This is a genomic window from Microbulbifer elongatus, assembly GCF_021165935.1.
Taxonomy (GTDB): domain Bacteria; phylum Pseudomonadota; class Gammaproteobacteria; order Pseudomonadales; family Cellvibrionaceae; genus Microbulbifer; species Microbulbifer elongatus.
Genome location: NZ_CP088953.1, coordinates 3,512,501 through 3,570,171 on the forward strand (window position 1 = coordinate 3,512,501; position 57,671 = coordinate 3,570,171).

Genomic DNA, 57,671 nt, shown 5'->3' on the forward strand with positions numbered 1-57,671 from the left:
TCACCGCCATACAAAAAAGGCTCCATGCTTTCGCATGGAGCCTTTTTTGTATGGCGGTGAGGGAGGGATTCGAACCCTCGATGAGTTTAACCCCATACGCCCTTAGCAGGGGCGCGCCTTCAGCCACTCGGCCACCTCACCGTATAACTTTCCACCCTGCTTTTGCAGAGCAACAGCAATCGCGAACAATTGGTCTTGGCTGCTGAAAGTGAGCGGCATCATACCAACGGCGAAGCAAAAATCAATGGGGAATCAATAACTTTTTGGGATTTCTTCACGAGCGTTTACAAATTATACAGACACAAAAAAGGCCGCTTTGCGGCCTTCTCTCATCGACACGATCTGTCACCCGGGACAGATCTCAGTCGGCGCTTCCCTCACTGGAGGATTGCTTTTCTCGCTGGATGCGCTGATAGATCTCTTCGCGGTGAACCGCTACTTCTTTCGGCGCATTGACTCCGATTCGTACCTGGTTGCCTTTCACACCCAATACGGTAACCGTCACATTGTCACCAACCATCAGTGTTTCACCGATACGGCGGGTTAAAATTAACATTACCTACTTCTCCTTGATCATCCTGTGATTTGGTACGACCGGTTATCCCTGGCCCGCACCTCAGGCCATAATAACCCGAGATCGCTGCAAACCGAGAACCTTGTCCGTCACTTTATTCAGTATTGCCCAGACGCAGAAAATCTCAACACGTCGTACCATGCGCCAGACAACTGAATTGCTATGGTCGTCGGCGGCATCCATCACTCTGGTTATAGTTAGTTATGCCGAGGCCTTGGGCTCAGAGAGCTCAAATGCACTGTGCAGCGCGCGTACCGCCAGTTCGAGGTAGCGCTCGTCGATGATGACCGAGATCTTGATTTCGGACGTGGTGATCATCTGAATGTTGATATTGTCTTCACCCAGCGCTTCGAACATGCGTGAAGCAACGTTGGCATGAGAGCGCATACCCACACCAACGATGGATACCTTGGCGATCTTGTCGTCAGAAACCACTTCGCGCGCACCCAGCTCACCGGCAACCCGCTCCAACACCTTGCGCGCCTTGCCGAGATCATTGCGGTGCACGGTGAAGGTAAAGTCGGTGGTGCCATCGATGGCACTGATATTCTGCACAATCACATCGACTTCAATGTTTTCAGCGCCTACTGGCGCCAGGATACGGCAAGCCACGCCCGGAGTATCGGGCACACCGCGGATTGTCAGTTTTGCCTCGTCACGGTTAAACGCTATGCCGGAGACTACAGGCTGTTCCATATCGTTGTCTTCCTCATCCAGACTAATCAGGGTGCCGTTACCGTCCTCAAAGGTGGAGAGGACGCGCAGGGGGACTTTGTATTTTCCGGCAAACTCAACCGCACGGATCTGCAGTACCTTTGAGCCCAGACTCGCCATTTCCAGCATCTCCTCGAAGGTGATCCGGTCGAGGCGGCGGGCACTATCTACAACCCGCGGGTCAGTGGTGTAAACACCGTCGACATCGGTGTAAATCTGGCACTCGGTGGCGTCGAGTGCAGCAGCGAGTGCAACGCCGGTGGTGTCAGAGCCGCCGCGGCCAAGGGTGGTGATATTGCCCTCCTCGTCCACCCCCTGGAAGCCCGCAACCACGACCACCTTGCCAGAATCGAGATCCCGACGCATACGCTCTACGTCGATACGCTGGATACGGGCTTTGGTATGGGCATTGTCCGTGAGAATCTTGACCTGACCGCCGGTATAGGAGCAGGCATCGTAGCCGCGCTTTTTCAGCGCCATACTCAACAGTGCAATGGTGACCTGCTCGCCGGTGGAAACCAGAACGTCCATCTCGCGGGGGTCCGGGTTTTCCTGTATCTGGCTCGCCAGACCGATCAGACGATTGGTCTCGCCGCTCATAGCGGAAAGCACCACAACCATGTCATGGCCCTGGGCCTTGAAGCCCGCCACTTTATCGGCGACCGCTTCGATGCGCTCAATGGAGCCCACCGAAGTACCACCGTATTTCTGCACGAACAAACTCATCGCTCTAGTGTTCCTTACTGCCTTGCTGCGCGGTACCAGATCCGCGGGAGTCGCGCACTAAATCACCAATCTACGGGCAAATCAACTGAAAAATTGCGAGCTTTAGCCAATAACCTTCTTCGAGTTGCCCGAGACCGACATAACCGGCGCCAGAATTACTGGATATGACCTTCCACCCACTGGGGAATGGCCTTGAGCAGCGCCGGCAGTGCCGCCACATCGGTGCCGCCCCCCTGGGCCATGTCCGGACGACCACCGCCCTTGCCACCGAGCTCACCTGCGGCATATCGCATCAGGTCTCCGGCTGCCAGCCGACCGGTAAGATCCTTGGTTACTGCAGCCACCAGCGCCACCTTGCCGTCACCGGGCGCAGCCAGAAGCAGTGCACCACTGCCCAACTTGTTCTTCATCTGGTCCGCCAGGTCACGGAGAGACTTGGCGTCTGCCCCATCAATCGATGCGGCGAGCACCTTGATGCCAGCCACTTCCACGGCCTGACTGGAAAGGTCACCGCCGGCCCCGCTGGCAAGGCGGGTTTTCAGCGTCGAGAGATCTTTCTCCAGCTTGCGGTTATTCGCCAACAGCTGCTCAACCTTCTCCGCCAGATTCTCTGGCCGCGCCTTGAGCAGCGCAGCCGCGTGATCGAGACGCTGCTGAGCCTCATCAAACAATGCCAACGCGTGGGCGCCGGTGACCGCTTCAATACGACGCTGACCGGAGGCGATACCGCTCTCCGCCACGATCCGCAGCAAACCGATATCACCAGTGCGCGCGACATGCGTGCCACCGCACAACTCCACCGAGAATGCACCGGAATCGTTGCGCTCCCCCATAGTGAGGACCCGCACCGTGTCGCCGTATTTTTCGCCAAACAGTGCCATCGCACCCTTGGCTTTGGCGGTTTCAATATCAGTGACTTCCGTTTCCACCGGTGTATTGGCACGAATCTGGCTGTTCACCAGCGCTTCAATGGCCCGCAACTGTTTACCTGTCACCGCTTCCGGATGCGAGAAATCAAACCGCAGGCGTTCGGAATCCACCAGGGAACCCTTCTGGGTCACATGCTCACCCAGTACTTTGCGCAATGCGGCGTGAAGCAGGTGAGTGGCGGAGTGGTTCAGTGCCGTCGACTGACGCACGTCCCCCGCCACCTCGGCATTCACCACTGCCCCCACGGCGAGGCTGCCTGACAGCAGCTTACCCTGATGCAGGTGGTGCGCACCGTGTTTGATGCAGTCACCCACTTCGAAGCGACCGGCATCGGACTGGAGATAACCGCTGTCGCCTACCTGGCCGCCGGACTCCGCATAAAACGGGGTGCGATCCAGTACGATGGCCGCCACCTCACCTTCCTGCAGGCCGTCTACCAACGCACCATCCTTGATAATGGCGACGACCTTACCCTGCGCGGAGACCCGATCGTAACCAAGGAATTCCGTCGCGCCGTCCAGGTCCAGGCTGTCGGTGTAATCCTGCTTGAATTTACCCGCGGCACGAGCCCGTTCACGCTGGGCGTTCATGGCCTTTTCGTAACCGTCCATATCCAGGGTCAGGCCGCGCTCCCGCGCAATATCCTGGGTCAGGTCCGTAGGGAAACCGTAGGTATCGTGGAGCGTAAACACCAGCGCCCCCGGAACTTCGCTGCCATCGAGGGATTCAAGTGCCTCATCCAGCAGAGCCAGGCCTTTATCCAGTGTCTTCGCAAACTGTTCCTCTTCCTTGCGCAGAGCCTTCTCAATCAGTGACTGCTTTTCTTTCAGCTCGGGGTAGGCTTCGCCCATTTCCGCGACCAGAGCGGCGACCAGCTTGTAAAAGAAGATGTCCTTGTGACCCAGTTTGTGCCCATGGCGCACTGCGCGGCGGATAATCCGGCGCAATACGAAACCACGCCCTTCATTGGAAGGCATGACACCATCGGCAATCAGGAAGGAACAGGAACGGATATGGTCGGCAATTACCCGCAGAGATTTCTCTTCGGTATTGCTGCAACCCACGACTTCGCCGGCGGCGTTCAACAGAGCCTGGAACAGATCTATCTCATAGTTGGAGTGCACCCCCTGCATCACAGCGGCGATACGCTCGAGGCCCATACCGGTATCGACAGAGGGTTTGGGCAGCGGATGCAGCTCGCCATCCGCAGAGCGCTCGAACTGCATGAACACCAGATTCCAGATCTCGATATAGCGATCGAGGTCATCGTTTTCGGAACCGGGCGGGCCACCGGGCACATCGGCACCGTGGTCATAGAAAATCTCTGAGCTGGGGCCACAGGGACCGGTATCCCCCATCTGCCAGAAGTTATCCTCATCCAGACGCGAGAAACGGTCAGCACTCACGCCAACCTCTTTCAGCCAGATATCAGCCGCTTCATCGTCGCTGATATGTACCGTTACCCACAGGCGCTCTTCCGGCAACTTAAGCTCTTTGGTCAGAAACTCCCAGGCAAACCGGATGGCTTCACGCTTGAAATAGTCGCCAAAACTGAAGTTGCCGAGCATTTCGAAAAAGGTGTGGTGACGGGCGGTATAGCCGACGTTCTCGAGGTCATTGTGCTTACCACCGGCGCGCACACAGCGCTGGGAGCTTGCGGCACGCGCGTAGGGGCGCGACTCCTGACCGAGGAAAGTGTCTTTGAACTGCACCATGCCGGCATTGGTAAACAGCAGGGTCGGATCGTTACCCGGCACCAGGGAGCTCGACGGGACACGGGTGTGCCCTTGCTCGGCAAAATAATTGAGAAATGCTTCGCGTATCTGTGCGCTCTTCATTCAGGCAGTTTCCACATCGTCGGTAAAATCTTATTGGCCACCGGGTACCGGGGCCAACCGCTTAATCTTGCAGGTCCTCGGTGAGACCTTCTTCTGGCAGCTCGCGCTGTGCCAGCAAATGTATGTGCAGGTGAAACACCGTCTGACCAGCGCCGCGACCGTTGTTGATCACCAGTCGAAAGCCGTCTTCCAGCTTCAGGCGTTCTGCCATTTTTGACGCCACCCACAGGAGATGACCAAGCAGCGGTACATCTTCTTCGCGGGCGTCCGCCACGCTGACCAGGGGTTTGCGGGGAATAATCAGCAGGTGGGTCGGAGCCTGAGGTGCGCGATCTTTGATGACGATGCACTGGTCATCTTCGTACAGTCTTGGTGCGGGGATGTCTCCCGCGATGATACGACTGAATACGCTGGCCTCTGCCATTGCTCCCCCCTGATACTGACTGGCTACGACGCCAGGTTTTACCGCAATCCGCTACTTTTCCAGTTTCTCGTCAGCTGTCAGCTGGCGCGCCTCGGACTCCAGCATTACCGGGATACCATCGCGCACGGGATAGGCCAAGCCGCTGGCCTTGCACACCAGCTCCTGCGCCTCTTCGTCATACTCGAGAGGGGCCTTGCTGACCGGGCAGACCAGTAAACTCAGTAATTTCTTATCCATGTCGATCTCGGTGCTTCACTCAGATGGCGCCCACCGCCCTGAAACGGGATGTCCCGGGGCCTGCAGGCAAAAATGACCGCGTATGGTACAACGCTTTTTCGGGCTTTTCACGAATGATGGCTGATTTCCGCGGCCACGCGGAGGAAGGGATAAGCGCCCGGGGGCGCCAGTCTAAAAGCTCCGGCAGGCGGAAACCGCGTTGTGCCAGCCGCGCAGGTGAGACTCACGGGTCTGGGCAGACATCTGCGGCAGGAAGTCCTGCTCAATATCCTGCAGCGATTCTGGCCAGGCATCACCGTGCCAGAGCCCGGCCCCCACACCGGCCAGCAGTGCCGCGCCCACCGCGGTCGACTCTATCTGGCGCGGGCGCTCTACCCGCAAATTGGAAATATCCGCCTGAAACTGCATCAGGAAATTGTTCGCACTGGCGCCGCCATCGACCCGAAGACACTGCAGATCCACATCCAGCGCCTGCCCCATCAGCTCCGCCAGCTCGTGACTCTGATACGCAATGGACTCCAGGGTGGCTCGTACGATTTCCGCGCGACCCGCACCGCGGGTGAGCCCAAACAGTGCGCCGCGGGCATCGGTATCCCAATGCGGCGCCCCCAGACCACTGAACGCGGGCACCATATAAACCCCACGGGTACTGGGAACAGACTGAGCCAGCTGCTCGGAATCTGCTGCCCGCTGGATTACTCCGAGGTCATCGCGCAACCACTGCACCGCGGCACCGGCATTGAATACCGAGCCTTCCATGGCGAATTGCGGCTGCCCATCCGCGCGGCAGGCAATGGTGGTCAACATCCCTTCCGGGACCAGTGGACGCCGCGCACCGGCGCAGGCCAGCATAAAACAGCCGGTGCCATAGGTATTCTTCAGGGTACCCGGCCGAAAGCACCCCTGCCCATAAAGCGCGGCCTGCTGATCCCCGGCAACACCGGCGATAGGCACCCGGGCACCGAAGAAAGCGTCCGGATCGGTCGCACCGAAGTCTCCTGCAGACGGACGTATTTCCGGCAGAATGGCAGCGGGACAGTCAAACAGCGCCAGTAACTCGCTATCCCACTGGCGCCGATCCAGGTCGTACAGCATGGTGCGACTGGCATTGGTGTGGTCAGTGAGGTGCTGACGGCCTCCGGTGAAACACCAGATCAACCAGCTGTCGATGGTACCGAAACACAGCTCCCCCGCCTCAGCGCGACGGCGTAAATCCGGTGACTCACGAAAGATCCAGCGCAGTTTGCTGGCGGAGAAATAGGCATCCAGCAACAATCCGGTTTTCGCCCGCACCATCGGTTCCGCGCCGGCCCGGCGCAACTCGCGACAGATCCCCGCGGAGCGGCGGCATTGCCACACAATGGCAGGATGTACCGGCTCCCCCGTATTGCGATCCCACAAAACGGTCGTTTCCCGCTGGTTGGTAATACCCACGGCGCGCAACGCAGATGCCTCAATACCGGCCCGCTGAATCGCCGCGGCGCACACCTTCAGCGTCACCTGCCAGATCTCGCTGGCATCATGCTCCACCCAACCGGGCTCAGGGTAATGCTGGGAAAACTCGGAATAACTGCGACCACGCAGCCTGCCATCGGCGTCGAAAATAAAGGCGGTGGTACCCGTAGTACCCTGATCAATGGAGAGAATCATTAGGATGCGCCAGGTCCGGGGTTATTGTTACGGAATAAACAACAGCCCCACAGGATACTGGGCCCAGTGGACTTCGGCTGAATTACAGCCAGTATATACCTTCGGCCTGCTCCCCTCTCACACGGGAGCACAGTCCACCGGACGATTCGCCGCGTCAATGGCGTATTGGATGGCATCGCCAAAAAAGCCGCGATAGGCGAGGTAGCGCTGGCGCCGCGCACGCTCCTTGAGCTGCTGCGCACGGGGCAAGGTGTCGTCGATTGGATCGCGGAACTTGCGCCGGAGCTGTTCCAGGGCAAGTTCGAACCAGTCCACATCCTCCTGCAGGGCGTCCATTACTTCCTGCGCCAGAACGCCGCGAATACCGCGGACCTGCAATTCCTGCCGGATACGCAGCGGCCCCTGCCCGCGATTCACACGGGAGCGGCAGAAGGACTCTGCAAAGCGCCGGTCACACTGATAGTTCAGCGTCTGCAGACGTTGCAGTACGCCGTCAAAATCCGCATCCGGATGTTTCGGGACAAGCTTCTGCCGCAGCTCTTCACAGGAGTGCTCACGGCGTGTCAGCAGCTCCAGCGCGTGGTTGAACAGCGCCTGGAACGAATCGGTGGGTTTTTCCCGTGACGGAATGTCAGGTCGGGCCAGGGAGGAAGAGCGAGGAAGATCTGGCGACGGGAGATCGCGGTCTGCATGACTCCCGCCGCCATTGGGATGGCGAAAAAAAGACAAGATCAGTCTTCCGCAGCTTCCATTTCTTCGGCCGGGGCCGGAGCCACATCGCCGAGGAGCTGGACACGCAGCGCGGATTCGATCTCGTTGCGGATATCCTCATTTTCCTTGAGGAACTTCACCGCATTCGCCTTGCCCTGGCCAATCTTGTCGCCCTTGTAGCTGTACCAGGCACCGGCCTTGTCGATCAGGCCCATCTTCACCCCGTAATCGACAATCTCGCCAAGGAGATTGATGCCCTGCCCGTACATGATCTGGAACTCGGTCTGCTTGAACGGCGGCGCCACCTTGTTCTTCACCACCTTGACCCGGGTTTCGTTACCCACCACTTCGTCGCCTTCCTTCACGGAACCGATGCGGCGAATGTCGAGGCGTACGGAGGAGTAGAACTTGAGTGCGTTACCGCCGGTGGTGGTTTCCGGAGAGCCAAACATCACACCAATCTTCATGCGGATCTGGTTGATGAACACACACAGGGTATTGGTGTTTTTGATATTACCGGTCAGCTTACGCAGCGCCTGGGACATCAGGCGAGCCTGCAGGCCAACATGAGAGTCACCCATTTCGCCTTCGATTTCCGCGCGCGGAGTCAAAGCGGCCACAGAGTCGACGATCAGGACGTCGACGGCACCGGAGCGCACCAGCATATCCGCCACTTCCAGCGCCTGTTCACCGGTATCCGGCTGGGAAACGATCAGCTCGTCTACATTGACACCCAGCTTCTCGGCATAGATCGGGTCCAGGGCGTGCTCCGCATCCACAAACGCACAGGTACCACCCTTGCGCTGAGCCTCGGCAATCACCTGCAGAGTCAGCGTGGTTTTACCGGAAGATTCCGGGCCATAGATCTCAACGATACGACCGCGCGGCAGGCCACCAATGCCCAGGGCCATGTCAAGGCCCAGGGAGCCAGTGGAGATCGCAGGAATGCGCTGCCGCTCCTTGTCTCCCATACGCATGACGGTGCCCTTGCCGAACTGGCGCTCGATCTGAGATAACGCCGCCTGTAAAGCCTTGTCTTTGTTGGAGTCCATGACCTTTCCCATATGTACCTGAAATTTGCTGAGTATTGACTGCTATGGGAGGGAGCTTAGAGAAAAATTACTGTATAAGCAACCAGTAATCGGGAATGATGGGTATTCGCGGCTTCAGCGCGGATCGCAGCTACCCGGAGGCAAACCCCGGGCACCAGGTCAGGCAGGATGACTGCGGGTGACGGCCAGCAGCCCGTTCAGGGCCTCGACCACGGTCTGCGCCTGGATCTCGGCACGGCTGCCGTCAAAGTGCAGCTGCCGAGCCTCCACCGAAAGGGGCTCCTGACCGTCCACATGGGCCCAGGCAATCCACACGGTACCCACGGGTTTGTCGTCACTGCCACCATCGGGACCGGCTATTCCGCTGACCGCCACCGCCAGATTGGCATCCAGGCGATTGAGCACCCCCACCGCCATCTGCCGCACCACCGGTTCACTGACCGCGCCGGTCGTATCCAGGTCGTGCTGATCAACACCGAGAAAACTGCGCTTGATGCGATCGGCGTAAGATACGACGGCACCGTCAAACCAGACGGACGAACCGGCAATGGCCGTGATGGCCGCGGCGATGGCACCACCGGTACAGGACTCTGCCGTGGTCACTTTCCAGCCCAGCCGGGTCAGTTCTTCGCCGAGCTCCGCAGCCAAAACCCGTCGCTGTTCGCTGCCGTCTTCCGTCATAGGCCCTTTCGATTCACTTGCGTTGTTTCATCTGCGTTGTGCCACCGGCACATTGCTATAGGAGCTCCAGCAGACCGCTCAGATACAGAGACTTGCCGCCGTCGTCCGTCACTCGGAAACCCGTAGCCCCGCTACCGGTTCCACACTCAAAACGCACCGAAGACGGCAACAGTACGGGGCGCTTGAACTCCACGCTCAATCGGAAACGCTGCTGCAGACCGGCGCGCTTTTCCAGAGCGGCGAGACACGCCGCCTTGGTCCACATACCGTGCACGATGGCGCTGGAAAAGCCAAACAGACGGGCAGACGATGCAAACAGGTGAATCGGGTTCCAATCTCCCGATACCCGCGCGTAATTGCGCCCCGCCGCCTCCGGAATCGTCCATGACTCGCCACTCTCAATGGGCATGTTCTGGATTCCGTGCGGCAATGCCGCCAGGCCCGAATGTAACGGCTGATCTTTACCACTGTGCCGGGCGCGACTGAGCATGACACTTTCGCATTCCCACACCAGCTCCCCCGCCACACTGACCCGGGTGGCCAGTGCAAATTCGTAACCCCGCTTCACCGCGACCGCCGGCAGCAGCTCACAGTGAATATCCAGAGCCTCATCCGACGCAATCGGGCGGTGCTGGGTGATCTGATTACGCAGGTGTACCAGTCCGAGAATAGGGAAGGTAAAGGCTTCAGATACCAGCAGCTTCAGGTGCAACGGCATCGCCAGAACAAATGGGTAGGTGGCCGGCAGGTGGCCACCTTCGGCAAAGCCGCAGACGTCGCGATAGGCCCGCAACTGCTCGCGGTCGACCCGCTGCCGGCACAGGCTCACACTGGCCAGTACCGCCTCACCGCGGCTGGCCGAAGCCTTCTTTCTGCGGGCAGTCAACGCGCGGAGATACAGGGGAAGAATGGCCGGGCGCGCGCTCAGCTCAATCTGCAGGGGGGAAGACCGGTCAGTTGCCTTTGGCACAGCGTTAAATCTCGGCATAAGTCGTTTGGCTCCAAATGATACCTCGCGACGGGACGGCAGACCAACTGGTCATATCCGCCCGTCAAGCCACTATCTTGCCCCCGATTCATGCCGAAACGATGACAGAAATCGCAGGGTCAGCTTTCCGGCAGCTCGGAGACCCCCATATTGAACAGGGTAAATCCGAAAATATCCGCGTACTGTTCGATGGTCTTGGATACTGGTGTGCCGGCGCCGTGGCCCGCGTTGGTCTCAATGCGGATCAGCGTGGGCGCGGGTCCGGCCTGCTTGCTCTGCAGCTCTGCGGCAAACTTGAACGAGTGCGCCGGTACAACACGGTCATCGTGATCGGCGGTGGTAACCAGCGTGGCAGGATAGCGAGTATCCGCCTGCACATTGTGTACCGGTGAGTAGCCTTTCAGGTACTGGAACATTTCCTCGCTCTGCTCGGCAGTGCCGTAGTCGTAGGCCCAGCCGGCGCCAGCGGTGAAGGTGTGATAGCGGAGCATATCCAACACACCGACCGCCGGCAGCGCGACTTTCACCAGGTCCGGGCGCTGGGTCATGACCGCGCCCACCAGCAGACCACCATTGGAGCCGCCGCGAATCGCCAGATAGTCACTGGAAGTGTAGCCCTGCTCCACCAGGTATTCGCCAGCGGCGATAAAGTCGTCAAACACATTCTGCTTCTGCAGCTTGGTACCGGCGTCGTGCCAGCGCTTGCCGTACTCACCACCACCGCGCAGGTTGGGCACTGCGTAGACACCGCCCAGTTCCAGCCACACCGCATTCGCGATACTGAACGACGGGGTCAGGCTCACATTGAATCCCCCATAACCGTACAGAATGGTCGGGTTCTTGCCGTCGAGCTCCAGCCCTTTCTTGTGAGTGATCATCATCGGCACTTTGGTGCCGTCTTTGGAGGTGTAGAACACCTGCTTGGACTCGTAGCCCGCTGGATTGAACTGGGCGCCCGACTCGCGGTACACACGGGATTCGCCCTTTTTCACGTCGAACGCAAAAATGGTGGACGGTGTTTTGTAGTTGGTAAATGAGTAATAGAGGGTCTCATCCTCATGCTTACCACTCAGGGATGAGGCGCTGCCGGGGCCCGGCAGGGCGATCTCTCGCACCTGTTTACCGTTGTAATCGTACTGATACACCTTGGACAGGGCATCCACCATGTATTCAGCAAACAGGTAGCCGCCGCCGGTGGAGGCGGTCAGTACATTTTCAGTCTCCGGGATAAAGTCCTGCCAGTGCTCAGGGGCCGGATTGGCAGCATCGACCGTGACGATTTTCTTGTTTGGCGCGTCGCGGTTGGTCACCAGAAACAGTTTGCTGCCCTGATTATCCAGCACATAGGTATCGGAATCGAAGTCGGCCAGCACTGGCACCAACGGCGCATCGGCTTTGGACAAATCCTGAATAAACAGATCGTTACCGGAGGTGGAGGTCGCACCGGAAATCACCAGGAACCGATCATCTTCGGTCACGTAGCCGGATACGTAGCGGCGCTTCTCTTCGTCACTCCCACCGAAAATCAGCGTGTCTTTCGCCTGAGGCTGCCCGAGTTTGTGGAAGTAGAGCTTGTGCTGATCGGTTTTTGCCGACAACTCGCTACCTTCCGGCTTGTCGTAGCTGGAATAGTAGAAGCCCTCATTGCCTTTCCAGGAAATGCCGGAGAACTTCACATCCACCAGCGGCTCCTCGAGCACTTTCTTCGACTCCGCATCAATGATGTAGATCTTGCGCCAGTCGCTGCCACCTTCAGAAACGGCGTACGCGGCGATGGAGCCGTCTTTGGAAAACTTCAGCGTCGCCAGGGAAGTGGTTCCATCTTCGCTGAAGGTATTCGGATCGAGGAAAACTTCCGCTTCGCCATCACCTTTTTTCCGCCAGACCACATATTGATTCTGCAGGCCGTCATTGCGATAGAAATAGGTGTAGTCACCCTCGGTAAACGGAGAACCCACTTTTTCGTAGTTCCACAGGGCTTCCAGGCGCTGCTTCAGCGTATCGCGATAGGGAATCTGGTCCAGGTAGCCGAAGGTCACCTCGTTCTGAGCCTTGACCCAGGCTTCGGTCTCCTCACTGCGGTCGTCTTCCAGCCAGCGGTACGGGTCTGCCACCTCGGTGCCGAAGTAGGTATCCACCACTTCATCTTTACGAGTCTGGGGATAGGTCAGGACAGAATCTGCGACGGAAGGCATGTCTGCCGTTTCAGCTTCATTCATGGATGTCTCTTTTTTATGCGCGTCCGGGGACTCCCCCGCGCAGGCCACCAGCATACCGGCCATCGCCAGAATGGTTATTCTCTTCACGTTTGGGACTCCTTCCGGTCGTCATCAGAATCATGGATAAGCCGACTAGGAAACCCAATTCACGTCAGCAGATCAAGGGATTCGGCGTTTTACAGCGCAGATCTACACTTTTGAAGGCTGGCAAGCCACATACCAGTAGATAAACCTGCCAAACAATACATATTCGATCAAAAACTCCAGACTGCCGACTAAACCAGCATTACCCAGCAGACCCCGGCAATGATCAGTGATGCGAGCACGCTGAGCATAGCCCCCTCCCGCACCATTTCCTGAATGCGAATTTTTCCGGTGCCGTAGGCAATGGCATTGGGGGCCGTGGCTACCGGCAGCATAAACGCGCAACTGGCACACATAGCGGCGGGGATCATCAACACCATGGGATCAAACCCGGCGCTGCTGGCGACTACCGCCAGAATTGGCATCAGCAGTGTCGCCGTCGCCGTGTTACTGGTGATCTCGGTAAGGAATGTGACCGACAGGCACAGCAGCACCAGCATCAACCACAGAGGCAGCGCAGTCAGGAAGGTCAGCCCCTCCCCCATCATATCGCTGAGTCCGGATGCGGCGAATCCTTTGGCGATGGCGATACCGCCGGCGAAGAGCAGCAGCATGCCCCAGGGGATACGCTCGGCAGTCTGCCAGTCGAGCAGGCGTCCGCCCTTGCCGTCAGGTACCACGAACATCAGCACCACCGCCGCCAACGCCACGGTGCTGTCACCGGCATCGGCCACCCCTAACAGTGTGCTCCAGCCACCGAACGGCTCGTTGCGGGTCACCCACAACAGAATCGCTACGCCAAATACCACCAGGGTGCGCACCTCTTCCGGTCGCCATGCGCCCACCTCTGGCGCCTCCAGGGACTTATGCAGGTGGATACCACGGGTCAGCCAAAGTGCCATCAGCGGCAGCGTGATCAGTACCACCGGCAAACCGATCTTCATCCAGCTGGCAAAGCTGAACTCCCGCCCTGTCACTTCCTCGTAGATTCCCATAAAAATTACATTGGGCGGTGTGCCCAGCGGGCTGCCCACCCCGCCGAGACTGGCGGCATAGGCAATTCCGAGAATCAGCGCAACCGTAAGACGGTGGTTATCCACCCGCGAGAGGATAGCCAGCGCGATGGGAAGCATCATCAGGGTGGTGGCGGTATTGGAGATCCACATACTCAGCAGCCCGGCCGCGAGCATAAAACCCAGCACCAGCCGCCGGCCGCTGGAAACGCCCACAATCCGCAACATGTACAGAGCCAAACGCTCGTGGGCGCCACTCTTTTCCAGTGCCTTGGACAGCATGAACGCACCCATCAACAGCAATATCACGTGACTGCCGAGGGAGGATGCCACCAGCTTGTGATCGGCCACCCCAAACAATGGCAGCAACACGAAGGGCACAAGGGAAGTGGCGGGAATCGGCAGTGCTTCGGTAATCCACCAGATCACCGTCAGCAAGGTAATCGCCGCAGTAACTGCCGGCAGATATGCCATTCCCAGTGAGGAAAGCAGCCAATAGAAGCCCGCGCTCAGAATCGGCCCCGACAGGATAAACAGGGATCTCGACATGGTGGTTCTCTTCTTGTTTTTTTCCGTATTCGGTTTCCGCAACAACCGGGTTTAATCCAGGCGCACTTCCGGAATGCCAGGCGATTCTGGTAGCGGTGTTGCGACGGATGGCGGTACGGGTTCTGCCACGGGCGCCGACCGCCTGCGCTTTTTCAAAACCAGATCCGGCACCTGCCAGTCAGGCGTCAATGCGCCGTTGACCTCTCGCCCCTCGATATTCCAGCAGACGACATCCACCCGAATGTCGTCGTCTGAGTCGTCAGACCTGAATCCCAATGTCACAAAATTGTTGTTGCCGCGGCGACTGATCCGGGCACTGTCACTGGATTCCTCATGCCGCCAGTAATGTACCTGCGCACGAATATCGTCGGTGGGTCGGTCGGGGAAGTATTCCGGCTTCAGCTCGCGGTCCGCCGCAGCGCTGGGTAGGCAGGCAAGCGGCGAGGAAACCACTTCCACCACCTGCTTGCCCCCGAGATCCATACGGGCAAAGCGACTGAAGTGCACGTCCCCGGCCAGGATCAGCACATCCTGTGGGCAGTCGCGCAGGGCCCGCACCAGATCCTGATATTGCCCGGTATCTGCCAGAGAGTGATCACCAAAGCCCAGTCGTACCAGCAGAGATTTTCCCAGCCCCAGCTTGCGGAACTGCCAGTGGGTCAACAGGGGAGCTGGCAGCACCAGCACTCCTGCACGATCCAGACCCCGCAGCCAGTCGGTCAACTGGGCGAAGGTTTGATCATCGGTAAACCGACCATCGCGGCCCGGCGCCCGCTGTAGTCGGGTATCCAGCACAAAAAATCGCAGGGTATCTGCCACCGTAAACTGACTGGCGGGATGATTGGCCGGGGCCTGGTAGGCAGCGAACAGCTCGCGCGCGCAGGCCTCCCATACCTGGCGCACCTTGCGCGGCCACAGAACCGGCAGAAAACCGGGAGGGTTCGGGTAGTCGTTCCAGAACTCGTGATCGCCAGCGAGAAAATAGTGAAATCCGGAGCGCAGCTTGGCACCCAGGCCGTTGCGCCAGTTCTCCCGGTATTCGCGGGAAAAAACATGGTTGAGCTTACGGCGGATGGTCGCTCGTGTACGCAGCACGAGAGGGGAGAAATTGCGGATGCCGAATCCCGGGATGATACTCGGGCCACTGTTGGAAAACGCGGTGTCCAGGTAGACCTGGTCACCGCCGAGAAAAGAAACCTGCGGCTGGTGCTCGGCGGGCAAGGCGGCGAGCGCATCTGCCAGCGCACCGCGGTCGGCAGGACGGTAGAAACAGGTGCCGTACCAGACGTTGAAGCCCTGGGCGAGGGAATCGGGCAGCCCGGCACACCCCCCTTCTGCGACACGCCGTACCGCCGGGCTGTCTTCAGTACATTCGCGCCACAAGGAGAGGCGGTAGCGCAGCCCCTTGTGCAGGGGGATGCAGACGAAGGAAAAGCGCAAGCCGTCCGCGGCGCGGTCAAAGGCCACCGGGATATCCCGACAGCGGGATTCTCTGGCGAGAGCAGTGGGCGCCCCCTGCGGCTCCATACGCAGCCAGTAACGCGCCGCCGAAGCAGATTGCGCAAAGTCTGCGATCCAGATCCAGCCTCCGCGGTTTCCATCATAGCCGTGCGGCACCAGCTGATACCGCTCACATACCGGCGACTCCAGTGAGGAATCCCCCCCCTTTCCTGACATTTGCGTCACGTCAGTATCCGCTCCCGCGAATTGAATACCCGTATCCATGCCCCAATCATTTCCCTAAGCGCATTTTATTTCTCGTGGCGCCGTAGCGGACGCGGTCAACATGGTCGCAGAATTTCCACCGGAGGTCAATCGAGAGAATCTCTCAACAAGGGAATACAGAGTGAATGGTTTTCTGATCGTCATTGTCCTCGCGGTACTGGTATGGGTCCTTCCCATCCTGTGGCAACGCTGGCGCCGGCACTATCTGCGTTCTCGCCCCCTGAGCGCACACCAGGAGCAACTGCTTTCCAGTACCCTGGCGCTGTTTCCCTACCTCCCGCAGGCACGCCAGCAGGAGCTGAAGGAGAACATCAGCCTGTTCCTGCGGGATAAGGAGTTCGTGGGCTGTGATGGCCAGGAGATTACCGAAGAAGTCCGCATTACCATTGCCGCGCACGCTTGCCTGCTACTGCTGGAGCGCCCCAACAACTGCTACCCCAACCTGAAAACTGTGCTGGTGTATCCGGACTCCTATGTTGCGGAAGAAACCCGCCACCACGGGCATATTCAGTCCTCCCATATGAGCGCGCGGGCTGGCGAGGCACACTATCGCGGCCCGGTAGTGTTGTCCTGGGGAGATTTACGACGCGGCCTGGCGGAGCCACAGCAGGGGCATAACGTCGCCATTCACGAATTCGCCCACAAGCTGGATGAAGAGGATGGATATGTGGACGGGCGCCCACCATTTGAGCACAGTGCCGATGGCAAAACCTGGGCACCGGTGATGCGGGAAGCGTTTGCTGAGCTGCGTCAGCGACTTCAGGCACTGCATGGAGAAGCGGCACGGGGGGAAAACGAGCCCGGCGCGGAGCTTACCGAAAAACCGTCAGTGCTCGACACCTACGGCGCGCAATCGCCTGCGGAGTTTTTCGCCGTTGCAACCGAGGCATTTTTTATTATTCCGACAGCGATGGAAGCGGCACATCCCTCGCTGTATCGCGAGATGCAAAAATTTTTCCGAACAGATCCGGCCGCATTGCTGCGTGGAAATCGTCCGGCCGGTTGATATCACAGTTGATTGCCGGGTCGGCGACTTCCACATCGACAACGCCATCGGCGAAAATGCGCAAAACCTTTTCCATCCCGGTATTGCGCATCCGCGCCAGTGCAGACAGGTATTTACGGCCGATGGCAATGGGATAACCGCGGGTTCCCGCACACACCGGAACACAGATCCGATCTTCACTGGCAGAGTGCAAAAGACGGATCAGGGTATCCGGCTCGACAAACGGCATGTCTCCCAGGCAAACCAGTACCGCTTTGGGATTGGCGCCGGCACGCTGCAGTTGTTCGACAATATGGGCGAGACTTGCGCCGATACCCACAGGCCATACGGGGGCGTGCAACACCTGTACCGGCAGCTTTCTCAGGCCGTTGGCAATCACCGGGTCGCGAGCGCGTAAAATTACCTGAATCGTGGCGTCATCAAAGGCGCTGACCGCCTCCATGACCGTTTGCAGGGTGCGCAGCAACATGGGTTCGCCATGAATACTTGCGAGACGTTTGTCGCTACCAAAGCGATGAGAGTAACCGGCAGCTAAAACCGCGACTGAATATTCCATTTTGTTTTCTCCCATCGCTTTTTTTGGTGTTCAACTTATATAGCTGTTCAGTAATCCTTCTTCCACTGCAGCTCCACACTTCCGGCACCGCTTTCGTTGTTATCCGTTGACTTGAAATCCAGTCGTAGATTTTTGCGCAACTCGATCTGCATCTCCGCTCGCCAGGGGTTCAGCGGGTCGGTACTGCGTTGCAACTCCAGATAGATACGACTGGTGATGTACTTACCGAGGCTGAGCGCGTACTGATCCTCACCACTCTCGGTCGCTTCCGACTCGAAGTCCAGTGTGTCCAGCCCTACCAGATCCCGTGTACTGGCGAGCGGGTCGAAGCCCGTGCCACCGGTCTGAAGCGTACGCACCACACTCACCAGGCGCACCGCCTGCAGTGGCGATATATCCGTCAGCGACTTGCCAAACAGCAGTTGGGCAAAGATCTCATCCTGCGCCGCAGCGGGGTCGGAACTGAACTCGATTTCCGGGTCATCGGTGGTACCGGAAATCTCTGCGGTAATCTCGCCCTCAGCGTAGGTGTGGACCCCTTTGACATAAATGGCAGCCACATTGTTCTCAAACTGAACCTGCCCTTCCTGCAGCTCGAACTTCTTGCCCAGCAGGTCGAACTTGCCGCGCACAATACTGATGGTACCCGATGCCTGGGGATTAGCCGCAGTACCCGCGATATCCACCTCGCCTTTCAGTTCCGAGTCGAGCCCCAGACCACGTACATAAGACTGTTGATCCAGAACCACCTGGATCGCCAGCGCGATATTTTCCATCAGCGGCGGACCACTGGCCTGCTCGGTAACGCCGTCGACCTCCACCTCGACCACATCGATTTCCGGCACGCTACTGCCAATAAAGTGCTCCACCTGAATGGCCAGCGGGCGCAGGTTGAGGGTGCCGGCCAGTGTCGCATCGCTGGTATCACCGGACAGGCGCAGATCGCCACTGACCGCCCCCTTGGCACCGGGCATATTCAGCAGGTGTGCATTGCGGGCAGCCAGGGTAAAGTCCAGTGCCGCCGGATCCGGGCCGTTGAACCGGACGGCGCCGTCAAGCGCCACCCGTCCGCGGTCCCCGTCGCGGGCGCTGGCCTCGACGATACGCCAGGCATCCGGCGCCAGCTCGGCCAGGAACACAATCTGGCGCAGCCGGGTATTACTGGGACGATGCTCGTAATAACCGTTGCGCAGCGTGATGTTACCGCGGGCATTGGGAGCACCCGTGTTGCCATCCGCCGACAGGTCGAAATCCAGTTTGCCGCGCATGGTGTGGATCTCCGGGTCAAACAGGCTGCCCAGCGTGGCCAGGTCGGCCTCCCCCCTGGCGTCAAATTCAATCGGCAGTGGCGGCGCAGCCCCTGGCGGTTTGTCCTGAAACAGCTGCGCCAGAATGGGCGCAATGGCGAGGCTGGCGCGGGCATCGGCGGCCTGACGGCTGCCGTGACTGGCCTGCAGCTGCATCTGCAGGTCTTCTGCCACGGTTTCCCAGGTAAGCGACAACACCAGGGGAGACTGCACCAGAGCATCGTCGCGCAGAGCCGGGACACGGCCGGTTACCCGAAGCCCACCGGCAAGGTTGGGATCCCGCGGGGTACCGGATGCACGCGCCTGCAGAGCGAGCTCGCCATTTTCGCTAATGTCCGCGCTGAGCCACTCTTCAAAATCCGCCAGCACCGCCTGCGCCTGCAGCTCGAGATCCAGGGTCTGCTCACTCAGGGTGCCATCGGCGGTAAGCTGATTGCGGCCAGCCCACAGCAGTTTTACCTCCGACAGGGTGATCGCTGCCTGGCCGTAACTCACATCGCCCTGGATATGCCAGGGCTCCCCCTGAAATTCACCGAGACCGAGCACATTGACATGCGCTTCCGGCGATTTAAATGGCCCGGTGAAATTCCCATCCAGACTGAGTTCGCCCCGCAGAGAGTGAGGCAGGTTTACCCCGGCCAGCTCCGCGAGTCCCAATGGGATATTGCGCCCGGCGACGCTGCCGTTGGCGCGCTGTGCCCTGGGCTCGACGACACCATTGATCTCCAGCCACGCATTGCCACGCTGGCGCGCCTGCTCGGCATCCTGTGCCAGCGCTGCCGTACCGACCACCCGCTCTCGGGATTGCTCGGATGCGCGCGGCGCTGCCTGATGAAGGGGATAGTCGTCCTCAGGCTCGACAACCTCGTCCGGGCGCAGGGACTGCTCCCGTGCGGGTGTCGCCCGCCCCGCGGTAGCCTGCCCGCGAAACAGATCCAGGCGCAGGCGATCAAAGGTAATGGCCTCGGTATTCCCGGCCGCACCGCCGCGCAGCCGGTAGCGGTATTCCCGGTAGTCTCCATCCGAGGAGAGCTGGGCAGACAGCTTCGGGTTATCCCAGGGGCCGCTTACCGATACCACCGCATCCAGGTCGACCTGAGTACCCGGATCCACCGGCACACCAAACTGTTCCGCCGGTTGCAGGCCACGAGCAGCCACATCCAGCTGCGCCTGCAGGGCCTTGGCCTGCACGTCGACCTCACCGCTGCCACTCACTCGCAGTCCTTCGCCCTCCAGCAACAGATCCTGCACGGCAAATTTCTGCGGGTTACCGGTTACATGTCCCTGGACGTTGGCGGAAAACCCCTGGTACTGCAGTGCACTGGATAGCTCCACCACCAATGACGGATTTTCCCAGGCCCCCTTGGCAGAAACCTTCAACCGCTCCACAGTGCCGTCCAGCTCCGGGGGAATCTCGACGTCACGGGTCTCCTCCAGCGCCGCGAGAATAGTGCGGATTTCTGCCAGCGGCAGCGGCTCCAGCGCAGCGTTCAGGTCGATGGACTTTCCTTCGATATCCACCAGCCCCGACGCTTCCACCGCCGCCTCCGCCAGTGAAAGGTGGGCGCCGCGAATATGGATACCATCTTCAACCGTCTCCACCTCAGCGGTCAGGTGAATCGGTTGTGTCTGATATTGGGAACGCAGCTCCACAGATCCATCTGCGTTCGGCAAGGTCAACGGACCCTGCACCGCCAGATCCGCCGAAAGCCACCCCCCTTTCAGGTAATCCTGAAAAGGCTGTGTGATCGCAACCGGCAACCGGTTGAGGTGGATACGCAGGTCCATGGCTTCGCTATTCACCCGGCCGCGGACGGTGTGTCGGGTTTCGTCGACGGTCAGCGTCAGGTCCTCGGTGGATACAGACCAGGGTGACAACACCAGGTCCGCCTGCCCCCCCAGCCCAAAACGGTGGCGAACCAACGGCACCGAGAAGTGCTCGATGGTGAGCTGCAACTGATTCTCGCCCGTGAGCATCAGCAGAAAACGCCCGTTGGCATCCAGCCCATTACCTTCGGGCAACTGCAGTGTGCGCCCCAGAAACCCACCGGCCTGTTCGTCAGCAGACAGCGTAAGCTGGTATTCTGTCTCGGATTGCATTTGCCCATCGAGACGCAGATGCAGCTGATGCCCATCGTGCTCGGCAATATCCAGCATCAGCTCTGACGGCTTGCCCGGCCACTGGTAGCTGCCGCGCCCATTCACCGCCACAACGGGAAAGTCTTTCAGATTACTATCGATCAAAGTCAGACGGTCGACGGCAAGTCGCTCCAGCCAGAGTGCCGGCATGGTCGGGTCGTCCACCTCTTCCGCAGCGTCCTCAACCTCCTCTTCACTGACGTGGTCCTGCAGGTATTCACCCAGCACCAGATTGTCGAACAGGAGCGACCGCGCGCTGACTTCCGGAATATGGATTTGATTGCGCAGCAACGGGCGCAACGCGATGTGTACAGTGATATTTTGCGCTTCCAACATGGTGCGCTCTTTGTAGCGCACCTGCAGCAGCTCAAAGCTCCACTTGCCCCATTGCGGGCTTCGCAGACCTTGCTCACGGATTTCCAGATCCGGTAAAAAGTGACGTGCCACCGAAAGCCCACCACGGGTAAGCAGTTCGCGACCGCTTTGAGAGCCGAGCAAAAAGAGGCTGAGAATCAGCGGTACCAGTAACATGGCCGCAAACAAGGTCAGACGCGGCCGGTTCGACCAGAATCTGCGCCGGGGAGAACGGGCGGTTTTGGCAGGGCGGGAATCCGTCATGTTCAGAACGCCTGCCCCAAACTGACGTAGATCTGATAAGCGCTATCGTCCAGGTCTTCCCGGCGATCCAGTGGAAAGGCGATGTCAAAACGCAGCGGTGCAAAAGACGTCATATAGCGAACGCCGATACCAACCCCCCAATAGAGGTCGTCAAAACTGGGCTGCGGGTCGGCGTAGGCATTACCCCCATCCACAAACAACACGCCGCCCCAGGTTTCGGTAAACCGGAAGCGGCCTTCCACGGAAATTTCACTGAGGCCGCGGCCGCCGATAGGGTCAGACAGCGTGGGCGGCTCACCGGGAACGGTTGACGGAATCAGTCGGCGCGGCCCCAGGGCCTGATAGGCGTATCCGCGCACCGAGCCACCGCCGCCGGAATAGAATCGCTCATCCGCGGGAATATCCAGATTATCGATGCCACTGATGACACCAGCTTTGATACGCACCGCCAGTGTCGGATCGAAGCGGATTTCCTCGCCCGTCAGATAGCCTGTGCCCACCAGGGTATTTTTTACAAAACGTGTACTGCTTCCCTTGAGGTCGAAATAGGGGCTCACCTCCAGCGCAACGGTGGCTCCACTGCGAGCATCCAGCAGGTTGTCGGTGGTATCGATCTTGATCCCCAGAGGAAACGAAAGCAGGTTGTAGTTTTCACTCTCCTCCCCTTCTTCCTGCACCTTACTGAACTTCAGCTCGCTGCCGATACTGAACGTGCGGTGCTTGGTGTGCCGACGGGAAATGGTGCCGCCAATGGTGACGGATTCCGCCTGGTAGGATTCGCGGTCTTCATTGGATGCCTCTGCGGTGGCCGCCAGATCCTGATCGTCGCGGAAAAAACGCGGCACCAGTAATTCGCCCTTCAGTGACTGGGTAATTTCACTGACCCGCGTTTCCACTTCGATTTTTTCCCCCCGTCCGAGGATATTGCGATGCTCCCAGCCGGCGGAAACCCCGGCGCCCTCGTCAGAGGCGTAGCCCACCCCCAAGCGAATCGTGCGATGCTTGCGCTCGATCACCAGAAACGTCACATCCACCACACCATCGTGTGGTTCAGAAACTTCGGCATTCGCACCAGCGATAAGATTGGTGCGCAGCAGGCGCAGCTTGGCGGCATCGAGTTTGGCGCTGTTGAAGCAGTCACCGGGCGAGAGCTTCAACCGCTTGCGCAGATAGTCCTCATTGACACTGGTGGCACCGGCGATACTGAGCTCTCCGATGTGCACTTCCGGGCTCGGCGCCACTCGGTACACAAGGCGGGCGGCGTGTTCGCTGTGGATAACCGTCGCCTTGTAATCCACATCCACATCCAGCAGACAGGCGTTTTCCGCCAGGTAGGTCTCGATTTTCTTGACCCCCTCAGAAACCTTGACCGCCTCTAGGGGGTCCCCGACCTGCAGACCGACACCGGGAAAACCCGCGCGCAGTCTTGGCGGCATATCGATTTCGAGGGATTTGATGCGGAACTGACGTCCGGGCACCACGCGATACAGGATCTCACCACCGGTCACCGATTGGCGCACCCGTCCGTCGTAATAGCCGCGGGAGCGCAGCAGTTTTTCCAGAGTGCCGCGCTCGTAGCGCGCCACATCGTGAGGATCTTCGTAGGACTTGAGCACACTGCTGGACTTGCGCTGCTCGTTCAGCTGATCTTTCAACCACTCCTGCAGCTCGCGGTTTTCGAGCACACGGACTTTAAACTTGGGTAAACGATCGAAAAAAGGCAGGGCAATACCCGGCTGCGGCAAAAGCAACAGTGCCGATAACAGTATGCCGACTGCAAGTTGTATGAAATCCACTCCGCGAGCGGACAAAGAATTGCGCAAGACAAAAATCCGTTTGCCAACCATTCCTACTGCGACGTCAGGAGACTCAAAAAGTTGCTTCGCGCCCGGGTTTATTGGCCAGCGCGGGAAGGCCTGTCAGCGGGCTCCAGTAGAGGGTTGCAATTCTTGATCACCACGCGCCCCTCCAGCAGATTGCCCTTGGAGTACTCGGAGAAAATGCACTGGTTGGTTTCCGGGTCGTAGTTTTCCACCCACAGATTGTCTTCCTTCCAGGTGGACCCCAGGTGGCGCTGACCGTCGGGCACACTGATATACATCACCCCGCCAAAGCGTTTTACGAAAACCTGCTCGAAGTGGAAGTAATAGGCAAGCCAGCCGGACAGAAACACAATGGCGCCGACGATGGCGCCCTTGCCCAGACTGCCAAGGCGACTGCCGGCAAACAGGCAAAGCACCACCAGGGAGATAACTGCGGCCCAGTAGAGATAGGTAATCATGCGGGTCTTCCGTGAATTTATTCAGTTTATAGGGGTGGAATCACTACCCCACAGGGTAGCGCAGTTTGGCGGATAGGACATGCCGAGGGCAAGGGGAAACGGGGGGTAAAGGTCGCTAAATCCCCGTTCCTGACACCGGGGCGGCGGCGGGGGGCACGACAGGGCCAACCTATCGGCCTGACGTTTGATTCAGATCAAGAGTACTGGCACATCGCCCATTAGACTGGAGCCAATCGAGAAAGTGCAGCGACGCAACAAACGGCAGAGGCTGTACATTCCTGTTTATCCGCGCCACCTTCTGAGGAGCACGAAAATGGACGCAATGATCGACCTCTTCACCAGCTTTTCCGGCCTGTTGAGCCTGGGCATTATCGCATTTATCTGCCTGATGGGCGGTTATATCACGCGCATGGCACTGCGCAAGATGAACGAAGAGCTCTCCCATCAGCCCCGCAAGACCGCCCACTGAAGCCCGAGCTGGCTTACCGGGCACCAGGCTTCCCGAATAGGCGTTACACGGCGCGACAAACGCCGTGTAACCTGGGTGGGCGCTACTCTCCGGCCAGTTCCGGCAGTGCCTCAAACAGCTTCAGGGCTTCCGGGTTCGCAAGCGCTTCCTGATTTTTCACGGGCTGGCCGTGCACCACGTTGCGCACCGCCAGTTCCACGATCTTACCGCTGATGGTACGCGGGATATCCGCCACCTGGATCACCTTCGCCGGCACATGGCGCGGTGTGGTATTGGCGCGAATAGTGGTGCGGATTTTCTGAATCAGCGCCTCATCCAGGGTCAACCCTTCGCGCAACACCACAAACAGTACCACGCGTACATCGTCCCGCCATTCCTGGCCGATACAGATGCTGTCCAGCACCTCATCCACCTTATCCACCTGGCGGTAGATTTCTGCGGTGCCAATGCGCACCCCACCGGGGTTTAACACCGCGTCCGAGCGGCCGTAGATGATCACGCCGCCGTGTTCGGTGATTTCGGCGTAATCCCCATGCGCCCAGACACCCGGCCAGCTTTCGAAATAGGCACTGTGATATTTGCTGCCATCCTCGTCGTTCCAGAAGCCTATGGGCATGCAGGGGAAAGACGTCGCGCACACCAGCTCACCTTTTTCCTCCAGCACCGGTCGGCCATCATCACTCCACACCTGCACCGCCATGCCAAGACCGCGACACTGCAGCTCACCGGGGTATACCGGCAGAGTCGGGTTGCCGAGGGCAAAACAGGAAACAATATCGGTACCGCCGGAAATGGAACTCAGACACAGATCGGCCTTGATGTCGCGATAGACATAGCGGAACCCTTCGTGAGCCAGTGGTGAACCGGTGGAAAGCACCGCGCGCAGGCGCTCCAGACTGTGGCTTTCACGGGGTTTGCACCCGGCCTTTTCCAGGGCCGCGATGTATTTGGCGCTGGTGCCAAACACGCTGATCTTCTCCTCATCGGCCATATCCCACAGGCATTGCGCCGCCGGATAGAAGGGCGAACCATCATAGAGCACCAGAGTGGCACCGCAGGCGAGCCCACTGACCAGCCAGTTCCACATCATCCAGCCACAGGTGGTGAAGTAAAACAGCGTGTCGTTGCGGGATATATCCGTATGCAGGCGGTGTTCCTTGATGTGCTGCAGCAGCGTACCGCCCACACCGTGCACAATGCACTTGGGCACTCCGGTGGTGCCGGAGGAGTACATGATATACAGCGGGTGGTTGAATGCCGTCTGCGTAAACGTCAATGCGCGTGCAGGTGCATCCTTCACAAAATGAGGGAGGCTGACCGCACGATCCAGTCCCTCGATGGCGGCCTCGGTCTGCTCCGGTGAGCGCGCCACCGGCACTACGACCAGCTGCTGTATCGAGTCGATCTGCTCGACAATCTGCTCAAGGCGCGGCAGGGAGTCGAGGGTCTTACCATTGTAAAAATACCCCTCGCAGGCGAACAGAATCTTCGGCGCGACCTGGCCAAAACGATCCAGTACCCCATTGATTCCAAAATCCGGTGAACAGGATGTCCAGATTGCGCCTAGGCTGGTGGTGGCGAGCATCGCCACTACGGTGTCGATGATATTGGGCATAAAGCCCGCTACCCGGTCGCCCTTCTCCACACCCGCATGCACCAGCGCAGCGGCCAGTCGCTCTACCCGCTCAAACAACTGGCGGTAGCTCAATTCGCGGCGGCTGCCATTCTCCAGACGCTCGATCAGTGCGGGCTTATCATCGCGAAAACGCAACAGGTTCTCGGCAAAATTCAACCGCGCATCCGGGAACCACTCGGCGCCGGGCATGGTGTCTTTCCCCAGTACCCGCTCGCCGCGCTCGCTGGCAATGACTTCGCCGAAATCCCACAACTGGCTCCAGAATGCCTCGCGATGATCCACAGACCATTGATACAACCCCGCGTAATCCGGCAGGGACTGCTGGTGGCGCTCGTTGACCTGGCGGCGAAACTGATCCATCTGGGTCGCGGCAATCGCCTCTTCCGTGGGCTGCCATAGGGGTTGCACTGGATTACTCATTGCGGCGGGCTCTCTCATTTTTCTGCGTTACGGTTACTGTTCTGTATGGTTGACCATTATTGGCCGTCTCGCCATGTGGACAATCATGCCTTGGTCTAACACTTAAGACTAATTTAAACTTATTAACATTTTATAAGTTTTGATTAACACCGAATCAGGGCCTGTACGGCGTAGAATTCCAGTATGAGCACCACCATCAAACAGCTGCGCGCCTTTGTGGCCGTGGCCAGAACCCGCAGCCTGGCGGAAGCGAGCGCACAGCTGCATGTGTCGCAACCGGCCATCTCCATTGCCATTCGCAGCCTGGAGGAATCTCTGGGTGGCGACCTGTTCAGCCGCGAAGGTAGGCAACTGGTACTGACACCGGAGGGCACCGCCTTTGTGGAGCGCGCCCAGCAACTGCTGCACAACTGGGACAACACCCTGGATGCGGTGCAGCAGCGTTTCCGCCTGCAGCAGGGGCAGCTGTCCATCGCCGCCATCCCCGCCTTTGCCCTGAACCAGCTGCCGGAACTACTCAAGAAATTTCACCGGCAACACCCGGATATCAATATCGTGCTGGAGGATATCGTGATGGAACGGGTGGTGAATGCGGTGCAGGAGGGGCGCGCGGAACTGGGATTCAGTTTTCGCCCGGACGATCTGGGCAACCTGAGCTTCACCCCCATCGGCGACGACCGCTTTGTCGCGGTGCTGCCGGAGGGGCACAAGCTACAGTGGAAAACACTGGTGCGCTGGCAGGACCTGGCCCAGGCGCCTTTTATCGCCATGAACCGGGGCTCTGCGGTGCGCCGCTGGACAGACGCCGCGTTTGGGGAAGTGCTCCCACGGTTATTGTGTGAGGCAAACCAGCTCAGCACCATCGGCCGGCTGGTACAGAGTGGCCTGGGGGTTAGCGCGGTGCCCAGCTTATGTGAGGAGCAAATGCGCGCCTATGGACTGGTGTGCAAACCACTGGCGGAGCCAGTGGTAAGCCATGCGGTAGGAATTCTCGCGCGGGAAGCCGGCGCCCTTTCAGCGCCAGCCCAGGCGTTTCTGTCACTGGTGTCAAACACGCACTCCTGATGGCGAGCGCACCAGCCGGCGGATATTTTGAAACAGGTCCCACGCAGTGATTGCCACCACAACGCCGATGGCCACCTGCCAATTACCCTGGCTCGGTTGCCAGACGTCACCGCCTTGCCACTGTATGGAAAAAGGCGCCTGCAGGCCCAGTAAAAATGCCAGCAGTATCAGCCAGTAAGTATTCAGCACCCCATCCACCAGCAAACGGACACGTGTCCAGAGCGGGGAAATTAATTTGTACAGCGACAGCAACACGCTGGCGCCCAGTGCAATATTGAGCCATGGCAGCAACGCCATCATCTCCGACGAGAGGACCAGTGCGTTGCTTCCGCTACTCGCCGGCAGCAGCCAGAGATCGTTCAGCCACGCCATTGCCAACAGGGTTACGACAAATTCCACCGAGGAATCAAAGCGCTTGATGCGCCGGCCGCTGTCCGCCACGTCCGGCATGGAGCGGGGATTCCAGTTGGCAAATACCTGACGGTTATTCAACCCTTCCCCGATGAGATAAAACACCAGCGTGACTGCGACAAAAGAATGCACACCACTTTCGTAGAGGCCGCTAAACCAGCCAATCGTGGCAGAAAGCAGGTTGGGATTTTCGGCAAAATACAGGGAGCCGACCACATCAATCGCCGTTACCACCGCGATAATCAGAAACGTCCACTTCAGCACCTGCAGGTACAGCGGGAACAGCGGCTCACTGACCAGTGCACGGCACGGCTGATAGGCCGCTGCCACCGACATGGGGTGCCCCCTCTGCTTTAACAGATCGAGAATTTCCTGCTCGCTGGGCGCACGCGCCAGGGACTCTTCCAGATCATCCCGCTGATCCTGCAGATCCGACAGAAGCTCATTGCCCACATCTTCGCGCAGACGTGCCGGCAAATAGGTACGTACGTTATCCACATAACGCTGCAACCAATCAGTCTGAGTCGCCATTCACTCCATCTCCACTTTCCATACTTTCCATTTTGGATGCCAGCTGGCCAATCACGTCGTTCAGGCTCTGCCACTCACTGCGCATAGCTGCGAGTGCGATCTCGCCAGTGTCATCGATCTGATAAAAGCGTCGCCTGCGCCCCTCTTCCTGCCGCCAGTCGCTGGAGAGCAGCCCCTGGTCTTCCAGCCGGCGCAGCAGCGGGTAGAGGGTGCCTTCGTCGATCTCCAGCCCTTGCTGTGCCAGCTTCTTGCGCAGGGAGTAGCCGTAGTGCGGCTCTCCCAGCGCGAGCAATACCGCAAGGGTGAGCGCCCCACGACGCACTTCCATCACCATTCGCTGGAGTTTTTCCGGCGCTTCTGTCATCCCGTTTTAACCCATACTGTGTATCACACAGTAATTACTGTGCACCACACAGTAATAAAGCGCAAGTGGCAATCGCAGATAGGAACCGCGAAAGAAAAGTTACGGGCACAAAAAACCGGCCAGAGGCCGGTTTTTCGAACGGAGGGGAGAACTGCTTACTGCGCGGTAGCCCGCAACATCCAGGCGGTCTTCTCATGCACACGCATACGGTCACCCACCAGCGCCGCGGTGGACTCATCATCCGCATCCTGAGCCGCTTTCAGCACTTCACGACAGGTTTTCACCACCTGCTCGTGCCCTTGCGTAAGGATCCGCACCATTTCCTCCGCCGCCGGCACGTCTTCCACTTCTTTAATAGAGCTGAGGCCGGCGAAGGCTTTATAAGTGCCGGGGGCAACCACATCCAGGGTACGGATGCGCTCGGCAATATCATCCACTGCCGTTGCCAATTCGGTGTAGTGCTCCTCGAACATCAGGTGCAGCTCTCGAAACAGACGGCCGGTCACATTCCAATGGAAATTATGGGTCTGCAGGTAAAGAGTGTAGGAATCCGCCAGTAGGCGTTTCAAACCCTGCGCAACCTGCTCACGATCCTTCTCACCGATACCGATATCAATATTGCTCATTAGCAACCTCTTTTTTGGTTCGAGTTAAATCCATTTCGGCGAGGTCACTGGAGACAAGTACGCTGCTTGCAGCCTTCCCCTCTCTCCGCGCGCCCCGCCACGGTCACCGGATGATGCCTGCGGCACCAACAGCCCCGTCTGATTTACATCAGGTCAGGACAAATACTATGGTCACAAATCGTCATTCAAACCCCCAGCGCTATTGAGTGTGAATATATGGTCAATAGCGCCAGTCAATGACCCTGCCAATCAGGTGTGCAACGGCTTACCAACCACACTCTCGATCTTTATTCTGCTCCTGCAGGTATTCCATCAGAGGCTCGAAGTAATCCACGATGGCAGACGCGTCCAGTTCCCGCTGCCCGGTAAGCGCTTCCATGGCATCAGGCCAGGGCTTGCTCGCACCCATCGCCAGCATGTTGCGCAGCTTTTCACCGGCGGCCTTGTTTTTGAAAATAGAGCAGCGGTGCAGCGGGCCGGTTTCACCAGCGGCTTCACACAGAGCGCGGTGGAACTGGAACTGCTGGATACGCGCGAGGAAGTAGCGGGCGTACGGGGTATTGCCGGGGATATGGTATTTGGCCCCCGGATCAAAATTGGCCTCGCTGCGAGCAACCGGCGCCTGAATGCCCTGGTACTCCTCACGCAGCTTCCACCAGGCCTTGTTGTAATCACCGGGTTGCACCTCGCCGTTGAAAACCTGCCAGCGCCACTTGTCCACGAGCAGACCGAACGGCAGGAACGCGATCTTGTCGAGAGCCTGCTGCATCAGGTAGCCAATGTCTTTCTCTTCCCCAGGGACTTCATCCATCAGGCCGATTTCTTTCAGGTATTTCGGCGTAATGGAAAGAGCGATGGTGTCTCCCACGGCCTCGTGGAACCCATCGTTGGCACCCTCCTTGTAAAGAAAGGGTTGATCCTTGTAGATGCGCTGATAAAAGTTGTGCCCCAGCTCGTGGTGAATCGTAACCAGGTCTTCACCGGTTTTATTGATACACATCTTGATGCGGATATCGTCCTGGCCATCCAGGTTCCAGGCACTTGCGTGACACACTACGTCCCGGTCCCGGGGCTGCACGAACTGGGAGCGCTCCCAGAAGGTTTCCGGCAAAGGTTTGAACCCGAGGGAGGTAAAGAATTTCTCCCCCACCTTCACCATATCTTTTTCACTCATGCCGGAATCCACCACCAGCTGAGTCAGATCGTAGGGCGCCTGCATATCCTCATCTTTGACCAGGTCGTAGATATTGCCCCACTCCTGTGCCCACATATTCCCCAACAGGTGTGCGGGGATTTTTCCTGTGGCCGGCACGACGTCATCGCCATAGTGCTCGTTCAACTTTGCACGCACATGGCAATGCAGCGCCTCATACAGTGGTTTCACCTTGTTCCACTGGTTATCCATGTCTGCGGAAAATTCGTCCGCAGGCATATCGTACTTGGAGCGCCACATCGCACTCAGATTGTCGTAACCCAGCTCTTTGGCACCGGCATTGCCGATTTCCACCTGGCGCTCGTACAGGGGCTTCATCGGAGGTGACACTTTTCGCCAGCCCACCCACAGCTCCCTCAGCAGCTTAGGGTCGCGACTGCTTGCCATCATCTGCCCCATTTCCGTCAGGGTGTAGCACTTGTTTTGTGTGTCGTCGCTGGCGACGGGCTTTTCACTTCCGGGCTTCTGGTCCGGGCAGTATTTCCCCGCCCCATACATACCCTGCATCTTGGAGCCGATCTGCGCCAGTTCTGCGGTCAATTCGGGATCATTGGGGGCCGGGAACACCAGCCCTTGCTTGAGCATGGTGAGCATGCGGCGGGTTTCCGCGTCCAATTCGACCTGATCGAACTTGGCCGCCTCCTGAGCCAACTCCACCGCAAGCGCGGTGTAGCGCTCCATTGCCAGGGCTTCGGTGTACTGGGAATCTACATTGATATAGGTCGACGCCAGCCAGCTGGCATGGCTGGCCTCTTCGGCCATTTTCGCCAATCGATCCTGGGCGTTGTCGAGGAAGGCCTTGGCAGCCTCGGCATCCAGCTGATCCGCCGAGGCGTCCTGGGCCCGTGCAACGGTCCCCGCATTGGTGGTATCGGCACCGTACACGGCCTTATTGTCTGCGGTGGGTGCGGGCGCCCCCGCTTCCGGTGTTTCACGGTCACAACCCGCCAGGGTGAAAGTGGCAGCGGCGATTACCAACGCAAGCTTTTTCATCGGCGTCCTCTGGTCATTATTTGACGTTATCTGGGGCGACGCCCGAGACAAGCGGGCGGCAGCAAGAAAAAAGTCTGTCGCGGTTTTATAGCACAGCCGCCCCCAGAGCCGGGACAATCGCGCTAATACGGGAACCACATCGGCACAATATTCCCCCTGATGCCGGCCCAAGGGAGGATTATTTCGCAAACACCGCCATCAGACAGGGACTCGCAGAGCAGGCACAGCGCGGCAACGGAAGAGGTAAAGGTCAAATCGGGAAAGCGCCGTAAGAAGGCGGGGAGGAAGCGAGAGATTGGAGGCAGCCCAACCAGCACACCCCCGGCACATGATGTCACTGCTACCGTTGCTCCCTTCCGGGCCTGGCGGGGTTCACAGCTGATCATTGCGAGGAGACCGGAAGGGCCGCCATAACGCTCGAGCACTCAGAATAGCACTGTCGCAGGTACCGGGCTGTTGACTGCAGGAGATGCAGTTTCCGGTACCGCTGCACTCGAAGAGGGCGCGATTATAGAGACTCCCGGCGCCAGGTTCCAGCCCCTATTTTGGAATTCGTGTCTCCGCTGGTTTCGAGCGGGATATTCGCCGGCACCGCTCAAATTGCCAGAGTAAAAAAGCTATACTGTGCCGCGCCCGATCTGGGTCCGTTTTCTGCGATCGTACCGAGCCCTTCGATTTAACCGAGCCATCTATGCATCTATTCGTCGACAGCCTCACCAATGTGGACTTCAGTTATCTCCACCACGCCCGGGGAATCGTGGGTGAAACCTGGCTGGCCAATGCAGCACTGGATGGCGCTCTGGATCACCAGGGCATGGTGTGCGATTTCGGCATCGTGAAAAAGACCTTGCGCAACTGGCTGGACGACGAACTGGATCACCGACTGCTGGTGCCCACCCAATCACCACACATCGCGATCAAGCGCGACGGCGACCAACTAAACCTGGAATGGGCTCTGGCCGATGGCACAGCCATCGCCGTCGGCGGCCCCTCTCAGGCCTTCGCCCTGGTGGAAGCAGAATCCATCACGGCGGAATCAGTAGCGCGCTGGTGTGTCACACAGCTGGACGGTGTATTCCCCACCAGTGTGGATCAGCTCACTCTCGGCTTCAGCAACGAACAGATCGACTCGCCCTTCTATCACTACAGTCACGGCCTCAAAAAACACGATGGCAATTGTCAGCGCATTGCCCACGGCCACCGCTCGCGTATTCGTATCGATGTGGACGGGCAGCGCAGCTCCGAGCTCGAAAGGCTGTGGGCAGAACGCTGGGAAGATATTTACCTGGGCACGCGGGAGGATCTCGCTGGGGAATCCGGTGAGGGGGACAAGGTACAACTGCACTTCGCCTATCAGGCACGCCAGGGCGCTTTCACCCTGAGTATCCCCGCCAGCCGCTGTGAAATCCTCGACTGTGACACCACCGTCGAACAGCTCGCGCAAACTATTGCGGACACGCTGGCAAAAGAAAATACCGGCAAGGACATCACCGTGCGCGCCTACGAAGGCATTGGCAAGGGTGCCGTGGCCAGCGCCCGGCGGTAGTCCATGAACCTGATTCTGCTGACCCCGCGAGACTTCCAGTCCGACACCGAAGTGCTTCTGCGCGGCCGACGCTTTCAACATATGACCGAGGTGCACCGGGCCGAAGTCGGTGACCGTATGAAAGTGGGCCGGTTAAATGGTCTGATCGGTGAAGGCGAGATTACCGGCCGCGGCGACGACCATATCGCCATGTCAGTCACGCTACACAAGCAGGCACCGCCCCCCCTGCCGTTGACCCTGATTCTGGCGCTGCCCCGCCCGAAAATGCTCAAGCGCACCATCCAGCACGCCACCGCACTCGGGGTTAAAAAGCTCTACCTGATCAACGCTTACCGGGTGGAAAAGTCCTTCTGGCAAAGCCCCTGGCTCGCGGAAGAAAAATTGCGCGAACAGTGCCTACTCGGCCTGGAACAGGCAGTGGACACGGCGATGCCGCAGATCGAACTGCGCAAACGCTTTAAACCGTTTGTGGAAGACGAACTGCCGGCCATTGCCGAACTCTCCCGCAAGTTAGTGGCACACCCGGTGACCGAAGTGCCCTGCCCTGTGGATATCCAGCAGCAGACCACCCTGGCGGTCGGCCCCGAAGGTGGCTTTATCCCCTACGAAGTGGAAAAGCTGCAGGAAGCGGGCTTTCAGTCCGTCCATCTCGGGCCGCGTATCCTGCGTGTGGAAACCGCCCTCCCGGTACTGCTCAGCCGTCTCTTCCCCGCCGGTTAAGCACACTTGCTGCCAGAGCCCCAAACGAAAAAAGCCGCGCTAAAAAGCGCGGCTGCAATGGCAGTCAGACACTGCCGGGTCTCACAGAGCGGGGCGTGGGGTCGCCCCAGAAGAGAACTGATAAAGTTCAGTTCTGCACCCCTTGAAGGCCAAAGCCCTCAAGCGGCAACATCGGAATCAACAGCGGATTTCTGCAGAGCCAGCTTGGGATCCACATATTCGTAACCCAGTACATCGGCTACAGCTTTGTAGGTCACCATACCGGCGTGTACGTTCAGGCCTTCCAGCAGGTTGGCATCGTCCAGCAGTGCCTGTTTGGCACCCTTGTTCGCCAGCGCGACCGCAAACGGCAAAGTGGCGTTGTTCAGCGCCATGGTGGAAGTACGCGCGACGCCGCCGGGCATGTTGGCGACACAGTAGTGCACCACGCCATCGACAACGTAGGTAGGCTCCTGGTGGGTGGTTGCCTTGGAGGTTTCGAAACAACCGCCCTGGTCAATGGCCACGTCCACAACGACCGCGCCTTTCTTCATACGGCTGATGATGTCGCGGGTCAGCAGTTTTGGTGCCGCCGCACCCGGAATCAGTACCGCACCCACAACCAAATCGGCCTCCAGCGCGTGGGATTCGATCGCATCATTGGTGGAGTATTCGGTACGCACTGCGCCACCGAAGATATCGTCCAGCTGACGCAGACGGGGCAGGGAACGATCGAGAATGGTCACATCGGCACCCATACCCAGGGCCATCTTGGCCGCGTTGGTACCGACCACACCGCCACCGATAATCAGTACTTTGGCCGGGGCAACACCGGGTACACCACCCAGCAGCACACCCAGACCACCCTGGGCTTTTTCCAGATGGTGCGCGCCGCACTGCACGGACATACGGCCGGCAACTTCAGACATGGGCGCCAGCAGTGGCAGGCCACCGGAACGGTCGGTTACCGTTTCATAAGCGATACAGGTCGCACCGGATTTCACCAACAGCTCGGTCTGTTTGGGGTCCGGCGCCAGGTGCAGGTAGGTGTACAGCAGTTGGCCCGGGCGCAGCATTTCGCACTCGTGGGGCTGAGGCTCTTTCACCTTCACGATCATATCCGCGGTGGCGAAAATCTCTTCCGGGGTATCGATGATTTTGGCGCCAGCCTGCTGGTACATCTCATCGGTAAAGCCGATGGACGCACCACCGTCCTTCTGTACGATCACCTCGTGACCGTGACCGATCAGCTCGCGCACACTTGCTGGCGTCAGGCCAATACGGTACTCGTGGTTCTTAATCTCTTTCGGTACACCGATCAACATAACGATTTCTCCTCAATTACCCTGCTAGCGCCCTCTGAAGCGCACTTCTTTTGTTGGATTCCCGTAGTATAGGCGCCTCTTTTGAGTGGATTTCTGTAAATTTTTTAATACTATTAGTGGAATCCACTGGCCATGTGGCGTACAGACCACTTTTTAGCCAAACAGAACCAAAAGTCGCCCCGGGTCCAAGTCAAGCCCGGGGAAACCGCAAGGGGAAACCATGAAAAGACGTGCCAGTGAACTCAGCACCATCGACCGTAATATTCTGCGGGTACTGCAGAAAAACGGCCGCACCAGCTATGCGGAACTGGCCCGTCAGGTAGGCCTGACCGCCACGCCCTGTGTCGAGCGGGTCAAGAAAATGGAAAGTGACGGGGTGATCCAGGGCTACACCACCCTGATCAACCCCGAGTACCTGGATGCCGCCCTGGTGGTGTTCGTGCAGATCCGCCTCAACCGCTCAGCCCAGGATGCCTTTGAAGAGTTCCGCAGTGCGGTCTCGGCCCTGCCAGAGGTGCAGGAGTGCTATCTGGTGTCGGGGAATTTTGATTACCTGATCAAGGCGCGCGTGGCCGATATGAGTGCCTACCGGAAGTTCTATGGGGAAACATTACTGACTCTGCCAGAGGTGCAGGAATGCACCAGCTATGTGGTAATGGAGCAGGTAAAAGAGACACTGGAGGTACCGGTCCACTACAACCGGTAGAAATCGCGCTTGTAGGAGCCTGCCTGCAGGCTCCTACAGCATATACAAAGACAGAATCAGTATTTGATGCCCAGCTTGCGGTACAGGAAGCCAATCACCCACGCCGGGCCAATCAGCAGAAACTGGAGGTCCTTGAAGAAAGAAGGCTTCTTGCCCTCGATATGGTGTCCCACAAACTGGAACACCCACATCACCACGAACAGGCCCACAGACCACCAGAGCACACTCATACCGGCCCGTTCCATGGCGCTACAGGCACCGAGACACAGCAGGGAAAGCGCCAGCATCCCCAACGCCAGAGGGAAGGACATAAGCATATAGAAGAGGATGGTGGGGATCAGCGCAACAATTGCCCAGTTCAGCCAAGGCAAAGCAGCCATCCACTCCGGCTGCGGGATGGACCAGAAAAGCCCCACTACCGTCAGGTAAATCAAAGGAACCGCCACCCAATGGATGGCCTTGTTGGTGGAATTCTGGTGACTCTCGCCGTATTCGCTGAACCATTGGTCTGCTGTACGCATGGTTTTCCCTCGCCTTGGTTGTTATTTGGATTGGCTTTGGAGATGGTACAGTAGAACCGAAATAGACCAAATGGTCACACGATCAACACCCAAACTGCTTAACTGAGGCCGCAGTTCCTATCGAGCTGGCCGAACAGAAGGAATGACCCTCCTCCCTTCAAACAAGGACCGATTCTCTTGAAACTCTTGCGCGAGCTTTGCCGTTTCGTCCTTACTATTTTCAACTCTCAATACCTCCTCAGGTGTGAGCTTGACACATATATCTAGATCAACTGGTCCTCCAGTAAAAAAAGTAAGGTACCAGCTTTCATCATCCGCAATGAGGAAATACGAGTATTGTTGCGCGAGAATAAGTTCCATTCAGTTCACAGGAAGTTGTTCTACGCCAAAATTGCTCTTCTAAGCTAGCGCACTCACGTAGTTCAGCCGTACAAATAAGTTAACTCTTCAATTAACATTTTATCCAAACCCGAAAATTCCGTCGTTTTTCCTTTCATGCTTTCCAATACACCTCGAACAGGTAACCCAGGCCGGGACGTATCATTAATCACCTTTATCAATTTACGTTCTTTCGGGCCATCTAGAAGGTACTTCTTCACCAGCCCCACTAGTTCGCCTCGCGCCTGATCTTCGGTCATTGAGTACTATTTATCAAGAATCATACCAAAACCACGAACAGCTATATTCCATTAAAATCAATTATCTCCACCTATTCTCCGGACCGCCCACTGTTCTACCTTCAAGATCTATCTCATGCTGCCAAAATCTCTCCCCTTTAAATTCAGGGTCGTGAGCCACCACCATCACCACACCCAAATCTGAGACAATACTTTTCGCTAAAATATAAAATTTGCAATTCTCAGGAAGATTATACGAAAACGAATCTAATACACCGCCATCAACATCCAATAGATGAATTACTCCGTCACCCCCAGCAATGACAACTACACTTCTAGCTTCAGAATACTCAGCACTGACTCTCCCGGGAAATTTCTTAGAAACCCGCTCACCCGAGCTAACCCAGGCCACAGTAGTTGTATTCTTTCCGACCCTCACCTCAACTTTCATCTAAACCTCTAACCTTGCGGCAGCTTAGTATTCTTAATGACTTTCAGATACGCACCTGATGTATTCCCATTATCAGGCCTTGCAACGGCATTTTCGTAGTCTCGATAAAGTAATTTTATTTGTGTCCCACCTCCCGGAAGGTATCGATATGAACCATCGGGCAACTTTTCAATTTGGGGGCCAACAGGACCATACTCAATTTCAAATGGACGCTGGACTTCATACTGCACTCTCCGATCTAATGTTGGCTTCCAAACTTGCTTAATTGCGAGCTGATTTCTTCCGTAACTCGAGTTTTTAATAGCATCAGTTGTTCCAAACTGACCTGGAAATTTCCCCATCCCTGTGTTGGTGATCATATTAAATTTTTCTCCAGGCTGTATTACCCTGGTTTTTGGTATATAACCTACAGGCCATGGTGATTCATTATCACGCAAATCTTCAAACGCATTAACTAAGTCTTCATCCGAGTTAAATATTCCCTCGTGATTCTGTTCAAACTCCGAAAATACTTTTCTCTGATCCTTTGGAATTCTGCTTATGGGAGTACCAAGCGCATCAATTTCTTTACATGTGAGCCCTAGCGGGTCAATCCAAACTACTGGATTCGGCGCATATTGGTAGCAATGAACACCACCTACCAACCCGATTGGGTCTTGCTGGGTAAATTGCCCGCATCGTGGGTCATAAAATCTGTATCGACTGTAATGCAGCCCACTCTCTTCATCAAAGTACTGCCCCTGGAACCGGATCGGCTGGGCGATTTCTTCTCGGTGGGTGATGGCCAGGTTGCCGTAGGTTTTATAGCTGACGTTCCAGACCACTTCACCGTTGGTATTGGTCAGGGTATCCGGTGTACCCAGATGATCCAGGTGGTACTGGTAGACCTCGCCATTTTCACTTAACGCGATCGGCTTGAAGGTTTCCGGCTCAAAATAGTAGGTGCGGGATTTCAGGTCCTGGCTGTTTGCTAAATCCCGGGTGGTTTCCTGCAGCAGTACATCGCCATTCCACAGAAATTCGGTGGTAGTGCCCTGCCCCTGCTTGCGCACGCGACGACCGAGGGGGTCGTACTGGTATTGGGTTTCCGACTGGAGTTGTGGCTCGCCGGTATCATCCACCTTGTATTGCGCTACTGCGACAAGCTGGTGCTTGCTGTTGTAGCGATAGCGGGTCTGGAGCTTTTGGCCTTTGCCGCGCAGGGCCGCAGTGCGATTGCCGTGGATGTCGTATTCGTAGTGGGTGTCGCCGCGGAATTGCAGGCGGTTGCCATTTACCTGGGTACTGCTGGCCTGCTGCTTCGCTTCTTCCGCGCTGCCTGCAGCGGCGAGGATATTGTGCGCGGGATCGTGGACGAAATGTTCCGGGGACGGGCCGTCTACCTGAGTCAGGCGATCCAGTGCATCGTAGTGGTAGCTGCGGTTGCCGCGCAGACTGTCGTTGATCTGGGTGAGCTGGCCACTGCGATTGTAGCCGTAGCTGCGCTCCAGCAGCGGGTTTTCTACTGGTTTGTTTGTATCCGTTGCGGACTTACCCACACGCAGGCTTTGCAGGCGCCCCTGCGGGTCGTAGCTACTGTTGGTGGTGAGGCCGTTGCCGTGTTCCCGGGCGACTTCTCTACCGAGCGCGTCGCGATCGATAGAGGCCAATAGTGTCGCCGCTTCTGCGCCGGCAAACCGGGTGTGCAGGCTCTGGAACTGGCCCACTTCGTTATAGGCGTAGTTCAGTTCTTCGCCACTGGGCAGGCGGGTGACGATACGGTTGCCGGCTTTATCGTATCGATGCAGGATTTCTGCGTTGTCCTGCCAATCGCCAATCAGGCGACCGCAGGCGTCGTAGTCCCAGCGCAACTTGCGGTGGGCGTTTTCCGCTTCAATCATCTGTCCGGCACGATTGTAGCGGTAGCTGGTGGTGCCGTCCGGGGTGATTTCCTGCAGCAGACGGCCGAAGGCGTCCCGCTCGTACAGAGTGTCCACGCCCTTGCCTGTGGCCAGGTCGGTAACGGCGCGACTGGCAATCAGGTGACCAGCGCGGTTGTAGGCGTAGCGCGTGGTACGCCCGTCAAAACCGACTTCTTCGGTCAGGCGCTCGTTCAGGTCGTACTTGAGCTGGTACTGTTCGCCCTTCTCGTTGATGAGACCAACCAGGTTGCGTTCGCCGTCGTACTGGTACTGCAGGCGGCTCCCGTCCGGGTTTGTGCGGGCTTTTACCTGGCTCAGGCCGTCGTAGTCGTAGCGGGTGCTGCGGCCTTCGGGGTCGATGATTTCCGCAACCAGCCCCTGAGGGTTGTAACGGTACTCTGTACGACCGCCATCAGGGGCGATAACCGCACTAATCCGATCCTGTAGGTCGTATTCATAACGGGTGTAGAGGTCCGGGCCGTGTTGCACCTCGACCAGACGCTGGTGCATGTCGTAACGGTAGTGCTGGGAGCGACCGGCAGCATCGTGCACCGCCGAGAGTTTACCCTGTGGGTTCCACAGGTAGCGGGTGGTCTGCCCAAGCGGATTGGTGATACTGCCGATCAGGCCGATGGGGTTATAGGTGTAGCGGGTGACCTGCCCGAGGGGGTCGATACTGGCGGTAACCTGCCCACTTTCATTGAACTCACGCTGCCAGATTCGACCCGCGGCGTCGGTTATCTTTTCGGGCTGGCCGTTGCGGCTGTACTCAATCTTCTGAACGCCACCACTGGCATCGGTTTTGGCAATCAGGCGCCCGAAGCTGTCGTACTCAAACAGTTCCTTGTGCTCAAACCCTTCTTCCGCGGGCAGTTGAACTTCGGTGGGCTGCCCCAGTCGGTTGTAGCTATACAGCGTCTCGCCACCTTCGGCGTTACGGTAGTAGATCGGCAGCGCCTGTTCGTTAAAACGATAACGTTCCGTCCCACCACGGGTATCAGTGACAGCCACACCCTTGCCGTCCTCATCCCAGACAAAGGTGTAATCGTAGGTGGCCTGCCCGTCGATGGGATCGCCCCACTGGCGCAGACAGCGGGCACCGGGACCTGTGTCATCCCAGCGGAAGTGAAAGCTGTAACCGGTTTTGAGGGTCCGTTTCTTGATCAGGTGACCCACATACTCGTATTGCTCGCTGTGACCATTCGCGTCAATCGCGCGCACCAGGTCACCCTGCTCATCGTATTCGTACCGCGCCAGCGATGAGATCTGACCATCACGACTTTCTTTTTTCAGCTCACCAATTCTGCCATTCACCGGAGTGATGTGAAGCGCCTCGCCCAGGCTGCTCTCTACACAGATCAACTGACCTTTTACATAGTGAAAGCGATAGAAGTTTCCGTAATCATCACGGATCTCAGACAGTTTGAGCGGCCCCCCGGCACCTGCCGCACGGAAGTGCTTTTGTACTCCTCGCGGGGCACCATAAGGGGTAATAATCCAGTGATCATCATTTTCCCGGGCAATGGACAATTGCTCCACGATGTTGTGGCTACGACCACTTACACCGGGAATGGGCAGGCGAATAACACGTCCCTCGGCATCGTGCAGAGCCACCTCTTTCCGCGCCCTTTCGATAACGAGCGTTTCGCCAACGGTGTGACTCCACCCCACCCCGAGACCGCTGTCCTGGGTACTGCTACTGCGGTAGGTGCGCGCGAGCGTCAATGGCAGAGGCCCGTCCAGAACCGTATCCACCAGAGTGAGCCGCTCCTCACCGGTTTTCAGGTTGATCGGCTCGCCGCTTTCACAGGCACGGGCATTACATTGCGTCGTTTTACCGGACTCTGTGGTGCCGACCGCATCACTCTGGTTGTCGGGCGCATCAGAATCGCGGGGTTCAGGTCCGTTGCCGGGGGATTCTTTTTGTTTCCCCGCCGCAGACTGTTTTTTCCCGCCTCCTGTCGCAGCACCACCAGATCCACCACTGCCACCGCTCGGAACCGCAACCTCCTCAGACTTCAATGCACTGTAGGACGAGTTATCGATCTTGGCCCCGCGTTTTTTCTGCAGAATTTTTCGCTGCTTTTGGTAACGGGCAAAATCGATGATCAAATCACCCACATCTTTAAACCGAAACATCAGGCGCGCGTTCTTCGCCATGGCACCAGCAGCACCAACGCCACCGGTAAAGGCGGCGAGCACAATGGTCAATACGATTTCGAATACACCACCGCCGGCAAACTCCGATATTTCCAAGCTGTGCTGTGCTTTTACGTAATCCCTGGCGAAGCGGCTAATGTCATTGCGCAGGGCCGAGTCATCGTAGACCAGCTGTGCGATTTCGAAGGCCTGCTTTAACTGCTCCTCGGTAATCGTGGACGGATCGAAACCAAGTACGTCCACCACTTCTTTTTTGACTTCACCGGCGTATTCGTTGCGCGACGCCTCAAAGCTCTTATCGTGCACCAGGTAGTCGTATGTCGCGCCAGCCAATTCGTATTGCATGCGGACCGGGTTGACCACCATCGCCACTTCGGCAAGGTCTTTCGCCCATACCGCCAGGCCCCAAACCGCATCGCCAAAACCTTTGGCGCTCTGACTGATGTGGGCACCGACTTTCTCCAGTTCGGAGCGCTTTTCGTGAACGGCCTGAATACGTGCGGCTTCGATGCGCTCTTCCGCGACGATCTTCTGCAGCGCCAGACGGATTTTGTGGCGAATACCGGACTGACGCTCTTCCAGCACGGCTTCACCGAACGGGGCTTCCTCGATCAGGATTCGATGATTGCGCACTGCGGCGTACACCGCTTTGTGCTCTTCGGAGAAATGCGGCGGAATACCGGGGAACTGTGCGGTGTGCAGGAGTGAATGTTTCTCAGGCGAGAAGGCATCAACAGCACAGACTGTGTCATTGGCGAGAAACAGATCAAAGATGTTGTCCAGTGCAGATGGCGGAAACGTACTCAGCAAATCTGCAGCGGCGTCGTTGTCGAACATAAAATTGGGGCTCTGCCAGCCCGCAACCACACGAAACCGTTGCCCACGTTGATTCTCTACATACACCTGCATGAACTTTCCCTTTCTGCTACGCAGCGACACCGATGGCAAACTAGGAACGATGGTGCCACTTACGCAAATCCTTGAGGGAGAAATTCTAAATTAAGAGCGCAGCACGGCAAAGCCGCGCGCGAGATGAAATGGGGAAAACTGTGGAGAATTTACCGATTATCGGTAGCAGAAACACTGACTGTTACGGTAGTGCCAATTAGGCCGAGCCGCCCGACGGGTCACCGGACGGGCGCACGCGGCTAACTGGTACGCTTTCGAAGCGTTATGACAATAAAAATCCTTATTCAACGACGCACACAGGCGTCCAACTGCATGCGATAGAGCTCGGCCATATCTTCATCAATACAGCAGAAAATGACATGGCGGGGACCACCGTCGCGGTCGAGATGATTTTGAGCCTGCTCAACGGCAATTTCTACTGCGAGCTCAGGAGGGTAATCGTAGACGCCACAACTAATGGCAGGAAAGGCAATGGAATGGGCGTGTTCGCGCCGCGCAAGGTTGAGACACTGGCGATAACAGCTGGCGAGTAGCTCCGGTTCGCCAAGATTACCGCTACGCCAGACCGGGCCGACCGTGTGATAGATTCGCTTCACCGGCAGCCGGTATCCGGCGGTGGCGCGCACTTCCCCTACCGGGCAACCGCCAATAGCGCGGCAGGCCTCCATCAACTCTGGGCCTGCCGCACGGTGGATGGCGCCATCGACGCCGCCTCCGCCAAGGAGCCTCTGGTTGGCTGCATTGACGATTACATCCACATGCAACCGAGTGATATCACCGAGGTGTACTTCGATCACTCCAACTACTCCAGCCGCGGCACCACCGATCAATTGCGCAACATTGCGCGAATACCGCGATCAGACTACTGCTTTTGCCCCAGTAATTGACGGTGGCGCGTTGAAATTCCTTCAGGGCAATGCGTCACGGCACTTACTAAAACAATAGCAGCTGCGGAGAGTACAAAACCCGGTAAAAGCTCGTATATATCGAAGATGCCACCTGAGAGCTGTTTCCATACCACAACGGTTATACCCCCCACCAACACACCGGCAATGGCACCGGCACCGGTCATGCGCGACCAGTAGAGGCTGATCAGTATCGCCGGGCCGATAGCCGCGCCCAGGCCGGCCCAGGCATAGGCGACCACATCCAGCACTTTGGAGCCCGGATCCATCGCGACGCCCACCGCAATCAATGACAGCGCCACCACTGCCCAACGGCCCACTTTCACGATACTTTCCGACGAAGCCTGTTTGCCGAACCACACATGGTAGATATCCTCGGCCAACGCCGCGGACGACACCAGTAACTGGGAATCTGCGGTGCTCATAATGGCGGACAGTATCGCTGCCAGCAGAATGCCGGCTACCAGAGGATGAAACAGAGACTCCACCAACGCCATAAAGATCCGCTCACCATCCGGCAGTGTCGTGGAAAGCTCCAGGTGGCCAAACAGGCCGACACACATAGCCCCGAGAAAGCCGGCCAGGGACCAGATCGCAGCGACGGTAGCCGCAGCCGGCATGTCATCCGGATGCCGCAGCGCCTTGAAGCGGGCCAGAATGTGCGGTTGACCAAAGTACCCGAGTCCCCACGCCAGAGAACTCAGGACCGCAGCCACCCCCAGGGTGGCGCCGGTGTTGTCCCTCATCCAGTGCATCAATTCCGGATGCTCCGCCTGCATGGTCGTCCAGGCGCTCCCCCAACCACCCTCATCGGAAATTACCATGATCGGCACAATCACCAGCGCGAGGCTCATCAGCAGCCCTTGAAATACATCGGTCCAGGACACCGCCAGGAAGCCCCCAAACAGGGTGTAGGAGATCACAGCAATCGCCCCAATCACCACCGCCCACTGGTAATCCCAGCCAAATACAGTCTCAAACAACTTGCCGCCGGCAATCAGGCCGGAAGCCACGTAGAACAGAAAAAACAGCAAAATGAAAAAGGCACAGATGGTGCGCAACCAGGGCGTGGCAAGATTGAAGCGGCGGTGCAGGTAGGCGGGCACGGTGAGAGAGTCATCCAGGGCATAGGTGTAGATGCGCAGCCGGCGCGCCATGGTGGTCCAGCTCAAGACAATGCCGCTGAACAGGCCAATGGCAATCCACCCGGAAGAAAGCCCGGTGGCATAGGCGGCACCGGGCAGCCCCAGCAGCAGCCAGCCGCTCATGTCCGAAGCCCCGGCACTCAGCGCTGCAACCGCCGGCGGCAGCGAGCGACCACCGAGAAAGTAATCGCTGGCATCCTTGGTACGCCGGTAGGCATAGACACCGATGGCAAGAATCAGGGCGAGATAAGCGATAAACGTAAGGGCGACAAGCCACTGTCCGGACATTTGGGATTCCCCGTCAAAATTGGCAGATCTAGCCACGTCCCGCGAAAGAATAGGCTGAATCCGTCGTTATTGGTCTTTATTACGCGTAAATCTACCCATTCGCTGGCGGTTACTCAATCCACAAACTAAACCAAGGGTATGAACAGTTACCAGAAGCCGCCATGGATGGCGGTCACCGACTGAGCAGTTAGGGAAAGCGAAAGCACTATGGGTATTTGTCTGGACGAACTACGCCTGTTCGTCGTTCGTCCCACCTTAAAGCAGTTGCGCGCCTGGTCTCCTGGCATGGAGGCGTTGCTGCTCGGCACCGCCGCGCAGGAATCCGAACTGGGCTTTCACCTCAAACTGGGGCGCCGTCACGGCATGGGGATCTTCCAGATTCTCCCCAGTACCCACCGGCAGATCTGGGATAAATACCTGATCAACTTCCCCCCTCTCGCATCCAAAGTCCGCGGCCTCGCCAGCCAGCGCGACTTCCTGCAACACCCCCACGCCGAACTGGCCACCAATCTGCGCTACGCCACCGCCATCGCCTGGCTCGTTTACCGCGCTGCCGGTGTGGAAAAGGTTGAAAGCGACAACCTGCCGAAAATGGCCAAGTTGTGGAAAAAACACTTCCATCATGGCCCCAGTGCGCGGTTGCGCGATTTTATCGACAGCTATAGCAAGCTGGTAAAGCCCACAGAAAAAAACCTTCCCGAAAAACAAACAGCCGCAGTGAAAACTGCGGCTGCTGAAGAGAGGGACGGCGCAAGAACCGATTGTCTACTGGTGGAAGAGGACGAATTTACAGGTTCCGCGCCTCAATATACATCGGCTGTGTCGGCTGCTCCTGTGACTCCGGCCCCTCATCCCGCGCGTCCTCTGGAATCCACGAATGCACGTACTGCTCAATCGCTCGCGCGTCCGCCGCAGGTGCGGGCTTAGAGCGGTCCAGCTCCAGGCTCTCAAAATCGTACAGGTCGCGATCCGCCAGCTGTGACGGTGATACCCGCGTCAATGCGGCAAAAATATTGTCGCTGCGACCGGGAAACTTCTTATCCCATTCACTCAACATACCTTTGATCGCCTGGCGCTGCAGATTTTCCTGACTTCCGCAAAGATTACACGGAATAATCGGAAACTGTTTGAAATCGGCAAACGCAATCAGATCCGTCTCGCGGCAATAGGCCAGCGGGCGAATCACAATATTGCGCCCGTCGTCCGCACGCAGCTTCGGCGGCATCGCCTTCAGGCGGCCGCCGTAAAACATATTCAGGAAAAGGGTTTCCACGATATCGTCTTTATGGTGCCCCAGAGCCACCTTGGTCGCGCCAATCTCCTCGGCAAAACCGTACAGAGTACCGCGGCGCAGGCGTGAGCAGAGGCCACAGGTAGTCTTGCCTTCCGGCACCACCTCTTTCACCACACTGTAAGTGTCCTTGTTCACGATGTGATAAGGCACGCCAATGGATTGCAGGTATTCCGGCAAAATATGCTCCGGGAAACCCGGCTGCTTCTGGTCCATATTCACCGCCACCAGCTCAAAATGCACCGGCGCCGTCTTCTGCAGGTTCATCAGGATTTCCAGCATCGCGTAGGAATCCTTGCCACCAGACAGGCACACCATCACCTTGTCGCCCTCTTCAATCATATTGAAGTCAGCGATCGCCTTGCCCACATTGCGACGCAGGCGCTTTTGCAGCTTGTTGAATTCCAGCCGCTCGCGGCGGTTTTCCAGATCAGACATTGGGTAGTTCTCGAAAATTCTTGAGGTATTGCAAGTGGGCCGGTCAGCATTGAAAACTATTGCGCTAAGGCGCTGACACCGGTGAAGCCATTGCGGGACCGTCTGTGGCCATGGATGGCCACAGCCGAGCGTTCATGGATGAACTCGTAGCGTGTCCCGCAATGGCTTCACCGGGGACAGGGCCGCCCCGGAGCCATCTACGAAGCCCCACCACTAAATGGAGCCCCAGCAAAAATCAGGGCGCGATTGTACGCTTTCCGATCAGGAAGTGCACAGGCTATCGGACCGAGCATCCTCATTAGCTTTTAAAATGGCTTCCAGGCAGGGCCACACATGATCCAGCAGAGCCGGCTGTGCCTTGGCCGTGGGGTGAATACCATCGGTCTGCATCGCCCCCTCCACCAGCGCTACCGTCTCCAGAAAGAACGGCACCAGCGGCACCTGCTGCTCTTCGGCCACCTTCGGATAGACCGCCGCAAACGCCTTGGTGTACGCCTTACCGTAATTTGGCGGCATCTGCATACCCAGGATCAGCACCTCTGCACCACCCTCCCGGGCCAGCTTAACCATCTGCGCCAGGTTGTTCTGCAGTGCCCGCGGTGGGTAACCGCGCAGACCATCATTGCCCCCCAACTCCAACACCAGCCAGTCGGGTGAATGCTCACTCAGTAAGCGCGGCAAACGGGTCAGGCCACCGGCGGATGTTTCCCCGCTGATACTGGCGTTCACCACTTTCACCGCCAGCTCCTGTTCGGCCAGCCGGTCCCGCAACAACTGCACCCAACCCTCGCGCTCATCCAGCCCATAGGCCGCACTGATACTGTCTCCGAGTATCAACAGAGTGCCCTCTTCTGCAGCCGGCTCATCCGCTCTCGCCGTCTGCCCGTAACACAAAGCGGTCAACAGCAGACCACACACGATAAAACCGGGGGCAAGGTGCCGGAAAAAAACTGCCGCCATGTCATACTCTCCACTTCTGAACACGCACATTTTGCAGGAATTACAGGGACTTGCCATGTCAGTGATGCTCAAAGCCGAAAACCTTCAACACCGCGTCAGTACCAGCGAGGGGCCGCTGACACTCCTGAACGACATATCCCTGCAACTTCCCGCCGGCCAGAGCCTCGCCATCACTGGCGCCTCCGGCTCGGGTAAATCCACCCTGCTGGGCCTCCTAGCGGGTCTCGACCGCCCCACCGAGGGCAAAATCTGGCTGGCTGGCGAGGAAATCACCGCCATGGACGAAGAGCAGCGCGCGGCGCTGCGTGCCCGCTGCGTCGGCTTCGTATTCCAGACCTTTCAGCTATTGCCCGGCCTCACCGCCCAGGAAAACGTCATGCTGCCCAGCGAACTGCGCGGCGAGCGCAACGCCGGCGCACGGGCCAAGGAATTCCTCGAGCGCGTCGGCCTCGGCCACCGGCTGCACCACTACCCGCGCCAGCTGTCCGGTGGCGAGCAGCAGCGCGTCGCCATCGCCCGCGCATTCTGTAGCATTGCCAACCAGGGTTCTGACACGCCTTCTGAAATAAATAGCGGCATTCTATTCGCCGACGAACCCACCGGCAGCCTCGACGCCCACAATGGCGAAAAGGTGATCGACCTGCTGTTCAACCTGAACGCCGAAACTGGCACCACCCTGGTACTGGTCACCCACGAACAGCGTCTCGCCGAGCGCTGCGGCGCCCATCTGCGCATGGCCGCCGGAGAGATCACCAGCGCCGATATCCCCGATTCGTTTTTAGGTGATCAGACGGAGGTATCCGCCTGATGCTGCCTCTGAAACTACTCGGCCGCGACTGGCGCGGCGGCGAGCTGGCACTGATCGCTACCGCCCTGGTGCTGGCAGTGACCTGTGTCACCGCCATCGCCCACTTCTCCGACCGCCTCACCCGCGCTATGTATATCCAGTCCCAGAGTTTTCTGGCAGCGGAGCGGGTGGTGCAGAGCAGCAAGGAAATCCCACCGGCATGGTTGACCAAGGCCGATGAACTGGGGCTGAAGCAGGCCCAGACCACCACCTTTGCCTCCATGCTCTCCGCCGGAGATGAATTCCAGTTCGCCCCGGTAAAAGCCGTGAGTGATGACTATCCGTTGGTCGGCCACCTGGAAATGCGTGCAAGTGCGGATGACATTTCCCGCGAGATCCATCAGGGCCCACCTCCCGGAGAAGTGTGGCTGGAAGCGCGCCTGCTGCCGCTGATGAATCTGTCGATCGGCGACGACCTGCAGCTGGGTGACACCGATCTCAGGGTCGCCGGTATCCTCGACCACGAGCCGGACCGCGGTGCCAACCTGTTTTCCATGGGCGCGCGACTGATGATGCACCAGTCAGACCTCGCGGCGACCAACATCCTGCAGCCCGGCAGCCGCGTCACCTACCGCTACCTGTTTGCCGGTGACGACTCGACCCTCGACCAGTATTTCAACTGGCTCAAACCCCAGCTCACCGACCACCAGCGGGTCATTGACCTGGAGGAAGGCCAGCCCCGGGTCGCCCGCACGCTGGATCGCGCCGAGAGCTTCCTGTTCTTGGCCGCCAGCCTCGCGGTGCTACTCGCCAGCGTCGCCGTCGGCCTCGCCGCGCGCCGCTACGGCCTGCGCCACGCCAACTACGTGGCGGTAATGAAAAGCCTCGGCGCCGGCAAGCGCAAAATACTCGGCATCTACATTGGCCAGATGACCGCGCTGGCCCTGATCGCCACCGCCATCGGTCTCGCCCTCGGCTCCCTGATCCAGTCCCAGGCCGTCAACCTGCTGCAAGGTTTCTTCCCGGTCACCCCGCCTCCCAGCGGCCTGCAGCCGCTGCTGGTAGGCCTTGCGACGGGCTTCGCCTGTGTCATCGGCTTTGCCCTGCCGCCCCTGTTCCGTCTGGCCCAGACCGACCCCATGCAGACCCTGCGCCAGGACTGGAGCAATCCGGACAAGCGGGAATGGCTCGGCCTGATCCCCGGCCCCCTGTCCATGCTGCTGTTGATCTGGTGGCTCTCCGGCAGCATCGCCATCACCCTCGCGCTTCTCGCCGGCCTCGGCCTGCTCGTGGCCGGCGCCGCCCTGATCAACCGCCTGCTGGTGCACGGAAGACTCGCCTCCCTCGGCGGCAGCTGGCGCATCGCGCTGGGCAGCCTGCAGCGCCGCGCCGGGTTCAACACCCTGCTGATCGCCGCCTTCGGCACCGGCCTGCTCGCCATGCTCGCCATGTACTACGCGCGCACCGCACTGATCGACGAATGGCAGATGCAGCTCCCGGCAAACGCCCCCAACCACTTCCTCGTCAACATCGCCCCCTACGAACTGGACGGCGTAAAGCAGAAAGTCGAAGGTAAAAATCTTCAGGGCACCGAGTTCTACCCCATGGTACGGGGCCGGCTGATCGCCGTGAACGGCACCCCGGTACACGAACGGGAACACAAAACCGGTGCCATCCGCCGTGAACTCAACCTGAGCTGGACCGACACCCTCCCCGCCGACAACAAAATTGTCGCCGGCGAGTGGTGGAGCGAAGACCTGAACGAAGGCGTCTCTCCCCAAGGTGTTTCGGTCGAAGTCGAAGTCGCCGCCCGCCTCGGTCTCCAACTCGGCGACGTCCTGCGCTTCTCCATCGGCGGCCTCGAAACCGAAGCCACCGTCACCAGCCTGCGCACCCTCGACTGGAACAGCATGCGCCCCAACTTCTTCATGCTGTTCGCCCCGGGAAGCCTCGACACCTTCCCCGCCACCTACATCCAGAGCTTCTACCTGCCGCCGGAAGACAAACTGTTCGTCAACGAACTGGTAAAAAACTTCCCCAGCGTCAGCATCATCGAACTGGATAAAATCCTGGAAAATATCCGCGAAACCATCGGCCAGGTCGCCATCGCCGTCGAGTCCGTCCTCGCGCTCATGTTAGTCGCCGGCGTGCTCGTACTGATCGCCGGCGTCCGCGCCAGCATCGCCGAACGTTTGCAGGAAGCCGCCGTAATCCGCACACTGGGCGGCCGCCGGCAACTGCTGATGCGCAGCCTGATGATCGAGTTCGGCTTGCTGGGTATTGCCGCAGGATTACTCGCCGCCTTTGGTACCGAAGCCACACTGGCGGTGCTGACCCAGCAGGTGTTTGAGATGCCGTTGAATTTCCACCCGGGGCTCTGGCTGCTTGGACCGCTGGTTGGGGCACTGCTGGTGGGTACTGCGGGCACCCTGGCGTGTCGCAGTGCGGTGAGCCAGCCGCCGTTGAAAGTTCTGCGGGAACTGGCTTGATTACCGGCTTCGTAGTGCTGGATTCCGGTACCGGATCAAGTCCGGCACAGGCTCTGCGCCGGAATGACGACAAAACAAAGCTTACGAAGCACAGAAACCAAATGCGAAGGGCGGGTGCCGGGTATTCATTTTCAGAAGCTTCGCAAACAGGGATGTTTGCGACGCAGCGTACAGGGACGTATTCACAGCGGTTCTGAAAATGAATACCCGGTGCCCGACCGCCACACACGAAGACCAAAGCACCCAAATGATGGATCTAGAGTTCGATAAACACCATATCTGGCACCCCTACTCCTCCTTGATTAATCCACCGCCCGTGTACCCCGTCGCACGCGCCGAGGGGGTAAGAATTTATCTGGAAGACGGACGCGGATTGATCGACGGCATGGGTTCCTGGTGGAGCACCCTGCACGGCTACAACGTTCCCGAACTGAACGCCGCCATGCAAAACCAGATGGAAAAAATGAGCCACGTCATGTTCGGCGGCCTCACCCACGAACCCGCCATCGAACTGTGCAAAAAACTCGTCGCCCTCACCCCCGAGCCATTACAAAAAGTCTTCCTCGCCGACTCCGGCTCCGTATCCGTCGAAGTCGCCATCAAAATGGCCCTGCAATACTGGCACTCCCAGGGAAAACCGGAAAAAAACAAACTGCTCGCACTGCGCAACGGCTACCACGGTGACACCTTCGGCGCCATGGCCACCTGCGACCCCATCACCGGCATGCACCACCTGTTCGCCAGCCAGCTCACCCAACACCTGTTCGCCCCCGCCCCCAATCCAAAATTCGACGAACCCTGCACAGAACCGGATACGGCCGAACTGCAGCAACTGATCGAACAGAACCACCAACACCTCGCCGCCGTCATCCTCGAACCCATCGTCCAGGGCGCCGGCGGCATGCGCTTTTATTCCCCGGAATACCTGAAACGCGTCAGGGAACTCTGCGATCACTACGACCTACTCCTGATCGCCGACGAAATCGCCACCGGCTTCGGCCGCAGCGGCAAAATGTTCGCCTGTGAACACGCCGGAATTTCCCCCGACATCCTCACGCTCGGCAAAGCACTCACTGGTGGCACCATGACCCTCGCCGCCACCCTGTGCACCGACAAGGTCGCCAATGGAATCTGCAATGGCGAAGCCGGCGTATTCATGCACGGACCCACCTTTATGGGCAACCCCATGGCCTGCGCCGTGGCCAGCGCCAGCATCGACCTGCTATTGCAAAGAAACTGGCGACAGCAGGTTGACCGAATTGAAACCCAACTGAAAGCGGAACTGACACCACTGAAAAATGCCGAGGGCGTTGCCGACGTCCGGGTACTCGGCGCCATTGGTGTCGTGGAAATGCAAAACCCCGTAAATAATACGACCGTGCAAGAAAGCCTGATTAATCAAGGTATCTGGTTGAGACCATTTGGAAAGCTCGTGTACACCATGCCCCCATACATAATTAGTACAGGCGACCTAAGTTCGCTCACTTCCGCCATGTGCGAAACCCTGTCGACGCTGTAAAAATTTAATCAAAAAATCGAAGTCTCCCTCCCCTTTTTAACCCCGTCGCCATGGCAACGGGGATCTCGTCACACTTCAAAAACGCTGGCGGAAATTTCATTCCGGCAGCGGTTACATACACGTCCTTCTGTTGCGAACTATAGAGTCGCTGGGCAGTTGATCCTGCCCGCAGATAAAGAATCAAAATGAAGGAAGCCCCATGAAGCGAATGACTCGAACCACAAAACCGCTTGCCGCCGCGATCGCCGGCGTCAGCATCGCGGGCATCGGCCTGTTTTCTAGTGGTGCCGTCGCCGCCAACTACGGTGAAGCACTGCAGAAATCCATTTACTTTTACGAAGCGCAACAATCCGGTCCCATCCCTGGCTGGAACCGCAACGAATGGCGCGGCGACTCCGGCATGCAGGATGGTGCCGACAACAACGTCGACCTCACCGGTGGCTGGTACGACGCAGGCGACCATGTGAAGTTCGGTTTCCCGATGGCAGCAACAGCGACCATGCTCGCCTGGAGCGCCGTTGAGAACCAAGAAGCCTATGCACAGACCGGTCAGCTCGAACACCTGAAAAATAACCTGAAATTTGTCGCCGACTATTTTGTCAAAGCACATACCGCGCCGAATGAACTATATGGACAGGTGGGTGAAGGTGCCGTGGATCACGCCTGGTGGGGCTCTGCGGAAGTGATGCAGATGGCGCGGCCATCCTACAAAATTGACGAGAACTGTCCGGGCTCGGATCTGGCCGGTGAAACCGCTGCGGCACTGGCCGCGATTTCCATGGTTTTCGAAAGCTCCGACCCGCAATATTCAGCGACCCTGCTCGATCACGCCAAGCAACTCTACAGTTTTGCCGATAACTATCGCGGGAAATACAGCGACTGCATCACCGATGCTACCGCGTTTTACAATTCCTGGAGCGGTTATAACGATGAACTGGTCTGGGGCGCGGCGTGGCTCTATCGCGCCACTGGCGACCAGTCCTATCTGGACAAAGCCAACAGCTATTACGACAACCTCTCCACCGAGCCACAGTCGCCAGTGCGCTCGTACAAGTGGACCCACGCCTGGGACGACAAGGGCTACGGCAGCTACGTGCTGATGTCCTTGCTCACCGACAACCCCGAGTATCGCGCTGACGCCGAGCGCTGGCTGGATTACTGGACCACCGGCTATGAAGGCAACCGCGTAACCTATACCCCCGGTGGCCTCGCGCACCTGGATCGCTGGGGCGCCGCCCGTTATGCCTCCAACACCGCTTTCATCGCATTGATCTATTCCGACTACTTGAAAGCAAACGATGCGGACAACCCCAAGGCACAGACCTACTACGACTTCGCCGTCAGCCAGATTGAATATCTGCTCGGCGACAACCCGATGAATATGAGCTATCAGATCGGCTATGGCTCTGTGTATCCCACATCACCGCACCACCGCACCGCACACGGTTCCTGGAACGACAGCCTGTCTGACCCGGTGGATAACCGTCACACTCTGGTGGGTGCACTGGTGGGCGGTCCGGATGCCAGTGATGGGTTTGAAAATGACCGCGGCGATTACATTCTGAACGAAGTGACCACCGACTATAACGCTGGCTTCACCGGCGCCCTGGCACGTCTGTGGATGGACTTCGGTGGTAACCCGATTCCCGAAGACAGCTTCCCTGCCCCGGAAGAACGGGATACTGAATTCTTCGTTGATGCGAAGTTGAATTCCACCGGCCCGCGCCACACCGAAATCAGCGCACGCCCGCATAACCGCAGTGCCTGGCCTTCACGTCTTACCGACAACCTGAGTCTGCGTTACTGGGTGGATATTTCCGAGCTGGTGGATGCCGGCTATTCTGCCAGTGACCTGGAACTGAATACCGCCTACAACCAGGGCAGTGATTTTACCGGCCCGCACCCCTGGGGTGATCCCGCAGACAATATCTACTACGTCGAAGTGTCTTTCGAGGGTGTGGATATCTTCCCCGGCGGCCAGTCCGATAGCAAAAAGGAATCCCAGTTCCGCATTGGCGTCCGCGAAGGTCTGCCCTGGGATCAGAGCAATGATCCGTCCTGGGACAACTACGGCAGCAGCCGTGAAGAAGCGCCGCGCATTGCCCTCTACGACGACGGCAATCTGGTCTGGGGCGAGGAGCCCGGTGAAGGTTGCGGCGGCAGCTCCGGTGTGAACTGTGTTCCGGTGGCTGACGACGTTTCCGTTGAAACCGGATTCGAGTCCCAGGTGATGGTTACCCTGTCCGGCAGCGATCGCGACGGCAGTATCACCGGCTACACCGTGGAAACCTCCCCGGGTAACGGCAGCCTGAGTGGCACTGGTGCAGAACTGCTGTACACACCGGATGCCGGCTTCTTCGGCATCGATACTTTCACCTACACCGTCAGTGACGATGCCGGCGCTGTTTCTGCACCGGCCACCGTGACCATCGATGTAGAGTCCCCGCCCATCCCTGCGGTCAGCATCACCTCGCCGGCCAACGGCAGTACCTTTGAGGAAGGGGAAGACATTACCGTGCAGTACACCCTGCAATACGCAGACGGTGTAAACCTGTACCTGGACGGAGCGCTCACCGGCAGTGCCAATGGTGCCACCGACCTGGTAATTGATGCCCCCTCACTCGGCAACCACGTGATCGAAGTGCGCGCTGTGGACGATGGTGAAGAGCTTAGCGCCACCGACAGCGTTTCCATCGTCGTGGAAGAGCAATCTTCCGGTGGTGGAGAAGGTGTGCAGTGCTCCGTGGACACGGCCGACAGCTGGAACACCGGCTTTGTCATCAACGACATCGTTGTGGAAAACAACGGTGATAGTGCCATCAGCAGCTGGGAAGTAACGCTTACGTTTGCCAACCCCATCAGCATCGTGAATGGCTGGAACGGCGAGTTCCAACTGTCCTCTGATGGCCGCAGCGTCAGCGTCACCAACGCCGCCTGGAATGGAAACCTGCAACCGGGCGCCTCTGCCAGTGCCGGCTTCCAGGGCGGACACAATGGCGACTTCGCCCTGCCAACCTGTAGCGCTGACTGATATCCAGTAGCGCCCGCAATGAGCATCCGGCAGACATCGCGTCTGTCGGGTGTTTTTCCGTTTCGCTTCAAATATTAATTAGAGTCTTGAAAATACAATGAAGACATTGACAACACTTTCATTGGCCACTGCGCTGGCCGCGTCTCTCTCTGCACCATCATTTGCCGAGGCACTGCCGGACGACGATTGGCTGCGTGTGGAAGGCAACCAGATTGTCGATCAACAGGGCAACCCGGTATGGCTGACCGGCGCCAACTGGTTCGGATTCAACGCCAGTGAGCGGGTATTTCACGGCCTGTGGGCAATAAACCTCGAAAATGCTATGGCGGATATCGCCAGCCGCGGTATCAATATTCTCCGTGTTCCCATTTCCACAGAACTGATTTACGAGTGGCAAAGCGGTATGGCCGCGGTGCCGAGCATCAACGACTACGCCAACCCGGAGATTGCCGGGAAGACCACACTTGAGATTTTCGACACCACTGTGGCGCTTGCGAAAAAATACGGCGTTAAAATCATGGTGGATGTACACAGCGCCAAGGCGGATAACTCCGGTCACTTCGCGCCCATGTGGTACAACGAAGAACTCACTTCCGAAATTTTCTACGAAACCTGGGAGTGGATGGCGGATCGCTATAAAAATGATGATACCGTCATTGCATTCGATATTGAAAACGAACCCCACGGCAAACCCTGGGCGGACTCTCCCTACGCCAAATGGGATAGCTCCACCGACGAGAACAACTGGAAATACGCCTGCGAAACCGCCTCCAAGCGTATTCTCGCCATCAACCCCAACGTGCTGGTTCTGTGCGAAGGCATCGAGTCTTACCCGAAGGACGGCGTGACCTGGGACAGTGATTCCAGTAAAGATTTCCACAACTACTGGTGGGGCGGCAACCTCCGCGGTGTGGTAGATCATCCCATCGATCTCGGCCCACACCAGGATCAGCTGGTCTACTCACCCCATATCTACGGTCCGTCTGTCTACCTTCAGCCCTGGTTTGAGCCGGACTTTACCTATGAATCCCTGATGGAGGACGCCTGGAGAGACAACTGGTTCTACCTGTATGAACAGGGAATTTCCCCGCTGCTGTTCGGTGAATGGGGTGGCTTTATGGACGGCGGCCAGAACGAAAAATGGATGACCTATGCCCGCGATCTGATTGTGGAGCACAAGCTGCACCATACCTTCTGGTGCCTGAATCCCAACTCCGGTGATACCGGCGGTCTCTGGGGTTATGACTGGAAGACCTGGGATGAAGAAAAGTACGCTCTGCTCAAACCGGCACTGTGGCAGAACACCGATGGCAAGTTTGTAGGCCTGGATCACCAGGTGCCACTTGGCAGCAGTGAAACAGGTATTACGGTAAGCGAGTTTTACGGCAACGACAGTCCGGTGCTGGATATCGTGACGCCGACTTCCGGCAGTGAATACCTAGTAGAAGAAACCATTACCGTAGCTTTCAACCAGCGCAAAAGCAGCGGTGCCAACATCTATATCGATGGTGGTCTGGTCGCCAGTGCGGATAGCAGCCCCACCACCATTACTGCACCGGCAGAAACAGGTAGCTACCTGTTAGAGCTTGTCGCGCTGGACAGCGCGGGTATCGAGCTGTCTGCAACGGATAGCGTACAGATTCAGGTGGTTGAGGAAGTGATACCGGATCCAGAACCGGAGTCCGACATTGCCTGTGTACCCGGTGAAGCCGACAGCTGGACAGACGGATTTGTACTGAACACCGTCACTGTCACCAACAACGGCGACAGCGCGGTAAGCGGCTGGGAGGTCAAACTGAACTTTAGTGGGGGCAATGCCTTTGACAGCGGCTGGGGTGGCAACTTCACCGTAGAAAATGGGGGCACTCTGGTTACCGTTAGCAATCTGGCATGGAACGGTAATCTCCAGCCCGGCGCGAGTGCCAGCTTCGGTTTGCAGGGTACCCATTCCGGAAACTATGTAGAGCCCACCTGTACAGCGAACTGATTTCCGTAACGGGTAACTAAGTGTACCAACTGGAAAGGCCCTCGGAGATACTCCCCCGAGGGCCTTTTCATTTAAACGACTTGCGATTAAGCAACAACGAAATCAATACTTGACGCTACAGCCGTAAGCACGACTCGAAGCCACCGCTACTTGCTCGCCTTTCAATGCGGCATCAAATGCTGCGGCCACATAATTTTTGGAGTTGGGGATCACTGCAGGGTTCGCCGAGTCGTTATCGTCGATCGC

44 protein-coding genes, 1 tRNA gene and 1 other RNA gene (1 of these 46 cut by a window edge) are annotated in these 57,671 nt (G+C 58.1%); 11 read left to right on the forward strand and 35 right to left on the reverse strand.

Annotation, left to right across the window (positions count from 1 at the left end):
• Window positions 1-51 precede the first annotated feature (51 nt).
• The 14 genes from LRR79_RS14550 to LRR79_RS14615 form a co-directional block, all read right to left on the reverse strand.
• Window positions 52-141, reverse strand: a tRNA-Ser gene (locus LRR79_RS14550).
• 220 nt (window positions 142-361) lie between these two features.
• Window positions 362-556, reverse strand: a complete 195-nt coding sequence (csrA, locus tag LRR79_RS14555) for a carbon storage regulator CsrA (protein WP_010131831.1) — start codon at window positions 554-556, stop codon at window positions 362-364.
• 219 nt (window positions 557-775) lie between these two features.
• Window positions 776-2,014, reverse strand: a complete 1,239-nt coding sequence (locus tag LRR79_RS14560; protein WP_231757900.1) for an aspartate kinase — start codon at window positions 2,012-2,014, stop codon at window positions 776-778.
• Window positions 2,015-2,169: 155 nt separating this feature from the next.
• On the reverse strand, window positions 2,170-4,782 hold the full coding sequence (gene alaS, locus LRR79_RS14565; protein ID WP_231757901.1) for an alanine--tRNA ligase: 2,613 nt from the start codon (window positions 4,780-4,782) through the stop codon (window positions 2,170-2,172).
• A 61-nt stretch (window positions 4,783-4,843) separates the two neighbouring features.
• Window positions 4,844-5,206 (reverse strand): histidine triad nucleotide-binding protein, encoded by a 363-nt coding sequence (locus LRR79_RS14570; RefSeq protein WP_231757902.1) that lies wholly within the window; start codon window positions 5,204-5,206, stop codon window positions 4,844-4,846.
• Window positions 5,207-5,257: 51 nt separating this feature from the next.
• Window positions 5,258-5,443 carry a Trm112 family protein gene (locus LRR79_RS14575; RefSeq protein ID WP_231757903.1) on the reverse strand — a complete coding sequence of 62 codons (186 nt, stop codon included), beginning with the start codon at window positions 5,441-5,443 and terminating at the stop codon, window positions 5,258-5,260.
• Window positions 5,444-5,614: 171 nt separating this feature from the next.
• Window positions 5,615-7,093, reverse strand: coding sequence for a glycerol kinase GlpK (gene glpK, locus LRR79_RS14580; RefSeq protein WP_231757904.1), 1,479 nt, complete (start codon window positions 7,091-7,093; stop codon window positions 5,615-5,617).
• Between the two features lie 117 nt (window positions 7,094-7,210).
• Complete coding sequence (locus LRR79_RS14585; RefSeq protein WP_231757905.1) at window positions 7,211-7,822, reverse strand: regulatory protein RecX; 612 nt, start codon at window positions 7,820-7,822, stop codon at window positions 7,211-7,213.
• Between the two features lie 2 nt (window positions 7,823-7,824).
• Window positions 7,825-8,856, reverse strand: a complete 1,032-nt coding sequence (recA, locus tag LRR79_RS14590) for a recombinase RecA (RefSeq protein ID WP_231757906.1) — start codon at window positions 8,854-8,856, stop codon at window positions 7,825-7,827.
• Window positions 8,857-9,015: 159 nt separating this feature from the next.
• A complete protein-coding gene (locus tag LRR79_RS14595) occupies window positions 9,016-9,537 on the reverse strand; it encodes a CinA family protein (protein ID WP_231757907.1) in 522 nt (173 codons plus the stop codon).
• 55 nt (window positions 9,538-9,592) lie between these two features.
• Window positions 9,593-10,507, reverse strand: a complete 915-nt coding sequence (locus LRR79_RS14600; protein ID WP_231757908.1) for a MaoC family dehydratase — start codon at window positions 10,505-10,507, stop codon at window positions 9,593-9,595.
• A gap of 137 nt (window positions 10,508-10,644) precedes the next feature.
• Complete coding sequence (locus LRR79_RS14605) at window positions 10,645-12,831, reverse strand: prolyl oligopeptidase family serine peptidase (RefSeq protein WP_231757909.1); 2,187 nt, start codon at window positions 12,829-12,831, stop codon at window positions 10,645-10,647.
• 188 nt (window positions 12,832-13,019) lie between these two features.
• Window positions 13,020-14,390: an SLC13 family permease gene (locus LRR79_RS14610; protein ID WP_231757910.1), complete on the reverse strand. Its 1,371-nt coding sequence runs from the start codon at window positions 14,388-14,390 to the stop codon at window positions 13,020-13,022.
• Window positions 14,391-14,441: 51 nt separating this feature from the next.
• Window positions 14,442-16,067 (reverse strand): metallophosphoesterase family protein, encoded by a 1,626-nt coding sequence (locus LRR79_RS14615; protein ID WP_231757911.1) that lies wholly within the window; start codon window positions 16,065-16,067, stop codon window positions 14,442-14,444.
• A 169-nt stretch (window positions 16,068-16,236) separates the two neighbouring features.
• Between LRR79_RS14615 and LRR79_RS14620 the strand changes: the two genes are divergently transcribed.
• Window positions 16,237-17,121: a M90 family metallopeptidase gene (locus tag LRR79_RS14620; RefSeq protein WP_231757912.1), complete on the forward strand. Its 885-nt coding sequence runs from the start codon at window positions 16,237-16,239 to the stop codon at window positions 17,119-17,121.
• Here the strand turns inward: LRR79_RS14620 and LRR79_RS14625 are convergent.
• The 4 genes from LRR79_RS14625 to LRR79_RS14640 form a co-directional block, all read right to left on the reverse strand.
• Window positions 17,012-17,677 carry a nucleotidyltransferase family protein gene (locus tag LRR79_RS14625; protein WP_231757913.1) on the reverse strand — a complete coding sequence of 222 codons (666 nt, stop codon included), beginning with the start codon at window positions 17,675-17,677 and terminating at the stop codon, window positions 17,012-17,014. The genes LRR79_RS14620 and LRR79_RS14625 overlap by 110 nt on opposite strands.
• 47 nt (window positions 17,678-17,724) lie before the next feature.
• Window positions 17,725-21,741, reverse strand: coding sequence for a translocation/assembly module TamB domain-containing protein (locus LRR79_RS14630; protein ID WP_231757914.1), 4,017 nt, complete (start codon window positions 21,739-21,741; stop codon window positions 17,725-17,727).
• Between the two features lie 2 nt (window positions 21,742-21,743).
• Complete coding sequence (locus tag LRR79_RS14635) at window positions 21,744-23,564, reverse strand: autotransporter assembly complex protein TamA (protein ID WP_231757915.1); 1,821 nt, start codon at window positions 23,562-23,564, stop codon at window positions 21,744-21,746.
• 71 nt (window positions 23,565-23,635) lie between these two features.
• Entirely contained in the window at window positions 23,636-24,022 is a 387-nt protein-coding gene (locus LRR79_RS14640) for a hypothetical protein (RefSeq protein ID WP_231757916.1), read from the reverse strand.
• A gap of 313 nt (window positions 24,023-24,335) precedes the next feature.
• On the opposite strand from LRR79_RS14640, the gene LRR79_RS14645 reads away from it, so the two are divergent.
• The gene (locus LRR79_RS14645; RefSeq protein WP_231757917.1) at window positions 24,336-24,491 is read left to right on the forward strand and encodes a DUF3149 domain-containing protein; all 156 of its coding nucleotides are present in this window, start codon (window positions 24,336-24,338) and stop codon (window positions 24,489-24,491) included.
• Between the two features lie 82 nt (window positions 24,492-24,573).
• Here LRR79_RS14645 and LRR79_RS14650 read toward each other — a convergent pair whose 3' ends face one another.
• Window positions 24,574-26,547, reverse strand: coding sequence for an acetoacetate--CoA ligase (locus tag LRR79_RS14650; RefSeq protein WP_277608729.1), 1,974 nt, complete (start codon window positions 26,545-26,547; stop codon window positions 24,574-24,576).
• A gap of 183 nt (window positions 26,548-26,730) precedes the next feature.
• Here LRR79_RS14650 and LRR79_RS14655 point away from each other — a divergent pair, with 183 nt between their 5' ends.
• Window positions 26,731-27,612: a LysR family transcriptional regulator gene (locus tag LRR79_RS14655; RefSeq protein WP_231757918.1), complete on the forward strand. Its 882-nt coding sequence runs from the start codon at window positions 26,731-26,733 to the stop codon at window positions 27,610-27,612.
• Here the strand turns inward: LRR79_RS14655 and LRR79_RS14660 are convergent.
• From LRR79_RS14660 to ffs, 5 genes are all read right to left on the reverse strand, one after another.
• Window positions 27,595-28,554 (reverse strand): hypothetical protein, encoded by a 960-nt coding sequence (locus LRR79_RS14660; protein ID WP_231757919.1) that lies wholly within the window; start codon window positions 28,552-28,554, stop codon window positions 27,595-27,597. The two genes, LRR79_RS14655 and LRR79_RS14660, sit on opposite strands and share 18 nt — an antisense overlap.
• Window positions 28,538-28,918 (reverse strand): PadR family transcriptional regulator, encoded by a 381-nt coding sequence (locus tag LRR79_RS14665; RefSeq protein WP_231757920.1) that lies wholly within the window; start codon window positions 28,916-28,918, stop codon window positions 28,538-28,540. The genes LRR79_RS14660 and LRR79_RS14665 overlap by 17 nt, the downstream gene beginning before the upstream one ends.
• A 155-nt stretch (window positions 28,919-29,073) precedes the next feature.
• Window positions 29,074-29,544 carry a Dps family protein gene (locus tag LRR79_RS14670; RefSeq protein ID WP_231757921.1) on the reverse strand — a complete coding sequence of 157 codons (471 nt, stop codon included), beginning with the start codon at window positions 29,542-29,544 and terminating at the stop codon, window positions 29,074-29,076.
• 265 nt (window positions 29,545-29,809) lie between these two features.
• Complete coding sequence (locus tag LRR79_RS14675; protein ID WP_231757922.1) at window positions 29,810-31,750, reverse strand: M2 family metallopeptidase; 1,941 nt, start codon at window positions 31,748-31,750, stop codon at window positions 29,810-29,812.
• Between the two features lie 305 nt (window positions 31,751-32,055).
• Window positions 32,056-32,152: signal recognition particle sRNA small type (gene ffs, locus LRR79_RS14680), an RNA gene on the reverse strand.
• Between the two features lie 289 nt (window positions 32,153-32,441).
• On the opposite strand from ffs, the gene LRR79_RS14685 reads away from it, so the two are divergent.
• Both LRR79_RS14685 and LRR79_RS14690 read left to right on the forward strand, forming a co-directional pair.
• Window positions 32,442-33,296 (forward strand): 6-carboxytetrahydropterin synthase, encoded by an 855-nt coding sequence (locus LRR79_RS14685; protein WP_231757923.1) that lies wholly within the window; start codon window positions 32,442-32,444, stop codon window positions 33,294-33,296.
• Between the two features lie 3 nt (window positions 33,297-33,299).
• The gene (locus tag LRR79_RS14690) at window positions 33,300-34,016 is read left to right on the forward strand and encodes a 16S rRNA (uracil(1498)-N(3))-methyltransferase (RefSeq protein ID WP_231757924.1); all 717 of its coding nucleotides are present in this window, start codon (window positions 33,300-33,302) and stop codon (window positions 34,014-34,016) included.
• A 158-nt stretch (window positions 34,017-34,174) separates the two neighbouring features.
• On the opposite strand, the gene ald is transcribed toward LRR79_RS14690, so the two are convergent.
• The gene (ald, locus tag LRR79_RS14695; protein ID WP_231757925.1) at window positions 34,175-35,320 is read right to left on the reverse strand and encodes an alanine dehydrogenase; all 1,146 of its coding nucleotides are present in this window, start codon (window positions 35,318-35,320) and stop codon (window positions 34,175-34,177) included.
• 220 nt (window positions 35,321-35,540) lie between these two features.
• Here ald and LRR79_RS14700 point away from each other — a divergent pair, with 220 nt between their 5' ends.
• Entirely contained in the window at window positions 35,541-36,026 is a 486-nt protein-coding gene (locus LRR79_RS14700; protein WP_231757926.1) for an Lrp/AsnC ligand binding domain-containing protein, read from the forward strand.
• A 56-nt stretch (window positions 36,027-36,082) separates the two neighbouring features.
• On the opposite strand, the gene LRR79_RS14705 is transcribed toward LRR79_RS14700, so the two are convergent.
• The 9 genes from LRR79_RS14705 to LRR79_RS14745 all read right to left on the reverse strand — a co-directional run bounded on the left by LRR79_RS14705 (window position 36,083) and on the right by LRR79_RS14745 (window position 47,612).
• Window positions 36,083-36,547 (reverse strand): Mpo1 family 2-hydroxy fatty acid dioxygenase, encoded by a 465-nt coding sequence (locus LRR79_RS14705; protein ID WP_231757927.1) that lies wholly within the window; start codon window positions 36,545-36,547, stop codon window positions 36,083-36,085.
• Between the two features lie 422 nt (window positions 36,548-36,969).
• Window positions 36,970-37,185 carry a hypothetical protein gene (locus LRR79_RS14710; protein ID WP_231757928.1) on the reverse strand — a complete coding sequence of 72 codons (216 nt, stop codon included), beginning with the start codon at window positions 37,183-37,185 and terminating at the stop codon, window positions 36,970-36,972.
• A gap of 61 nt (window positions 37,186-37,246) precedes the next feature.
• The gene (locus LRR79_RS14715) at window positions 37,247-37,615 is read right to left on the reverse strand and encodes a hypothetical protein (RefSeq protein WP_231757929.1); all 369 of its coding nucleotides are present in this window, start codon (window positions 37,613-37,615) and stop codon (window positions 37,247-37,249) included.
• Between the two features lie 8 nt (window positions 37,616-37,623).
• Window positions 37,624-42,585 (reverse strand): RHS repeat-associated core domain-containing protein, encoded by a 4,962-nt coding sequence (locus tag LRR79_RS14720; RefSeq protein WP_231757930.1) that lies wholly within the window; start codon window positions 42,583-42,585, stop codon window positions 37,624-37,626.
• Window positions 42,586-42,869: 284 nt separating this feature from the next.
• Entirely contained in the window at window positions 42,870-43,382 is a 513-nt protein-coding gene (locus LRR79_RS14725) for an O-acetyl-ADP-ribose deacetylase (RefSeq protein ID WP_231757931.1), read from the reverse strand.
• A 65-nt stretch (window positions 43,383-43,447) separates the two neighbouring features.
• Window positions 43,448-44,923 (reverse strand): sodium/proline symporter PutP, encoded by a 1,476-nt coding sequence (putP, locus tag LRR79_RS14730; protein ID WP_231757932.1) that lies wholly within the window; start codon window positions 44,921-44,923, stop codon window positions 43,448-43,450.
• Between the two features lie 255 nt (window positions 44,924-45,178).
• Window positions 45,179-45,547: a hypothetical protein gene (locus tag LRR79_RS14735; protein WP_231757933.1), complete on the reverse strand. Its 369-nt coding sequence runs from the start codon at window positions 45,545-45,547 to the stop codon at window positions 45,179-45,181.
• Window positions 45,548-45,710: 163 nt separating this feature from the next.
• Complete coding sequence (gene ttcA, locus LRR79_RS14740; protein ID WP_231757934.1) at window positions 45,711-46,652, reverse strand: tRNA 2-thiocytidine(32) synthetase TtcA; 942 nt, start codon at window positions 46,650-46,652, stop codon at window positions 45,711-45,713.
• Window positions 46,653-46,913: 261 nt separating this feature from the next.
• Window positions 46,914-47,612 carry an arylesterase gene (locus LRR79_RS14745; RefSeq protein ID WP_231757935.1) on the reverse strand — a complete coding sequence of 233 codons (699 nt, stop codon included), beginning with the start codon at window positions 47,610-47,612 and terminating at the stop codon, window positions 46,914-46,916.
• A gap of 55 nt (window positions 47,613-47,667) precedes the next feature.
• Here LRR79_RS14745 and LRR79_RS14750 point away from each other — a divergent pair, with 55 nt between their 5' ends.
• The 5 genes from LRR79_RS14750 (at window position 47,668) to LRR79_RS14770 (ending at window position 57,425) form a co-directional block, all read left to right on the forward strand.
• On the forward strand, window positions 47,668-48,420 hold the full coding sequence (locus LRR79_RS14750; protein ID WP_231760039.1) for an ABC transporter ATP-binding protein: 753 nt from the start codon (window positions 47,668-47,670) through the stop codon (window positions 48,418-48,420).
• Entirely contained in the window at window positions 48,420-50,888 is a 2,469-nt protein-coding gene (locus tag LRR79_RS14755) for an ABC transporter permease (RefSeq protein ID WP_231757936.1), read from the forward strand. Before LRR79_RS14750 ends, LRR79_RS14755 begins: the two co-directional genes overlap by 1 nt.
• 247 nt (window positions 50,889-51,135) lie before the next feature.
• Complete coding sequence (bioA, locus tag LRR79_RS14760; protein WP_231757937.1) at window positions 51,136-52,407, forward strand: adenosylmethionine--8-amino-7-oxononanoate transaminase; 1,272 nt, start codon at window positions 51,136-51,138, stop codon at window positions 52,405-52,407.
• Between the two features lie 199 nt (window positions 52,408-52,606).
• On the forward strand, window positions 52,607-55,438 hold the full coding sequence (locus LRR79_RS14765) for a glycoside hydrolase family 9 protein (RefSeq protein WP_231757938.1): 2,832 nt from the start codon (window positions 52,607-52,609) through the stop codon (window positions 55,436-55,438).
• A gap of 97 nt (window positions 55,439-55,535) precedes the next feature.
• On the forward strand, window positions 55,536-57,425 hold the full coding sequence (locus tag LRR79_RS14770; protein ID WP_231757939.1) for a cellulase family glycosylhydrolase: 1,890 nt from the start codon (window positions 55,536-55,538) through the stop codon (window positions 57,423-57,425).
• Between the two features lie 102 nt (window positions 57,426-57,527).
• On the opposite strand, the gene LRR79_RS14775 is transcribed toward LRR79_RS14770, so the two are convergent.
• Window positions 57,528-57,671 carry the end of a thioredoxin family protein gene (locus LRR79_RS14775; protein WP_231757940.1) on the reverse strand. 489 nt of this gene lie beyond the right edge of the window, so the window shows 144 of its 633 coding nt (coding positions 490-633); its start codon lies beyond the right edge, outside the window; its stop codon occupies window positions 57,528-57,530.

Bases quoted from the DNA above. Each gene is read 5' to 3' on its own strand.
- csrA (WP_010131831.1), bottom strand. From the start codon at position 556: ATGTTAATTTTAACCCGCCGTATCGGTGAAACACTGATGGTTGGTGAC.
- LRR79_RS14560 (WP_231757900.1), bottom strand. From the start codon at position 2,014: ATGAGTTTGTTCGTGCAGAAATACGGTGGTACTTCGGTGGGCTCCATT.
- alaS (WP_231757901.1), bottom strand. From the start codon at position 4,782: ATGAAGAGCGCACAGATACGCGAAGCATTTCTCAATTATTTTGCCGAG.
- LRR79_RS14570 (WP_231757902.1), bottom strand. From the start codon at position 5,206: ATGGCAGAGGCCAGCGTATTCAGTCGTATCATCGCGGGAGACATCCCC.
- LRR79_RS14575 (WP_231757903.1), bottom strand. From the start codon at position 5,443: ATGGATAAGAAATTACTGAGTTTACTGGTCTGCCCGGTCAGCAAGGCC.
- glpK (WP_231757904.1), bottom strand. From the start codon at position 7,093: ATGATTCTCTCCATTGATCAGGGTACTACGGGTACCACCGCCTTTATT.
- recA (WP_231757906.1), bottom strand. From the start codon at position 8,856: ATGGACTCCAACAAAGACAAGGCTTTACAGGCGGCGTTATCTCAGATC.
- LRR79_RS14595 (WP_231757907.1), bottom strand. From the start codon at position 9,537: ATGACGGAAGACGGCAGCGAACAGCGACGGGTTTTGGCTGCGGAGCTC.
- LRR79_RS14610 (WP_231757910.1), bottom strand. From the start codon at position 14,390: ATGTCGAGATCCCTGTTTATCCTGTCGGGGCCGATTCTGAGCGCGGGC.
- LRR79_RS14615 (WP_231757911.1), bottom strand. From the start codon at position 16,067: ATGTCAGGAAAGGGGGGGGATTCCTCACTGGAGTCGCCGGTATGTGAG.
- LRR79_RS14625 (WP_231757913.1), bottom strand. From the start codon at position 17,677: ATGGAATATTCAGTCGCGGTTTTAGCTGCCGGTTACTCTCATCGCTTT.
- LRR79_RS14630 (WP_231757914.1), bottom strand. From the start codon at position 21,741: ATGACGGATTCCCGCCCTGCCAAAACCGCCCGTTCTCCCCGGCGCAGA.
- LRR79_RS14640 (WP_231757916.1), bottom strand. From the start codon at position 24,022: ATGATTACCTATCTCTACTGGGCCGCAGTTATCTCCCTGGTGGTGCTT.
- LRR79_RS14645 (WP_231757917.1), top strand. From the start codon at position 24,336: ATGGACGCAATGATCGACCTCTTCACCAGCTTTTCCGGCCTGTTGAGC.
- LRR79_RS14650 (WP_277608729.1), bottom strand. From the start codon at position 26,547: ATGAGTAATCCAGTGCAACCCCTATGGCAGCCCACGGAAGAGGCGATT.
- LRR79_RS14655 (WP_231757918.1), top strand. From the start codon at position 26,731: ATGAGCACCACCATCAAACAGCTGCGCGCCTTTGTGGCCGTGGCCAGA.
- LRR79_RS14660 (WP_231757919.1), bottom strand. From the start codon at position 28,554: ATGGCGACTCAGACTGATTGGTTGCAGCGTTATGTGGATAACGTACGT.
- LRR79_RS14665 (WP_231757920.1), bottom strand. From the start codon at position 28,918: ATGACAGAAGCGCCGGAAAAACTCCAGCGAATGGTGATGGAAGTGCGT.
- LRR79_RS14670 (WP_231757921.1), bottom strand. From the start codon at position 29,544: ATGAGCAATATTGATATCGGTATCGGTGAGAAGGATCGTGAGCAGGTT.
- LRR79_RS14675 (WP_231757922.1), bottom strand. From the start codon at position 31,750: ATGAAAAAGCTTGCGTTGGTAATCGCCGCTGCCACTTTCACCCTGGCG.
- LRR79_RS14685 (WP_231757923.1), top strand. From the start codon at position 32,442: ATGCATCTATTCGTCGACAGCCTCACCAATGTGGACTTCAGTTATCTC.
- LRR79_RS14690 (WP_231757924.1), top strand. From the start codon at position 33,300: ATGAACCTGATTCTGCTGACCCCGCGAGACTTCCAGTCCGACACCGAA.
- ald (WP_231757925.1), bottom strand. From the start codon at position 35,320: ATGTTGATCGGTGTACCGAAAGAGATTAAGAACCACGAGTACCGTATT.
- LRR79_RS14700 (WP_231757926.1), top strand. From the start codon at position 35,541: ATGAAAAGACGTGCCAGTGAACTCAGCACCATCGACCGTAATATTCTG.
- LRR79_RS14705 (WP_231757927.1), bottom strand. From the start codon at position 36,547: ATGCGTACAGCAGACCAATGGTTCAGCGAATACGGCGAGAGTCACCAG.
- LRR79_RS14710 (WP_231757928.1), bottom strand. From the start codon at position 37,185: ATGACCGAAGATCAGGCGCGAGGCGAACTAGTGGGGCTGGTGAAGAAG.
- LRR79_RS14715 (WP_231757929.1), bottom strand. From the start codon at position 37,615: ATGAAAGTTGAGGTGAGGGTCGGAAAGAATACAACTACTGTGGCCTGG.
- LRR79_RS14720 (WP_231757930.1), bottom strand. From the start codon at position 42,585: ATGCAGGTGTATGTAGAGAATCAACGTGGGCAACGGTTTCGTGTGGTT.
- putP (WP_231757932.1), bottom strand. From the start codon at position 44,923: ATGTCCGGACAGTGGCTTGTCGCCCTTACGTTTATCGCTTATCTCGCC.
- LRR79_RS14735 (WP_231757933.1), bottom strand. From the start codon at position 45,547: ATGATGGAAGTGTTTTTTCCACAACTTGGCCATTTTCGGCAGGTTGTC.
- ttcA (WP_231757934.1), bottom strand. From the start codon at position 46,652: ATGTCTGATCTGGAAAACCGCCGCGAGCGGCTGGAATTCAACAAGCTG.
- LRR79_RS14745 (WP_231757935.1), bottom strand. From the start codon at position 47,612: ATGGCGGCAGTTTTTTTCCGGCACCTTGCCCCCGGTTTTATCGTGTGT.
- LRR79_RS14750 (WP_231760039.1), top strand. From the start codon at position 47,668: ATGTCAGTGATGCTCAAAGCCGAAAACCTTCAACACCGCGTCAGTACC.
- LRR79_RS14755 (WP_231757936.1), top strand. From the start codon at position 48,420: ATGCTGCCTCTGAAACTACTCGGCCGCGACTGGCGCGGCGGCGAGCTG.
- bioA (WP_231757937.1), top strand. From the start codon at position 51,136: ATGATGGATCTAGAGTTCGATAAACACCATATCTGGCACCCCTACTCC.
- LRR79_RS14765 (WP_231757938.1), top strand. From the start codon at position 52,607: ATGAAGCGAATGACTCGAACCACAAAACCGCTTGCCGCCGCGATCGCC.
- LRR79_RS14770 (WP_231757939.1), top strand. From the start codon at position 55,536: ATGAAGACATTGACAACACTTTCATTGGCCACTGCGCTGGCCGCGTCT.